General features: G+C 72.8%; 52 protein-coding genes, 1 tRNA gene and 1 pseudogene (1 of these 54 only partly in view). 23 read left to right on the forward strand and 31 right to left on the reverse strand.

The features are described 5' to 3' along the window. The 3 genes and pseudogenes from FHU28_RS00005 to FHU28_RS00015 all read right to left on the reverse strand — a co-directional run. Positions 1–389: pseudogene (locus tag FHU28_RS00005) on the reverse strand (ABC transporter permease subunit); the annotation flags it as partial. Further along, positions 386–1384 carry an ATP-binding cassette domain-containing protein gene (locus FHU28_RS00010; protein ID WP_311773492.1) on the reverse strand — a complete coding sequence of 333 codons (999 nt, stop codon included), beginning with the start codon at positions 1382–1384 and terminating at the stop codon, positions 386–388. The gene FHU28_RS00010 and the pseudogene FHU28_RS00005, both read right to left, overlap by 4 nt. 153 nt (positions 1385–1537) lie before the next feature. Then, a complete protein-coding gene (locus FHU28_RS00015) occupies positions 1538–2323 on the reverse strand; it encodes a DeoR/GlpR family DNA-binding transcription regulator (protein ID WP_073829154.1) in 786 nt (261 codons plus the stop codon). Between the two features lie 198 nt (positions 2324–2521). On the opposite strand from FHU28_RS00015, the gene FHU28_RS00020 reads away from it, so the two are divergent. Genes FHU28_RS00020 through nagA form a run of 4 tightly spaced genes read left to right on the forward strand, consistent with a single transcriptional unit; the run spans position 2522 to position 5683 of the window. Then, positions 2522–3451 carry an SIS domain-containing protein gene (locus FHU28_RS00020; RefSeq protein ID WP_184679688.1) on the forward strand — a complete coding sequence of 310 codons (930 nt, stop codon included), beginning with the start codon at positions 2522–2524 and terminating at the stop codon, positions 3449–3451. Further along, the gene (locus FHU28_RS00025; protein WP_184679689.1) at positions 3448–3648 is read left to right on the forward strand and encodes a hypothetical protein; all 201 of its coding nucleotides are present in this window, start codon (positions 3448–3450) and stop codon (positions 3646–3648) included. The genes FHU28_RS00020 and FHU28_RS00025 overlap by 4 nt, the downstream gene beginning before the upstream one ends. Further along, entirely contained in the window at positions 3645–4577 is a 933-nt protein-coding gene (locus tag FHU28_RS00030; protein ID WP_184679690.1) for an ROK family protein, read from the forward strand. Before FHU28_RS00025 ends, FHU28_RS00030 begins: the two co-directional genes overlap by 4 nt. After that, a complete protein-coding gene (gene nagA / locus FHU28_RS00035) occupies positions 4574–5683 on the forward strand; it encodes an N-acetylglucosamine-6-phosphate deacetylase (RefSeq protein WP_184679691.1) in 1110 nt (369 codons plus the stop codon). The genes FHU28_RS00030 and nagA overlap by 4 nt, the downstream gene beginning before the upstream one ends. A gap of 12 nt (positions 5684–5695) precedes the next feature. On the opposite strand, the gene FHU28_RS00040 is transcribed toward nagA, so the two are convergent. Beyond that, positions 5696–6904: a DUF4032 domain-containing protein gene (locus tag FHU28_RS00040; RefSeq protein ID WP_184679692.1), complete on the reverse strand. Its 1209-nt coding sequence runs from the start codon at positions 6902–6904 to the stop codon at positions 5696–5698. 140 nt (positions 6905–7044) lie between these two features. Between FHU28_RS00040 and FHU28_RS00045 the strand changes: the two genes are divergently transcribed. Both FHU28_RS00045 and FHU28_RS00050 read left to right on the forward strand, forming a co-directional pair. Then, positions 7045–7806: a phosphatase PAP2 family protein gene (locus FHU28_RS00045; protein ID WP_184689034.1), complete on the forward strand. Its 762-nt coding sequence runs from the start codon at positions 7045–7047 to the stop codon at positions 7804–7806. A gap of 351 nt (positions 7807–8157) precedes the next feature. Next, positions 8158–9399: an APC family permease gene (locus FHU28_RS00050; protein ID WP_184679693.1), complete on the forward strand. Its 1242-nt coding sequence runs from the start codon at positions 8158–8160 to the stop codon at positions 9397–9399. Between the two features lie 9 nt (positions 9400–9408). On the opposite strand, the gene FHU28_RS00055 is transcribed toward FHU28_RS00050, so the two are convergent. Continuing rightward, complete coding sequence (locus tag FHU28_RS00055; RefSeq protein WP_376700561.1) at positions 9409–11193, reverse strand: potassium channel family protein; 1785 nt, start codon at positions 11191–11193, stop codon at positions 9409–9411. An 87-nt stretch (positions 11194–11280) separates the two neighbouring features. Here FHU28_RS00055 and FHU28_RS00060 point away from each other — a divergent pair, with 87 nt between their 5' ends. The 4 genes from FHU28_RS00060 (at position 11281) to FHU28_RS00075 (ending at position 15348) form a co-directional block, all read left to right on the forward strand. Beyond that, positions 11281–11760, forward strand: a complete 480-nt coding sequence (locus FHU28_RS00060) for an MSMEG_6728 family protein (RefSeq protein WP_184679694.1) — start codon at positions 11281–11283, stop codon at positions 11758–11760. A gap of 197 nt (positions 11761–11957) precedes the next feature. Next, positions 11958–13502: an FAD-dependent oxidoreductase gene (locus FHU28_RS00065; protein ID WP_184679695.1), complete on the forward strand. Its 1545-nt coding sequence runs from the start codon at positions 11958–11960 to the stop codon at positions 13500–13502. A 54-nt stretch (positions 13503–13556) separates the two neighbouring features. After that, positions 13557–14693, forward strand: a complete 1137-nt coding sequence (locus FHU28_RS00070; protein WP_184679697.1) for a hypothetical protein — start codon at positions 13557–13559, stop codon at positions 14691–14693. Positions 14694–14907: 214 nt separating this feature from the next. Next, a complete protein-coding gene (locus FHU28_RS00075; RefSeq protein WP_030502810.1) occupies positions 14908–15348 on the forward strand; it encodes an HNH endonuclease in 441 nt (146 codons plus the stop codon). A 72-nt stretch (positions 15349–15420) separates the two neighbouring features. Here FHU28_RS00075 and FHU28_RS00080 read toward each other — a convergent pair whose 3' ends face one another. Beyond that, complete coding sequence (locus FHU28_RS00080; RefSeq protein ID WP_184679698.1) at positions 15421–16044, reverse strand: TetR/AcrR family transcriptional regulator; 624 nt, start codon at positions 16042–16044, stop codon at positions 15421–15423. A 69-nt stretch (positions 16045–16113) separates the two neighbouring features. On the opposite strand from FHU28_RS00080, the gene FHU28_RS00085 reads away from it, so the two are divergent. After that, positions 16114–16665, forward strand: coding sequence for a peroxiredoxin-like family protein (locus FHU28_RS00085; protein WP_184679699.1), 552 nt, complete (start codon positions 16114–16116; stop codon positions 16663–16665). Here FHU28_RS00085 and FHU28_RS00090 read toward each other — a convergent pair. The 3 genes from FHU28_RS00090 to FHU28_RS00100 form a co-directional block, all read right to left on the reverse strand. Next, complete coding sequence (locus tag FHU28_RS00090) at positions 16640–17251, reverse strand: hypothetical protein (protein WP_184679701.1); 612 nt, start codon at positions 17249–17251, stop codon at positions 16640–16642. The genes FHU28_RS00085 and FHU28_RS00090 overlap by 26 nt on opposite strands. 62 nt (positions 17252–17313) lie before the next feature. After that, the gene (locus tag FHU28_RS00095; RefSeq protein WP_184679703.1) at positions 17314–18081 is read right to left on the reverse strand and encodes an enoyl-CoA hydratase/isomerase family protein; all 768 of its coding nucleotides are present in this window, start codon (positions 18079–18081) and stop codon (positions 17314–17316) included. Positions 18082–18157: 76 nt separating this feature from the next. Then, positions 18158–20557 (reverse strand): M4 family metallopeptidase, encoded by a 2400-nt coding sequence (locus FHU28_RS00100; RefSeq protein WP_184679704.1) that lies wholly within the window; start codon positions 20555–20557, stop codon positions 18158–18160. Between the two features lie 188 nt (positions 20558–20745). Between FHU28_RS00100 and FHU28_RS00105 the strand changes: the two genes are divergently transcribed. Next, on the forward strand, positions 20746–21177 hold the full coding sequence (locus FHU28_RS00105; protein ID WP_184679705.1) for a hypothetical protein: 432 nt from the start codon (positions 20746–20748) through the stop codon (positions 21175–21177). 80 nt (positions 21178–21257) lie between these two features. Continuing rightward, positions 21258–21914 (forward strand): type 1 glutamine amidotransferase domain-containing protein, encoded by a 657-nt coding sequence (locus FHU28_RS00110; protein ID WP_260412800.1) that lies wholly within the window; start codon positions 21258–21260, stop codon positions 21912–21914. Between the two features lie 8 nt (positions 21915–21922). Here the strand turns inward: FHU28_RS00110 and FHU28_RS00115 are convergent, their stop codons facing one another. From FHU28_RS00115 to FHU28_RS00125, 3 genes are read right to left on the reverse strand one after another with little or no spacing between them, the layout of a single operon-like run. Beyond that, positions 21923–22534: a histidine phosphatase family protein gene (locus tag FHU28_RS00115; RefSeq protein ID WP_184679707.1), complete on the reverse strand. Its 612-nt coding sequence runs from the start codon at positions 22532–22534 to the stop codon at positions 21923–21925. A gap of 49 nt (positions 22535–22583) precedes the next feature. Continuing rightward, positions 22584–23003, reverse strand: coding sequence for a VOC family protein (locus FHU28_RS00120; protein ID WP_043327953.1), 420 nt, complete (start codon positions 23001–23003; stop codon positions 22584–22586). Between the two features lie 35 nt (positions 23004–23038). Continuing rightward, positions 23039–23440 (reverse strand): helix-turn-helix domain-containing protein, encoded by a 402-nt coding sequence (locus tag FHU28_RS00125; RefSeq protein ID WP_184679708.1) that lies wholly within the window; start codon positions 23438–23440, stop codon positions 23039–23041. 225 nt (positions 23441–23665) lie between these two features. Between FHU28_RS00125 and FHU28_RS00130 the strand changes: the two genes are divergently transcribed. Further along, on the forward strand, positions 23666–24580 hold the full coding sequence (locus FHU28_RS00130; protein ID WP_184679709.1) for a hypothetical protein: 915 nt from the start codon (positions 23666–23668) through the stop codon (positions 24578–24580). 127 nt (positions 24581–24707) lie between these two features. Here the strand turns inward: FHU28_RS00130 and FHU28_RS00135 are convergent. Then, positions 24708–24784, reverse strand: a tRNA-Thr gene (locus FHU28_RS00135). A gap of 364 nt (positions 24785–25148) precedes the next feature. On the opposite strand from FHU28_RS00135, the gene FHU28_RS00140 reads away from it, so the two are divergent. Next, entirely contained in the window at positions 25149–26240 is a 1092-nt protein-coding gene (locus tag FHU28_RS00140; RefSeq protein WP_184679710.1) for an ABC transporter ATP-binding protein, read from the forward strand. Between the two features lie 61 nt (positions 26241–26301). Here FHU28_RS00140 and rlmB read toward each other — a convergent pair whose 3' ends face one another. Together rlmB and cysS are read right to left on the reverse strand one after the other, a co-directional pair. Further along, on the reverse strand, positions 26302–27420 hold the full coding sequence (rlmB, locus tag FHU28_RS00145; protein ID WP_184679711.1) for a 23S rRNA (guanosine(2251)-2'-O)-methyltransferase RlmB: 1119 nt from the start codon (positions 27418–27420) through the stop codon (positions 26302–26304). After that, a complete protein-coding gene (gene cysS / locus FHU28_RS00150; RefSeq protein ID WP_184679712.1) occupies positions 27420–28835 on the reverse strand; it encodes a cysteine--tRNA ligase in 1416 nt (471 codons plus the stop codon). Before cysS ends, rlmB begins: the two co-directional genes overlap by 1 nt. A 63-nt stretch (positions 28836–28898) precedes the next feature. On the opposite strand from cysS, the gene FHU28_RS00155 reads away from it, so the two are divergent. Beyond that, complete coding sequence (locus tag FHU28_RS00155; RefSeq protein WP_030502822.1) at positions 28899–29546, forward strand: IclR family transcriptional regulator; 648 nt, start codon at positions 28899–28901, stop codon at positions 29544–29546. Positions 29547–30194: 648 nt separating this feature from the next. Next, the gene (locus tag FHU28_RS00160) at positions 30195–31241 is read left to right on the forward strand and encodes a hypothetical protein (RefSeq protein ID WP_184679714.1); all 1047 of its coding nucleotides are present in this window, start codon (positions 30195–30197) and stop codon (positions 31239–31241) included. Positions 31242–31309: 68 nt separating this feature from the next. Here the strand turns inward: FHU28_RS00160 and FHU28_RS00165 are convergent, their stop codons facing one another. From FHU28_RS00165 to FHU28_RS00175, 3 genes are all read right to left on the reverse strand, one after another. Continuing rightward, positions 31310–32998 (reverse strand): S8 family serine peptidase, encoded by a 1689-nt coding sequence (locus FHU28_RS00165; protein ID WP_184679715.1) that lies wholly within the window; start codon positions 32996–32998, stop codon positions 31310–31312. 88 nt (positions 32999–33086) lie between these two features. After that, positions 33087–33785: an HAD family hydrolase gene (locus FHU28_RS00170; RefSeq protein WP_184679716.1), complete on the reverse strand. Its 699-nt coding sequence runs from the start codon at positions 33783–33785 to the stop codon at positions 33087–33089. Beyond that, the gene (locus FHU28_RS00175; protein ID WP_184679717.1) at positions 33782–34744 is read right to left on the reverse strand and encodes an EamA family transporter; all 963 of its coding nucleotides are present in this window, start codon (positions 34742–34744) and stop codon (positions 33782–33784) included. Before FHU28_RS00175 ends, FHU28_RS00170 begins: the two co-directional genes overlap by 4 nt. Before the next feature lie 72 nt (positions 34745–34816). Here FHU28_RS00175 and FHU28_RS00180 point away from each other — a divergent pair, with 72 nt between their 5' ends. Next, positions 34817–35365, forward strand: a complete 549-nt coding sequence (locus tag FHU28_RS00180; protein ID WP_184679718.1) for a CGNR zinc finger domain-containing protein — start codon at positions 34817–34819, stop codon at positions 35363–35365. Here the strand turns inward: FHU28_RS00180 and FHU28_RS00185 are convergent. From FHU28_RS00185 to FHU28_RS00210, 6 genes are all read right to left on the reverse strand, one after another. Then, on the reverse strand, positions 35329–35928 hold the full coding sequence (locus FHU28_RS00185) for a GNAT family N-acetyltransferase (RefSeq protein ID WP_184679719.1): 600 nt from the start codon (positions 35926–35928) through the stop codon (positions 35329–35331). The two genes, FHU28_RS00180 and FHU28_RS00185, sit on opposite strands and share 37 nt — an antisense overlap. A 55-nt stretch (positions 35929–35983) precedes the next feature. Next, positions 35984–37393 (reverse strand): class II fumarate hydratase, encoded by a 1410-nt coding sequence (locus FHU28_RS00190; RefSeq protein ID WP_184679720.1) that lies wholly within the window; start codon positions 37391–37393, stop codon positions 35984–35986. Between the two features lie 44 nt (positions 37394–37437). Beyond that, the gene (locus FHU28_RS00195; RefSeq protein ID WP_184679721.1) at positions 37438–40410 is read right to left on the reverse strand and encodes an AfsR/SARP family transcriptional regulator; all 2973 of its coding nucleotides are present in this window, start codon (positions 40408–40410) and stop codon (positions 37438–37440) included. A 245-nt stretch (positions 40411–40655) separates the two neighbouring features. Continuing rightward, positions 40656–42323, reverse strand: coding sequence for a fumarate hydratase (locus tag FHU28_RS00200; RefSeq protein ID WP_184679723.1), 1668 nt, complete (start codon positions 42321–42323; stop codon positions 40656–40658). A 76-nt stretch (positions 42324–42399) separates the two neighbouring features. Beyond that, positions 42400–43800 (reverse strand): outer membrane protein assembly factor BamB family protein, encoded by a 1401-nt coding sequence (locus FHU28_RS00205; protein ID WP_221453362.1) that lies wholly within the window; start codon positions 43798–43800, stop codon positions 42400–42402. A 156-nt stretch (positions 43801–43956) separates the two neighbouring features. Then, positions 43957–44445, reverse strand: a complete 489-nt coding sequence (locus tag FHU28_RS00210) for an Lrp/AsnC family transcriptional regulator (protein WP_013288920.1) — start codon at positions 44443–44445, stop codon at positions 43957–43959. 140 nt (positions 44446–44585) lie between these two features. Between FHU28_RS00210 and hppD the strand changes: the two genes are divergently transcribed. The 4 genes from hppD to hisC all read left to right on the forward strand — a co-directional run bounded on the left by hppD (position 44586) and on the right by hisC (position 48834). Continuing rightward, a complete protein-coding gene (hppD, locus tag FHU28_RS00215) occupies positions 44586–45791 on the forward strand; it encodes a 4-hydroxyphenylpyruvate dioxygenase (protein WP_184679727.1) in 1206 nt (401 codons plus the stop codon). A 10-nt stretch (positions 45792–45801) separates the two neighbouring features. Continuing rightward, on the forward strand, positions 45802–46506 hold the full coding sequence (locus tag FHU28_RS00220; RefSeq protein WP_184679728.1) for an RDD family protein: 705 nt from the start codon (positions 45802–45804) through the stop codon (positions 46504–46506). Positions 46507–46681: 175 nt separating this feature from the next. Further along, positions 46682–47734, forward strand: a complete 1053-nt coding sequence (locus FHU28_RS00225) for an RDD family protein (RefSeq protein ID WP_184679731.1) — start codon at positions 46682–46684, stop codon at positions 47732–47734. Beyond that, positions 47731–48834, forward strand: coding sequence for a histidinol-phosphate transaminase (gene hisC / locus FHU28_RS00230; protein ID WP_184679733.1), 1104 nt, complete (start codon positions 47731–47733; stop codon positions 48832–48834). Before FHU28_RS00225 ends, hisC begins: the two co-directional genes overlap by 4 nt. 121 nt (positions 48835–48955) lie before the next feature. Here hisC and FHU28_RS00235 read toward each other — a convergent pair whose 3' ends face one another. From FHU28_RS00235 to FHU28_RS00255, 5 genes are all read right to left on the reverse strand, one after another. Beyond that, positions 48956–50209 carry an outer membrane protein assembly factor BamB family protein gene (locus FHU28_RS00235; protein ID WP_184679735.1) on the reverse strand — a complete coding sequence of 418 codons (1254 nt, stop codon included), beginning with the start codon at positions 50207–50209 and terminating at the stop codon, positions 48956–48958. Positions 50210–50276: 67 nt separating this feature from the next. Next, positions 50277–50759: an SRPBCC family protein gene (locus tag FHU28_RS00240; RefSeq protein ID WP_184679737.1), complete on the reverse strand. Its 483-nt coding sequence runs from the start codon at positions 50757–50759 to the stop codon at positions 50277–50279. A gap of 112 nt (positions 50760–50871) precedes the next feature. After that, positions 50872–51081 carry a DUF397 domain-containing protein gene (locus FHU28_RS00245; protein WP_043327931.1) on the reverse strand — a complete coding sequence of 70 codons (210 nt, stop codon included), beginning with the start codon at positions 51079–51081 and terminating at the stop codon, positions 50872–50874. 174 nt (positions 51082–51255) lie between these two features. Continuing rightward, positions 51256–52455 carry a fumarylacetoacetase gene (fahA, locus tag FHU28_RS00250; protein ID WP_184689038.1) on the reverse strand — a complete coding sequence of 400 codons (1200 nt, stop codon included), beginning with the start codon at positions 52453–52455 and terminating at the stop codon, positions 51256–51258. A 53-nt stretch (positions 52456–52508) separates the two neighbouring features. Next, a complete protein-coding gene (locus FHU28_RS00255; RefSeq protein ID WP_184679738.1) occupies positions 52509–53375 on the reverse strand; it encodes a hypothetical protein in 867 nt (288 codons plus the stop codon). Positions 53376–53469: 94 nt separating this feature from the next. On the opposite strand from FHU28_RS00255, the gene FHU28_RS00260 reads away from it, so the two are divergent. After that, complete coding sequence (locus tag FHU28_RS00260) at positions 53470–54636, forward strand: homogentisate 1,2-dioxygenase (protein WP_184679740.1); 1167 nt, start codon at positions 53470–53472, stop codon at positions 54634–54636. 54 nt (positions 54637–54690) lie between these two features. Here the strand turns inward: FHU28_RS00260 and FHU28_RS00265 are convergent, their stop codons facing one another. Together FHU28_RS00265 and FHU28_RS00270 are read right to left on the reverse strand one after the other, a co-directional pair. Further along, complete coding sequence (locus tag FHU28_RS00265) at positions 54691–55731, reverse strand: NAD(P)-dependent alcohol dehydrogenase (protein WP_311773493.1); 1041 nt, start codon at positions 55729–55731, stop codon at positions 54691–54693. 46 nt (positions 55732–55777) lie between these two features. After that, positions 55778–56805, reverse strand: the 3' portion of a protein-coding gene (locus FHU28_RS00270; protein WP_184679744.1) for a tetratricopeptide repeat protein. It continues 124 nt past the right edge of the window; the window shows 1028 of its 1152 coding nt (coding positions 125–1152); its start codon lies beyond the right edge, outside the window; its stop codon occupies positions 55778–55780.

Raw genomic sequence — 56805 nt, forward strand, 5'->3', positions numbered from 1 at the left:
AGTGCCACGGAGGCGGCGAACACGGCGATGAACATGGGGAACTCGGCCCGGAAGTCGAACTGGTAGGGCAGGTTCCATTTCGGGTCGAACATGTCCGGCTGCGGCTGGTAGTCCTTGCCGCAGTTCGGGCCGTACCGTTCCTCGGTCTGCTCACCGCGGGCCTGCGCGGCCTCGCACTCCGTGATCGTGCGCTTCCACTCCTCCGTCGCCCGCTGGTACTGGGCCCGGGAGTCGGCCTCCGCCGCCGCCACCACCGTCGGCGAGAGCTTCTGGCTGGAGAAGCTGAACGCCGTGGCCACGGTGGCCAGGCCGACGAGCAGCAGGACGAGCATGAGCCGGGTCAGCCGGCGCTTGCCGAGCCGGCGCAGCTCGGTGACGAACAGGCTCATGCGCCCCAACCTCCTGCGGTACCGGTCTGGTCGACCTTGGCGGACTGATCGACCTGCCGGTGCTGGCCGGGAACCGGCGCGGTGGCGGTCAGTTCCAGGAAGACGCTCTCCAGGTCGACGGCGACCGGGGTGAGCTCGCTGACGTACAGGCCCTGCTCGGCGAGGAGCCGGCTGACAGTGGCGGGCTTGTCCACTCCGGACAACAGCAGGTGGTCCGGCTCGGCGGCCACGCGGACCCCGGCCCGGCTGAGCGCGTCCGCGGCCTGGGGCAGGTCGCTGACCGCCTCCAGGCGTACCCGCACGGCGCCCTGGGAATGGGCCGCGAGCACCTGCTCGACCGGCCCGAACGCGACCCGGCGGCCGAGCGAGATGATGGTGACCGAGTCGCAGATCAGCTGGATCTCACCGAGGATGTGGCTGGAGAGCACCACCGTCATGCCGCTCTCGGACAGTTCCCGCATCAGCCCGCGCATCTCCCGGATGCCGCCCGGGTCGAGGCCGTTGGCGGGCTCGTCGAGGATCAGCAGCTTGGGGTTCTTGAGCAGCGCGGAGGCGACGGCCAGTCGCTGCTTCATGCCGAGCGAGTAGGTCTTGACCCGCTCGCCGGCCCGGTCGCGCAGCCCGACCAGTTCCAGCACCTCGTCGACGCGCTGCTTGGGCAGCTCGCCGGCTTGGGCGAGCAGGCCCAGGGTGTCCCGCGCGGAGAAGTTCGGGAAGAACTGCGGACTCTCCACGATGGCGCCGACCTGCCCGGCGACCGCCGGCAACGCGTGCGGCAGCTCCTGGCCGAGAATGGTCATCCGGCCGCCGTTGGGCCGGATCAGGCCGAGCAGCGTACGCAACGTGGTGGTCTTGCCCGACCCGTTCGGGCCGAGGAAGCCGTGCACCTGCCCGGCCTCGACTCGCATGTCGAAGCCGTCGAGCGCGTGGCGGACCCCGCGCTTCCGGCTCCGGTACGTCTTGCGGAGACCTTCGATCTCCAGGACAGCCGACACAGCTGACCTCCCCCGATAAGTAGGCGTCAGCGACACCATACGCGGTATGCACGCGAAGGCAATACCCGGTATGCAGTGTCGGCGTGTTGAGGCGTGTTAAAAGGGGGCCCCTCCTCTACCGCAGGCGTTAAGAAGGGGCCCTTCCTTGCGCCGTCAGGCGCAGACGACGTGCACGCCCGCCTCGCGGAACGCCGCCACCACGTCCGGGGACGCGCCGGAGTCGGTGACCAGCGTCTCCACCCGGTCCACCGCGCAGATCCTGGCGAACGCGTGCCCGCCCAGCTTCGAGGAATCAGCTATCACCACCACCCGCTTGGCGCGGGCGACCATGAGGCTGTTCATGGCCGCCTCCCCCTCGTGGTGCGCGGCGGCGCCGAGCTGCGGGTCGATCGCGTCCACGCCGAGCAGCGCGACGTCCAGGGTGACCTCGCGCAGCAGCGCCCCACCCAGCGGACCGACCAGCTCGAACGACTTGGGCCGGACCACGCCGCCGGCCACCACCACCTTCATCCGCGAGCGCACCAGCAGCTCGTTGGCGATGTTCAGCGCGTTGGTGACCACCGTGAGCTGGGCGCCCTCCGCGCTGGTGTTGAGGTCCGGGCGCACGGCCAGCGCCCGGGCGACCTCGGTGCTCGTGGTGCCGCCGTTGAGGCCGACCACGGTGCCCGGGGAGACGAGCGCGGCGGCCGCCGTGCCGATCCGCTGCTTCTCGGCCGAGTGCTTAGCGGTCTTGTAGCGCAGCGGCAGGTCGTAGGAGACGCCGTTGGCGACCGCGCCACCCCTGGTCCGGGTGATCATCTGCTGCTGGGCGAGCTGGTCGAAGTCGCGCCGAATGGTGGCCTGGGAGACGTCCAGCCGGTCGGCCGCCTCCTCGACGGTGACCCGGCCGCTGTCGGTCAGCATCTCCAGCAGCGCGTTCCAGCGCGCGTAGCGGTCCACCGCGGGGGCCTCCCCTGACTATGCGTGAACGGTGATCGGTTGCGTGCACACTAGTGCGCGAAACTCAGTCCGCGCAAAAGCCTTCGCTGCGCGAACTTGGAGACAGTTGCCACAACCACGCCACTTCGCGCAGAATGACGCGCGAAAGACGGCAGTATCGCGCCGTATTGCGCAAGGTTTTCTCGGCGAGGAGTTGTCATGGCGTACGTGCACGCGGAGATCGCGAGCCAGCCCGACTGCTGGCGGGAGGCGGCGCGACTCGCCCCGACCGTCGCCGAGCGCCTGCCGCGCCCCGGCGAGCGGGTAGCGGTGGTCGGTTGCGGCACGTCATGGTTCATGGCCATGGCGTACGCCGGGCTGCGCGAGGCCGCCGGCCACGGCGAGACCGACGCCTTCCAGGCCAGCGAGTTCCCCACCGGCCGCCACTACGACCGGCTCATCGCGATCACCCGCTCCGGCACCACCACCGAGGTGCTCGACCTGCTCACCGCGCTGCGCGGGCGGATCCCCACCACGGTCCTGGTCGGCGACCCGGACTCGGCCGCCGTCGCGACGGCCGACGCCACTGTCGCGCTGCCTTTCGCCGACGAACGGTCGGTGGTGCAGACCCGCTTCGCCACCACCGCGCTCGCGCTGCTGCGCGCCCACCTCGGCGAGGACCTCAGCCGGCTGGCCGCCGACGCGGAGGTGGCCGTCCGGGCCCCGCTGCCGATCGACCCGGCCGGCATCGAGCAGGTCACCTTCCTCGGCCGCGGCTGGACCGTCGGGCTGGCCCAGGAGGCCGCGCTGAAGTGCCGCGAGGCGGCCACGTTCTGGGCCGAGGCGTACCCGGCCATGGACTACCGGCACGGCCCGATCTCGGTCGCCGCCCCCGGCCGGCTGGTGTGGGCGCTCGGCGAGATCCCGGACGGCCTGCCCGAGGACGTGGCCGCCACCGGCGCCGCGTTCGTGCACAGCCGCACGCACGGCTGGCGCACGGTGCTGACGAGCTGGTCGGCCGGCCGCAACCCGGTCGACCCGATGGCCGACCTGATCCTGGCACAGCGCTTCGCTGTCGCGCTCGCGACCACCCGTGGCCTCGACCCGGACGCGCCGCGTCACCTGACCCGGTCCGTGGTCCTGGCATGAGCGAACGCACCGAGCGCAGCGAGGGCCGTGAGCGCATGCCCAGCCAGCACGGCATGAGCGAACGCACCGAGCGCAGCGAGGGCCGTGAGCGCATGCCCAGCCAGCACGGCATGAGCGAACGCACCGAGCGCAGCGAGGGCCGTGAGCGCATGCCCAGCCAGCACGGCATGAGCGAGCGAAGCGAGCCCACGGCGTGAGCTCGGGCGACGAGGTCGTCGTCGCGCTGGACGTGGGCGGCACCGGGATGAAGTGCGCCCTGGTCCGGCCGGACGGCACGACTGTGCACACCGAACGGCACGCCACCGACGCCCAGCGTGGACCGGAGGCCGTGGTCGGCACGATCCTCGACGTGGCCGAAGGACTGGCCGGCAAGGCCCGCGCCGACGGCCACACGCCGGTGGCCTGCGGCATCGCCGTACCCGGGGTGGTCGACGAGGCGCGCGGCGTGGCGGTCTGGTCGGCCAACGTGGGCTTCCGGGACGTACCCCTGCGGGAGCTGGCGCGCACGCGGCTCGGACTGCCCGCGGCGCTCGGCCACGACGTGCGCGTGGGCGGCCTGGCCGAGGCGCGGCTCGGGGCCGGGCGGGACGCCGGCCACGTGCTGTTCGTCGCGATCGGCACCGGCATCGCCGCCGCCCACGTGGTCGACGGGTCGGCCGCCACCGGCGCGCACGGCGCCGCCGGGGAGATCGGCCACATCCTGGTACGCCCCGGCGGCCCGCGCTGCGGATGCGGGCGGACCGGCTGCCTGGAGGCGGTGTCGTCGGCCTCGGCGATCGGACGCCGGTACGCCGAGCTGTCCGGCGCGCCCACCACCGCGGCCGAGGTGGCCGACCGGGCGGCCGCCGGTGAACCGCTCGCCGTCGAGGTGTGGCAGGAAGCGGTCGAGGCGCTCGCCGACGGACTCGCCACCGGGCAGGCGCTCTACGATGTGTCGACAGTGGTGCTCGGCGGCGGGCTGGCCCAGGCCGGTCCCCGGCTGTTCGACCCGCTGCGGCGGGCGTTGCGCGAGCGGCTGACGTTCCACCGCGAGCCGCGCCTGGTCGCGGCCGGCCTCGGGGACGAGGCCGGCTGCCTCGGCGCCGCCCTGCTGGCCCTGGACACCCTGGCGAAGGAGAGTCGATGACCCGGCGCGTGACCGGCAAGGTGGTGACCCCGACCGGCGTCGTCCGGCAGGGTTGCGTGGAGATCGCGGACGGGCGGATCACCGCCGTGGCCGAGTATCCGTCGGTGCGCGACGGGCACTGGATCGTGCCGGGCTTCGTGGACATGCACACCCACGGCGGCGGCGGGCACACGTTCACCACGGGTGACCCGGAGGCGGCGCGGCAGGCCGCCGCGTTCCACCTCGGGCACGGCACCACCACGCTGCTGGCCAGCCTGGTCAGTTCCCCGTTCGAGCTGATGCGCGACGCCGCCGCCGCCTACCGCCCGCTGGTGGAGGAGGGCGTGCTCGCCGGCGTCCACTTCGAAGGTCCGTACCTGTCGGCCGACCGTTGCGGCGCGCAGAACCCGGAGTTCCTGCGTGACCCCTCCACCGCCGAGCTGAGCGAGCTGATCGAGCTGGGCGGCGGCGCGGTGCGCATGGTCACGCTCGCCCCGGAGCGGGACGGCGCCACCAAGGCGATCGAACTGCTGGTCGCGCAGGGCGTGGTGGCGGCGGTCGGGCACACCGACGCCACCTGGGAGCAGACCCGGGCCGCGGTGGCCGCCGGCGCCACTGTCGGCACCCACCTGTTCAACGGCATGCGCCCGGTGCACCACCGCGAGCCCGGCCCGGTGGTGGCGCTGCTGGAGGCCCCGAACGTGGTGTGCGAGCTGGTCGCCGACGGGGTGCACCTGCACGACGGCATGCTCGGCTTCGCCACCTCGGTGGCCGGCCCGGAGCGGGCCGCGCTGATCACCGACGCGATGGCCGCCGCCGGCATGCCCGACGGTGAGTACGAGCTGGGCGGCCAGGCGGTCACCGTGGCCGGCGGGGTGGCCCGGCTCACCCACAACGGCGCGATCGCCGGCAGCACGCTCACCATGGACGCCGCGCTGCGGCACGCGGTCGGCGCGGGCGTGGCCCTGCCGGACGCCTGCCGCATGGTCGCCACCACCCCGGCCCGCGCGATCGGGCTGGGCGACCGGGTCGGCGCGCTGCGCACCGGTCTGCGCGCGGACCTGGTGGTGCTCGACGACGACCTGAACGTGGTGCGGGTGATGCGCGGCGGCGACTGGGTGGAGTGATCCGCCCGGGCGTCAGACGCTGGGCACCTCGACGCCGAGCACCGCCTGCTCGTCCGGGCGGTGCACCAGCACGTCGGCCAGGTACGACTGCACCGCCTTACGCATCCCGACGTCCCGCCCGGCCTGCTCGGAGAGCAGCCACTTGTGCTCGATGATCTGGGCGAACAGCTCCTGCGGCTCCAGCTTGCGCCGCAGGTGCCCGGGGACCGCCCGGACCACCGGCTCGAAGACCTCGGTCAGCCAGCGGTGCGCCGCCTGCTGCTCGTCGGTCAGGTCGCTCTCCAGCCGGTAGGCGTCCAGGTCGTTGAGGAGCCTGCGGGCCTGGTTCTCCTCCGCGTCCAGGCCGGTAAGGCGCAGCAGCCGCCGGGTGTGGTAGCCGGCGTCGACCACCTTCGGCCGGACCAGGTAGCGCCCGTTGTCGGCTGTGGACATGGCCACCTCGGCCACGTCGAATCCCAGCTCGTTGAGGCGGCGGATGCGGCGCTCGATGTCGTGCCGGGCGGCGCGCTCGACCTGCTGCTCGTAGGTGATCTCGTGCCAGAGCCGCTCGTAGCGCCGCACGACCTCCTCGCAGACCACCTCCGGGTCGATCGACTCGTGCAGCAGGCCGGCGGCCTGGAGGTCGAGCGCCTCGCCGAAGATGTTGACCCGGGCGATCTCCAGGTCCTCGCCGCGCTGGCCGTTGGACAGCGACGGGTGCAGCGCCCCGGTCTCGGCGTCGACCAGGTAGGCGGCGAACGCGCCCGCGTCCCGCCGGAACAACGTGTTCGACAGCGAGCAGTCGCCCCAGAAGAACCCGGTCAGGTGCATCCGCACGATCAGCGCGGCCAGCGCGTCCAGCAGCCGGTTCATCGTCTCCGGGCGCAGCGTGTTGGAGAACAGCGCCCGGTAGGGCAGCGAGAACTGGAGGTGCCGGGTGATCAGCACCGGGTCCAGCGGCTCGCCGTCGTCGGTCTGCCGGTCGGCCACGATCGCGACGGCCTCGACCGACGGGAAGTCGATCCGTTCCAGCGCCCGCAGCAGGTCGTACTCGCGCTCGGCGACCCGCTCGCCGGTCTCCTTCACCGCGTAGACGTACCCGCCGAGCCGGACGAACCGCACGATGTGCCGGGAGATGCCCTGCGGCAACGCGACCAGGTGCTCGGCAGGCCACTGCTCCAGCGGGGTCGACCAGGGGAGGTCGAGCAGCGCCGGGTCGACGAGAGCCGAGGTGATCCGCACGGCAACCAGTGTGACCGCTGACCCCGCGCCGCGCTTCCCTTCGTGGCTCGGCACACAGCCGCCGATGCCCGCGCCGCCCGGCCGCCGCCCGCGGCCGGTAGCGTGGTCGCGTGCGTCAGACCTCGGGGGTACGCGGTGACCTGCGGCTGCGGCCGGTCCGGCCGGCCGGGTGGTGGTTCGACGGACTGCTGCTCGTGGCAGTGGTGGCGCTGACCGTCGCGCTCGCCTCCGGGCACCTGTTCGGCCTCGACCGGGCGGTCGCCGACTGGTCGGACGAGCACCGCCCGACCGCCGCCCGCTGGGTGGCGATGACGTTGAACCTGCTCGGCCAGGGCACCCCGCTGACGCTGCTCGCGGCCGGGCTGGGCGTGCTGCTGGCGCTGCGGCTGCGCTCGGTGCGGCCGCTGCTGCCGCCGGTGGTCGGGTTCGTGCTCACGTTCTTCACGATCGGCCCGCTGAAGGTGTGGACGGCCCGTCCGGCGCCGAGCGCCTCGGTCAAGGAGCCGTTTCTGTCGCCCGAGCAGACGCTGCCACTGTTCCAGCACGACCTGCCGGTGCGCTTCGCGCAGTCGTACCCGTCCGGGCACGTCGCCAACGCGATCGTCTGGTACGGCGTGCTGGCCCTGCTGCTGGCTCCGCTCGTGCGCACGCTCGGCCGGACCGTGCCGCCCCGGCTGGTCACGGTGATCCGGGTGGTGCCTCCGGCGGTGGTCTTCTGCACCACCGTCTACCTGGGCTGGCACTGGCTCACCGACTCGGTCGCCGGGCTGCTGCTCGGCCTGCTGCTGGACCGGCTGCTGCGCCGGGTGCCCTGGGACGACCTGCCGCTGCCCCGCCGCCTCGGCGACTGGGGCCGGCCGGTCGCGTGGTCCGCGCCGCCCGCCACCTCCGCGACGCGGTGACGGGCGGGCGCGGCGCTCAGCCGGCCGGGCGGATCTCCACGATGCTGATCCGGGTACGGGTGCTGTAGGTCAGCCTGCGGCGGTGGTCGTCGTCCTCCGGCCGCACCGCCACCTGGATACGGATCTGCCCGATCGACGGAGAAAGAATGGGATCGTCACCATCGGATGATCGGCGCGGAAAGAATTAGTGAATCGTGCTCTCAGAATCATCGAGCCGCCGCGCCTAACTGCGTAAACGACTCTGCCGAGAGGCTCCGGAATCAGCCACCGGGGAACTGTGGACAATTACGCAAGTCATTCTCGTCAATTCCGGACACCCGCCGTTCATCCGCGCGCCCTAGGCTGCCCGGTGTGGAACAGCTGGCACGGCGACTCGGCGTACCGGACGCGGTCGTCATCGGTCTCGGCTCGATGCTCGGCGCGGGCGTCTTCGTGGTCTTCGCCCCCGCCGCGGCGACGGCCGGCGGCGTCGGCCTGCTCGTGGCGCTGGCGGTGGCCGGCTTCATCGCCTACTGCAACGCCACCAGCTCGGCCCGGCTCGCCGCCCGCTACCCCGAGTCCGGCGGCACCTACGTGTACGGCCGGGAACGGCTGCACCCGTTCGCCGGTTTCCTGGCCGGCTGGGGCTTCGTGGTCGGCAAGACGGCGAGCTGCGCGGCCATGGCGCTGACCGTCGGGGCGTACCTGTGGCCGGGGCGGGCGCGGCTCGTCGCCGTCCTCGCGGTGGTGGCGGTGACGGTGGTGAACCTGCGCGGCATCGGTAAGACCGCCGCCGCCACCCGGGTCCTCGTCGCGGTGGTGCTGACGGTGCTCGCCGTGGTGGCGGTGACCGGCGCGCCGCAGGTCGCGGCCGACCGGCTCACCGCCCCCGCCGACCTCGGGGTGGGCGGCGTGCTGACCGCCGCCGGGCTGCTGTTCTTCGCGTTCGCCGGGTACGCGCGCATCGCCACGCTCGGCGAGGAGGTACGCGACCCGGAGCGCACCATCCCCCGGGCGGTGCCGCTGGCGCTCGGCGCGGTACTGGCGATCTACCTGACGCTGGCGGTGGTCGCGCTCGGCGTACTGGGCGCCGACCGGCTGGCGTCCACCGACGCGCCGCTCGTCGAGGTCGTGACCGCCGCCGGACACCCGGGGCTGGCCTGGCTGGTCCGGGCCGGTGCCGCGGTGGCGGTGACCGGGGTGCTGCTCTCCCTGCTCGCCGGCGTCGGCCGCACCTCGCTCGCGATGGCCCGCCGCCGGGATCTGCCGGGCGCGCTGGCAGCAGTGCACCCGCGCCACCGGGTGCCGCACCGCGCCGAGCTGGCCGTGGCCGCCGTGGTGGTCGCCGTCGTCGCGGTGGGCGACGTCCGGGGCGCGATCGGCTTCTCCAGTTGCACGGTGCTGGTCTACTACGCGATCACCAACGCGGCGGCGCTGACGCTCGGCCCGGACCCGGCCCGGCGCGTCCCGGCACGGCTGCTCGCCGCACTGGGGCTGGTCGGCTGCCTGGTGCTGGCGGTCAACCTGCCCCTGCCGAGCGTGCTCGCCGGGTTCGGTGTGCTCGCCCTCGGCGCGCTCGGGTACGCGATCCGCCGCCGTCTGCGACCTGCCTGACGCGGCCGGTCACTCCTCCGGGCGCCGCGCGGCGGGTGGACCGGCGGGCGCCGGTGGCGGCGCGGGCGTGGTCTCCCGGAGCAGCGCGGTCAGCCCGGCCCGCCGGGCCACCACTGTCAACCGGTCACCGGCCTGGATCACCATGCGCGGATCGGCCGTCCAGTCGGCCTTCTGGTTCGGCCGGGTGTAGGCGAGCAGGCGTACCTCGCCGGGCCGGGCCACCGCGCTCAGCGGACGCCCGTCCAGCGGCGAACCCGCCACCACCGGCACCTCGGTGACCAGCAGCGCGTGCCGGTCGACCGGGATGGTGGCGACGACCGCGCGGTCCAGCAGGGCCGCCGCGAACGACGGCGCGGCCAGATAGGACACGCTGCGCGAGATGCCGATGCCGAACGCCTGCTGGATCCGCTCGGCGAAGTCGCCGTCGAACAACCGCAGCACCACCCGCAGGTCCGGGTCCAGCGACCGGGCGATCAGCGCGGCACGCAGGTTCGTCCCGTCGTCGGTGGAGACCACCACCAGCGCCTGGCAGGTGTCGACCGAGGCGGACCGAAGCGTCTCCTCCCGGCCGGCGTCGCCGACGATCAGCGGCACCCCCAGCCGGTGCGCCAGCGCGGCGCCCCGCGCGTCGGCGTTCCTGTCGATCGCCACCACCTCGACGCCGAAGTCGTGCAGCTGAGCCATCACCCGGGTACCGATGTTGCCCAGCCCGACCAGCACCACGTGCCCGGAACGGTCCGGCTGGACCCGCCCGGCGTGCAGGGCCAGCCGGGCGTTGACGACGCCGTCGACCACGGCGGCCGTGATCAGCGGGATCAGCGCCAGCCCGGCCAGGTTGAGCACCACCTGCATGACCTGGGCGGCGACCGGCTTGTTGACGTCCGGGTCCTGGCCGGTGAGCGTGGTGACCAGCGTCAGGTAGACCGCCTCGCTCCAACTGACGTCGGTGGCCCGGGCGTTGAGCCAGCCCAGCACCGCGATCACCCCGAGCAGCACCAGCACCGCGATACCGATCTTGCGGGTGGCGAAGTGGCGGACCGCGCGCAGCAGCACTGCCCCCGGCTGCCGTAGCCGCCGCGCCCGTACCAGCCGCCGCGCGGCCACCTCGGTGCCCGCCGGCCGCCCGGTCGCCTCGGCCAGCACCACGTCGGCCGCCGCCTCGTCGGCGGGCAGCACCCGCACCAGGTCCGGGTCGGTGGTGACGGCCAGGCCGCAGACCACGTCCTGCGGGCGTACGTCGTCGCGGCGCGCCACGTACAGTGTGCGCCCGGCGTGCCGGAAGTGGGTGGGCGCCACCTCGCCCAGCGCGGCGGCGACGAAGGCGGGCGCGGCCATCGAGGCGTCGGAGAGCACCGCCGAGTCGGGGAAGAGCTGCCGCAGCCCGTCGGCCAGGTTCGTGTTGAACATGCGCACCACCAGGCGCAGCCGGGACTCGACCTCCTGGGCGCAGAGCGCGGCGTGCATGTTGCCCACGTCGTCCTGGTTCAGCAGCGCCAGCCCGGCCGCGCCGGCCAGCCCGGCCCGGCGGAACGCCGCCTCGTCGAGCCGTTCGGCGGTGACGACCCGTACCCCCGGCACGTCCCGCCCGTCCGGGCCCTCGGACCGGCGGCGGGCCGGCACCACGAGCGTGACCCGCACCCGCCCTTCGGCGCTGTCGGTGGCGAGCAGCGACCGGACCACCCAGTAGGCGAGCGGATCGGACCCGCAGACCACGAAGTGAGGGCGTTCGTCACCGTTCATCCGAAGCCGCCAGCCGGTCGCGCGGCGCGCGCGGTCACGCAGTGGCTCGGCCATGTCCGGATCGTAGTCAGCCGCTCGCGATGTGCGCAGCCCCGGCGATCATGAACGCATGGCGGGGCCGGGTACGGGTAGAGCACCGGCATGCAGACGTTCCTGCCGTATCCGGACTTCCTGGCCAGCGCCCGGACGCTGGACCAGAAGCGGCTGGGCAAGCAGCGCGTCGAGGCGATCCAGGTGCTGCGCGGCCTGACCCGGCCGGACTACGGCTGGCGCAACCATCCCGCGGTGAAGATGTGGGCCGGGTACGAGGAGGCGCTGACCCGGTACGGGCTGGACATGTGCGCGGTGTGGTGCGAGCCGGGCCGGGCCGACACCTGCGCCGGCACGCTCGCCACCGACCTCGCCGCCGCCTGCGGGATCGCGGTGATCCGCACCCAGGACGAGCTGGCCGCTGCCGGTGAGCTGCCACCCTGGCTGGGCCTCGACGACCTGCACCGCAGCCACCGGTCGTCGCTGCTGCGCAAGGACCCCGTCCACTATGCACAGTTGTTCACCGACGTCTCCCCCGACCTGGAGTACGTCTGGCCCCCTTCCGACCGCCCCCGCCGCTGCCTGGGGTGAAAGGAAGGGCCCCTTGTTAACGCCTCCGGTAGAGGAAGGGCCCCTTGTTAACACCTCCCCCCACGCCCCCGGGCGGCGCAAGCAGCGCGCGGACCGCCCGGCGTTAAGAAGGGCCCCCGCACATCCGTATGCGTTAAAAAGGGCCCCTTCCTTTCACCTCGGGCAGACTGGGGGGACCGCCGACTGGAGGAAGCCCCGTGGGTCTGTCGCAAGTGGTAGGTCGCCTGATCGGCGTACGCGAGCACGTGGTGGACCCGGGCGGCGGGGGCGCCCCCCGCGTGCCGCGACCGGTGCCGGCGCTGGTGGTCGGCGGCGGCATCGCCGGCATGTCGGCGGCGGTGGTGCTGGCCGAGCGCGGGGTGGCGGTGACAGTGCTGGAGGCCGCACCGCACCTCGGCGGCCGGCTCGGCGCCTGGCCGGAGGAGCTGCCCGACGGCGCCCAGCGCAACGAGCACGGCTTCCACGCGTTCTTCCGGCAGTACTGGAACTGGCGGTCGATCCTGCGCCGCGTCGATCCGGCGCTGGGCTTCCTCAAGCCGATCCCGGGCTACCCGATCCTGTCGGAGCAGTGGCCGACCGAGGAGTTCGGCAAGCTGCCCCCGGCGCCGCCCGCGAACCTGCTGGCGCTGCTGCTGCACAGTCCCAGCCTGCGCCTGGCGGACCTGCGCGCGATGGACCGGGACGCCGCGTTGCCGCTGCTCACCTACGACCCGGTACGCACCTACGAGGAGTTCGACGAGCGCACAGCGGACGAGCTGCTCACCTCGCTGCGGCTGCCGGACCGGGCGCGGGCAATGCTCTTCGAGGTCTTCTCGCACTCGTTCTTCAACCACGAGGCGGAGATGTCGGCCGCCGAGATGATCGCCCAGTTCCACTTCTATCTGCTCGGAAACCCGGAAGGGCTGGCGTTCGACTGCCCGGACCGGGACTACGCGACGGCGATCTGGGAGCCGCTGACCCGCCACGTGGAGAAGCACGGCGGCCGGGTGCTGACCGGTGCTCCGGCCACCCGGCTGGACCGTACCCCGGCCGGCTGGCGCGTCACCGGCGCGGACGGCGACGTCTGGGAGGCGCCGCACGTGGTCCTCGCGGTGGATCCGCCGGCGCTCGCCGCGCTGGTCGCCGCCTCACCCGGCCTGGTCGCGGCGGCGCCCGAGCTGGTGGCGCGGATGCCCGCGTTCGGCACGCCCGGGCCGCCGTACGCGGTGGCGCGATACTGGATGGACGGGGACGTCCGCCCGGACCGGGCGGTGTTCAGTGGCGTCTCCCGGCAGCCCACGCTGGACTCGGTGACGCTCTACCACCGGCTGGAGGACGAGCCCCGCCGTTGGGCCGAGCGGACCGGTGGCTCGGTGGTGGAGCTGCACGCGTACGCCTGCGAGCCGGACGTGCCGGCCGACGAGCTGGCCGCGCGGATGCTGCGGGAGTTGACCGCGCTCTGGCCGGAGGTGGCCGATCTGCGGGTACGCGAGCTGCGCGCCCGGGTCGAGGCGCAGGCCCCGGCGTTCACGCCCGGCAGCCACGCCGGTCGTCCGGGGGTGGAGACCGACGCGGCGGGCCTCTATCTGGCCGGGGACGGCATCCGCACGGAGTTCCCGAGCGCGCTGATGGAGCGTTCGGCGGCCACCGGGATCATCGCCGCCAATCACATCCTGCGGGCCGAGGGGGCGGCGGCCGAGCCGGTCCGCTCGATCCGTCCGCGCGGCCTGCTGGCCGGCAAGGCCGGCCCGAAACGGTCATAGACGGATAAAAACGGCTCTACGCTCGACTGATCCGGTGACACGGGAGGTCGGGCGGTGAGCACCGCGACGAGGGAGCGGCGCAACGAGGAGCACGGGACACCACGGGACGAACGGACCGTGGTGGTCACCGCGCTGCGACTCGGCTGGTCGATGGCGGACGCCTACCACCACGCGCAGAACGCCGACCTCACCGACGACGGGAACCGGCCGGTGGCCGCGCCGCCGAAACTGTCGAACCTGACCGAGCTGGCCGGGTGGCACCGGCTCGGAATGTACCTCGACGGCGTGGACGTGGCGCTGGCCCAGATCGCGCCGCTCACCCCGGCCGGTCGTACCGCGCCGTCCACCGCCGCCGCCCGCCGCGCCACCGGCCCCGACCGGGAACCGCTGCTGCGCGCGCTCGACGACCTCAACATCGACGTGCTGCGCTGGACGATGGCGACGAACCACCGGGTGGGCGTGGCGTACCGGCTGGGGCGCTCACTCGCCGACACCGTGCGGCGTGGCGACGCCGAACGGCTTCCCGGCCGGTTCGGTGGCCGGCACCTCCAGATCAGCAGGTGGCTCGACGAGCTGGCGAGCGTGCTGCCGCCGTACTCGGCCGCTGTGGTGCGCCGCTCACTGGCGGCGTGGGCCACAGCGGTCGGTCGCGCCACGGTGGGCGACCCGGGCGAGGCCGGTCTCGCCGACCTCGCCCGCGAGCTGCGCAACCAGGGCGACCTGTGGCAGGACGTGCTCACCGGCGGCCTGCACCCGCGTGACCTGCTGGACGAGGAGAACTGGGCGGTGATCGCCCGCAACGTCGTCATCCGGGACCGGAAGCTGGTGGCGCAGGCGGCACGGGGGATCTTCTGGCCGGTGCTGGCGCCACTGCTGGTGGTGCTGCTGGCGGTGGTGGGCGTCAGCGCCGCCGCAGCGGCCGGCTCCCCCACCACCCGGGCGGCGGTGGCGCTCGTCGGCCTCGGCGCCGGGCTCACAGCGATCTGGCGGTCGATCTCCACGCCGACGCTGTCGGTGGCCGCCGAGGTGAACCGCCCGCTGCTGGACAGCGAGCTGGTGGTGCAGATGACCGCCCGGATCGACCGGCCGCTCGCCGCGGCCCGAAGCGCCGGACGGGCCGGACGGCAGCGGAGACCCGTCGACGACGGATCGAAATACGTTGCCCACGATTCCCGAATCGATCTACCGTGACCACGCAAGGTCAACCACCGCTACGGGAGCCGTCCATGTCGCTGCGATCCGCCACCACGATGACGTCGTGGCTGCTCGGCGACGGCTGCCGGGAACACGGTCCCTGGCCCGGAGAGCACGACTGACGCCTCGCGCGTCCCCGTCGTCGCCGCCCGGTCCCGTGGACCGGGCGGCTTTTTCGTCGCCGTACCGCCGATCGTGAAGGGAGAGCCCGGTGGACGCCGTCCTCGTCATAAACGCCGACCTCGGCCCGCTGCACCGGGTCACCGTCAAGCACGCGATCCGGATGCTCTGCCGCCGGGTCGCCGAGATCCACGAGGCCGAGCCGGACCGGGTGATCGGCGTCTTCCCGCTGCCCCGGGTGGTGCGCCTCGTCCGGTACGTGGTGACGCGCTGGCGGTTCAGCGCCGGCCCGGCCTGGTCGCGGGCCGGGGTGCTGGCGCGCGACCGGCGGCGCTGCGCCTACTGCGACGGCGCGGCCAGCACGATCGACCACATCCTGCCCCGCTCGCGCGGTGGCCGGAACACCTGGGGGAACACCACCGCCGCCTGCTACGCGTGCAACCAGCGCAAGGGTGACCGGACCCCGGCCGAGGCGGGCATGCCGCTGCGGCGGGCGCCGGTGACGCCGAGCTGGGCCGCGCTGGCGCGGTGACGGACGGCCGGCGGGCACAGGGGGCGGTGCCGGGGTACTCCCCGGCGCCGCGCCCGCCGGTCCCACCATGCCCTAGGTGTCGAGGCGACGCGTCAGCCCGTCGAGCAGGAGGTCCAGCCCGCCGCCGAACTCGTCCTCCGGGCCGACCGCGCCGGCCTCGCGCGCGGTCTCGGCGAGCAGGGGGAACTCGTCGCGGGGCAGCGTCGCGATGACAGCCGTGCCGGGCCCGGCCAGCGCGCCGAGGTGTTCCATCTGGATCGCGCCGACCACGTAGCCGAGCAGGGCGCGGAACGCGACCACCCGCCCGGTTCCGGTGAAGCCGGCCCGGGTCAGCACCGCGAGCACCGCCTCGCCCCAGCGCAGGATCGCCGGTGAGCGGTGCCGGTGTGCGGGCAGCAACGGAACGACTGCCGGATGGGTGCCGACCGCCCGGCGTACCCGGCCGGACAGCTCCCGGACGCCGTCCGGCCACGGGACGTCGAGCGGCGGGCGGGTGTCCACCCGGTCGAGGACCCGCTCGACGACGAGTGCCTCCAGTTCGTCGCGGTCGGCGACGTAACGGTAGAGGCCCATCGTGCTGGTGCCGAGCTGCGCGCCGACCGCGCGCATGGTGAGGCCGGCGAGGCCGTCCCGGTCGAGCACCGCGAGCGCCGCGTCGGCGATCTGGGCGTGGGTCAGGGAACGGGGACGGGGCATGGCCTTGACAGCGTACAAGATACGCCTACGGTTGTAGGAGTACGTCGTACGCCTACAACGGGAGCGCGCATGGACGTCGTCACCCCTCGCCATCTCACCAGCGTGACCGGCGCCCAGGTCGCCCTGCCGGACCCGGACCGCCTGGTCCACCTCCAGTTCCGTCGCTTCGCCGGCTGCCCGGTCTGCAACCTCCACCTACGCTCGGTCGTCCGCCGGCACGCCGAGATCGAGGCGGCCGGCGTACGCGAGGTGGTGCTCTTCCACTCCCCCGCCGACGAGTTGCGCGAGCACGTCGCCGACCTGCCGTTCGCCGTGGTGGCCGATCCGGACCGGCGGCTCTACCGGGAGTTCGGGGTGGAGTCGGCGCGACGGTCGCTGCTCGACCCGCGCGCCTGGCTGCCGATCCTGCGTGGCGTGGCGATCAGCACCTGGCACATCCTGCGCGGACGGGAGCGGTCGCCGTCCCTTACGCCGCACGGCGGCCGGTTCGGGCTGCCGGCCGACTTCCTGATCGCGCCGGACGGGCGGGTGCTCGCCGCAAAGCACGGCGAACACGCCTCCGACCAGTGGTCGGTGGACGAGCTGCTGACCCAGGTCAGCGGGAGCCGGTCGACACGCTGACCGCCGGATCGCCGGGGTGTTCCCGCAGGAACGCCTCGGCCCGGGTCGCGTCCCGGAGGATCTGCCAGCAGGCGAGCGTGAACATCACGCCGAAGACGCCGAACAGGACGAACCACATCGGGGTGAGGCTGAGCAGCACCTGACCGAGGTTCATCGTCACCAGACCGCCGAACAACGGCACGAATCTCCGTTGCCGAATCAGCTGCGCCGCGGCCGTCCGCAGCCAGGGCAGGTCGTCCGGGGAGCCCACCACGCCGCGCCGGACCGCCCGGGTCAACTCCCGGCGACGGCCGAGGCTGACCGCCCACAGCCGGGACTCCCGGTCGGCCCGGTAACTGCCGCTGCGGACCATGACGACCAGCGCGCCGATCTCGAGCACGAGGCCCAGCACCACGAGGACTTCGCCGGTCACCGCCATCCAGGCGGGCGGGTCACCGCGTTCCAGCCAGGTGCTCGGGAAGACGCCGCCCGCCATCAGCCCCACCAGCAGCGACACCAGGGCGGACACCACCACCGCGCCGACCAGCAGCAGCCGGAACCGGCGTCGGCCCCGCCGGATCGCGTGGCGTTGCGCCCCACCGTCCACGATGGCCTCCCCCGTTTCGACGGTCGGGACGTACCCGCCGGGGGGTGCCGGGCAAACGGCGGTCAGTGGGTGGTCGGCGGGGTCCAGCCGAAACGCGGCGGACGCCGCTCGTTGATGGCCGCCACACCCTCGCGGGCCTCGCCGCTGTCCCGCACCTGGGCGTGCCACCACGCGAGCCGGTCGGCGTCGGCGCGCCCATCGATGATCTCCTTGGCGGCGGCCACCGTGAGCCGGGAACGCTCGGCGATGGTGGCGGTCAGCGCCGCCACCCGCCCGGCCAGCTCCCCGGCCGGCAGCACCTCGTCCACCAGGCCGATCCGCAGCGCCCGCTCCGCGTCGACCAGCTCGCTGCTGAACAGCAGGTGCTTGGCGGCGGACGGACCGACGAGCGCGGCCAGCCGCCGCGTGGTCGGCGCCGGGTAGACCAGGCCGAGCCGGGCCGGGGGTACGCCGAACCGGGCATCCGCGGCAGCCAGGCGCAGGTCGCAGGCGACGGCGAGCTGGCAGCCGCCGCCCACGCAGGCGCCCTCGATCGCGGCGACAGTGGGACGGCCGAACGCGGTGAGCCGTTCCTCGGCGGCCACCGCGATGCTGCCGTCACCGGCGGCCAGCAGCTCGTCCAGGTCGCCGAGGTCAGCCCCGGCGCAGAACGTGCCGGCCGCGCCGGTGAGCACCAGCACCCGTACCGCCGGGTCGGCCTCCAGGCCGTCGAGCAGCACCGGAAGCTGCCGCCACATGGCCGGGGTCATGGCGTTGCGCCGGGCCGGGTTGTGGATGACAACCGTTGCCACCGGGCCGTCCACCCTGACGGTGAGTTCCGCGTCGGACATGGTGCGACCGTAACGGGCGGGGCCCGGCGACCACCCGCGTGGGGTGGCCGCCGGGCCCCGGGGTCGGGCGGTCAGGTCAGGAGACGTTGACCGCGGTGTCGTCGAGCACGAACGAGGTCTGCAGCGAGCTGTCCTCGGTGCCGGTGAACTTCAGCGTGACGGTCTGCCCGGCGTACGACGCCAGGGAGAACGACTTCTGGCTGTAGCCGCTGGCCTTGTTCAGGTTCGAGTAGGTCGCCAGCGTGGCCAGCACCGAACCGGAGGAGCTGAGCACCTGCACGTTCAGCTTGTCGTACTGGACGCTGCTGGTGGTCTCGGCCGAGTCGATGTGCAGCCAGAACGAGAAGGTGTACGCGGAGCAGCCGCTCGGCAGGCTCACCGACTGCGAGAGCGAGTCGGTGCGGGTGCTGCCGTAGCCGTTCAGCCAGGCGTTCCACGTACCGGTGCGGGTCGGCTGGCCCTGCGAGCCGTACTGGCCGATCACGCCGGAGGTGGAGGTCCAGACCGTGTTGCCGGACTCGAAGCCGGGGTTGCCGAGCTTCTGGCCCGCGCCGGTGCAGCCGCCGCCGGTGCCGGTCACCGTCAGCGAGTACGTGGCGGTCTTCGCGCCGGACGCCGCGCTGCCGTTGACAGTCACCGAGTAGGTGCCGGTCGGCGTGCTGGAGCTGGTGGAGATGGTGAGCGTGGACGAGCCGCCGGAGGTCACCGAGGAGGGGCTGAACGACGCGGTGGCGCCGGTCGGCAGGCCGGACGCGGAGAACGTCACGGTCTGCGCGGTGCCGCTGGTGGTGGACGTGGCGACGGTGGCGGAGACCGAACCACCCGCGGTCACCGACCCGGCGGTCGGCGAGAGCGAGACGGAGAAGTCGTTGCCGGTGGAGCTGCACGGCGCGTCGTTACCGGCGACGTTCACCGCGGTCCAGGCAGCCTGGACGGCCTTGTACTCGGTGGAGCAGTTGCCGTACAGGTCGGTCGCGGCCCGCAGGGTGTACGCGCGGGAGGTGTTGGCCGGGTTGCTGGTGTTGACGTACGAGGTGTTCGAGGTGAAGTACACGTCGAGCGCCCGGTACCAGATCTTCTCCGCCTTGGTGCGGCCGATGCCGGTGACCGCCGGGGCCGAGCCGCAGACCGGCGAGGTGCCGTACGCGGTGGCGCCGGTGCCCTCGGCGAGGTTGAAGAAGAAGTGGTTGCCGACGCCGGAGGAGTAGTGCACGTCCTTGTTCCTCGTGCTGGTGGACCAGCAGGAGTCGGACGAGCCGTCCAGCGACGGGTTGTACATGTAGCGCAGTGGCGTACCGTTTCCGTTGATGTTGATCTTCTCACCGACCTGGTAGTCACCCGGGTCGCTCGGCGCGGCGGCGTAGAACTCCACCATGTTGCCGAAGATGTCGCTGGTGGACTCGTTGAGGCCACCGGACTCGCCGGAGTAGACCAGACCGGCCAGCGCCTCGGTGACGCCGTGGCTCATCTCGTGGCCGGCGACGTCCAGCGAGACCAGCGGGCGGGAGTTGCCCGAGCCGTCGCCGTAGGTCATCTGGGCCCCGTCCCAGAACGCGTTGACGTAGTTGTTGCCGTAGTGCACCCGGCTCGGCACGCCCTGGCCGTTGCCGAAGATGCCGTTGCGGCCGTGCACGTTCTTGAAGTAGTCGAACGTCTTGGCGGCGCCGAAGTGGGCGTCCACCGCGGCCGACTGCCGGTTTGAGGTGGCGCCGTTGCCCCAGGCGTTGTCCGCGTCGGTGAACGTGGTGCAGCTGGAGGTCCCGTTGTTCATGTCGCAGGTACGGCCGTTGCCACGCACCGGGTCGATCATCTGGTACGTGCTGCCGGAGAGCGTCGTGTCGATGGTGACCGAGCCGGTGTAGATGCCCTGGCCGGTGCCGGCCACCGTCTCGATCTCGTCGTACGAGCCGATCACCTTGCCGGTGGTGGCGTCGGTGACGACGTGCAGCTTCGACGGGGTCTGCTTGTCCGCCTTCCAGCCGGTCGCGACGGTCTCCCAGGCGAGGCGGCCCTTGCCGCTGCTGGCGTCGACGAACAGCTCCGGCGCGCCGACCGAGGTGAGCGAGCCGGAGAACGTCTTGCGGGCGCTGGCCTTGGCCGCCTCCGCGCCGACCTTCGCGGTGGTGCTCAGGGTCAGCGGGGCGTCGAGGCTGACCGACGCGCTGGTCATGGTGCCGTTCGGGGCGGTGTGGATGACGAAGTCACCGCCGTACACCCGGAGGCCCTGGTAGGTCCGGCTGTACCGGGTGTGCGCCGCCCCGGAGGGGTCGACCTTGGTGCGGACGGCCTGATAGGCCTCACCGCTGGCGCCCTTGACGACGCCGGGGTTGGCGCGCAGCAGGCTCGCGGCCTGGGCTACGGCCGACGTCTCGGGGCTGGGGGCGCTTGGCGCTGCCGCTTGCGCCGAGGTGGTGACGCAGGCCAGCACGCTGCTGGTTAGCAGCGCTGCGCTGACGGCGGCGACGGATCTTTTCACGGGCCCTCCTGGAAGGCGAAGTTGTGACGGGGGTAGTCACTGATGTAGATATAGCGATACATCGAAGAACGTGAAAGAGGCTGGCGAGAACCCGCCGGAGACACTGACCGAACGGATGAGGAGGACCGGTGGGCCGGAACCGGGTGGTCCCGTCGCGCGTCCGAACCGGTATGAGAGCTGTCCCCGCCGTGGCGGCCGTCGCCGCCCTTCTCGTCCCGCTCGCCGGCTGCGCCCGCACCGACGCGCCACCCGTCATCACGGACGGCCCTTCGCCGCTGGCCACCGAGGTCGTGCTCGTGAAGTCGGGCGGCATCGCCGGTCTGACCGACACCGTCCGGGTCGGGCCGGACGGCCACTGGACCCGCACCGACCGCGCCGGCGGCTCCCGCGAGGGGCAGCTCGCCGCGGAGAAGCTCACCCGGCTGCGGCAGCTCGCGGCCGACCCCCGGCTGGCCGCCGAAGCCGCCGTCACCGTGCCGGCGACCATGTGCGCCGACGCGTTCAGCTACCGGCTCACCGTCGGGCCCAACCAGGTCAGCTACGTGGACTGCCCCCCGAAGGCCAAGCCGCCGGCCGTCACCGCGCAGGTGGTGGACCTGCTCAACGGCGCCACCGGCTGACCGGCGCCGACTTCAAACCCGATCTGGCTGTGACATCGGCCTATGGCCAGCCGACCGGCGGCGGGGCCAGCATGGAAGGCATGACTCGCGCACTCATCGCCCTGACCAGTCACTCCGAGCTGGGCGGCACCGGCCGCTCCACCGGCTACTACGTCGGCGAGGCCGCCGAGCCGTGGGAGGTGTTCCGGGCCGCCGGGTACGACGTCGACCTGGTGTCCGTGGCCGGCGGTGAACCGCCGGTCGACGGCCGGGACGAGAACGACAGCACCCAGAACGACTTCCTCGCCACCGCCGGCGTCACCGACACCCCGAAGGCCGCCGACGTCGACCCGGCCGGGTACGACGTGCTCCTCTTCGCCGGCGGACACGGCACCATGTGGGACTTCCCCGACGACCCCGACCTGGCCCGGATCGCCCGCTCGGTCTACGAACGCGGCGGCGTGGTGGCCGCCGTCTGCCACGGCCCGTCGGCGCTGGTGAACCTGCCCCTCACCGACGGCTCACGCCTGATCACCGGCAAGCGGGTGGCCGGCTTCACGAACAGCGAGGAGGCGGCCGTCGGCCTCACCGACGAGGTGCCGTTCCTGCTCGCCGACAAGCTCACCGAGGCCGGCGCGCAGCACGTGGCGGCGCCGGACTTCACCGAGCACGTGGTGGTCGACGGACGCCTGGTGACCGGCCAGAACCCGCAGTCCGCCCGCGCCGTGGCCGACGCCGTGGTGAAGCTGCTCCCCTGAGCGCCGGGTCAGATCCGGTAGTCGTCGGGCAGGCCGGTGGCACGCAGCTCGGGTGGCAGGTGGGCGACGTCGTTCAGTGCGACGAGCGTCGGCGGGCCACCCGAGCTGTAGCGGATCACCGTCAGCCCGCAGTTCTGCTGGTTGAGCCCGATCCAGCGGCGCTCCGGCGCCTCCAGCGCGCCCCGCACCAGCCAGGCGACCAGGAAGTTGTGGGTGACGACCAGCTCACGTACGTCACCCTCAGCGGGGGCGGCGGCGAACCGGGCCGCCGCCTCCGCCGTCACACGCGGCCCGTCGCGCCGCTCCCGCTCGGTGAACCCGGCCAGGAACGCCGCGTACCGCTCGGGCAGGCCCGCCGGGTCGGTGTCGTGCGGCATGTGGTCGCCGGCCCGGTCGTCCTCGCGTACCGGAACACCCGGCAGCGACGCCGCGACCAGCGCGGCCGTCTCCGCGGCCCGGCGGGCCGGCCCATGGTGTACGGCGGCGAAGCGCGTGCCGCGCAGGCGCTCCCCCAGCAGCGTCGCCTGCCGCCGACCGCGCTCCGACAGGCCGGTGTCCGCCTCCTCCTCCGGCCGGTCCTGCTCGCCGTGGCGGACCAGGTAGAGCAGGCGGCTGGGCATCGGCACCTCCACGGTCAGGGACCGCGAGACTAGCCCTCCGCCGCGCCGTTCACTGCCCCTGGCGCATCTGCCCGATCCGGATCCGGTTGCCGAACGGGTCGCGGATGCCGAAGTCGATCCCGTACGGCCGATCGGTCGGCTCGTCGGTCACCTCCACGCCCTTCGCGACCAGATCCGCGTACGTCTTGTGCGCGTCGTCGGTGGTGAAGAAGAGAAAGCCGCCCGCGGCGCCCTTGGTCAGCAACTCCCGGACCTGCTCGGCGGTCTTCGGGTCCAGGGCCGGCGGGCCCGGCTTCTCCAGCAGGATCTCCCGGCCCGGGTCGCCCGGCACGTTCACGGTGAGCCAGCGCATGAAGCCGAGGTCCTGGTCGGTGCTGACCTCCAGGCCGAGCTTCCCGACGTAGAAGTCGAGCGCCTCGTCCTGGTCGAGTACGTAGATCTGGGAGCGGGAAGTCGAAGTCATCGTCATGCCGATGACGCTAGAGCAGCAGCCTGACCTGCTGCTTATCCAAAACTGCTCGGTCTGGTCCAGGACTTGGCGAAACAGCTCGGCACGTCCGGCGAAGCGGCCCTACGACGCCGGTAGTCCGAGGGCGACTCACCGACGATGCCGTGGAACGTCCGGCTGAACGTGCCGAGGCTGGAGAAGCCGACGGCGAGGCAGATGTCGGTGACGTCCCGCTCGGTCTCCAGCAGCAGGGCCATGGCCCGCTCCACCCGGCGCCGCTGCAGGTAGCGGTGCGGGGTCTCGCCGAAGGTGGCCCGGAAGGTACGGATGAAGTGCGCCTCGGACACGTGCGCGATCCGGGCCAGCGCGGCGATGTCCAGCGGCTGCGCGTACGCCCGGTCCATCGCGTCCCGGGCACGCAGCATCGCCCGGTTGGACTCCTCGACCGCTCTGCTCACGCCGTCCCCCCGCCGGCCAGCCTACCGAAACGGGACCCGTGCACGGTCCTCGATGCCCTGAGCACCACTTGTGACCTGGGCTTACGAGCCAGTCGCCGCGCGGTTGCACAGCAGCCGTGTCGGTTACCCGATGTCATCGCGGGACCACGCCTGCCGACGGCAGGTGCGAACATCGATCCGTTCGCGGGGGATCGCCCACCGCGGATAGAAGAACGGGGGTTCTTGATGCACATCAGAAAACTCACCGCCCTGGCCGGACTGATCGGTCTGGTCGCGGCGCTGCCCGTCGCGACGGCACCTGCCTCGGCGGCCGCGAGGCCGTCGACCGCCTCGGTGGCCGACCGGCTCGTGCTGGAGCCGACCGAGCGCGGCTACCGCGGCTCGCTCACTGTCGACCTGACCTATCGGGGCGCCGAGCCCGGCCGGGCCAGTTACGTGATCACCGAGCCGATCCCCGGCTCCTACGAGAACGTCGAGTGGGGCGTCAGCTGCTACAGCAGCGGAGACGTCCTCCCCGACGGGCGGACCCGCGTCGAGTGCAACGTGCCCGGAGGTGAGCTGACCCCTGGTGAACGGCGCAGCTTCACCATCGACTTCGCGGTTCTGACCCCGACGCGCCCCTACGCGATGAAGGCCGGGGCGGGTCGCCTCGCCGTCAATGTCGACGGCACCACGGTGACCGACGAGACCTTCTCGACCCGCTTCCGCTCGACGACCGGCTCACTCGCCGACCCTCAGCCCTACGTGCGCGACAGGCAGCCGGACCTGCGCGTGACCGCCGCCGACGCCGTCACCCTGGTCCGGCAGCCCGACGGCATGTTCGAGGGCCGGTTGCCGGTCACCCTGCGGTACGCCGGCGACGCACCGCACGGGTCCGTCTGGTACGCCGTGGAACGCGTGCCGGACGGCGTCTGGGAGCCGTGGACCGAGAGCTGCGGGATCAACTGCGTCGAGGGCGGCGCGTTCATGACCGGTGAGGAGCGCTCGCTCACACTGATCGTCAACGCACCCGCCGACACTCCGGTCGGGGAACTGGGCCCGGTCGACATCCAGTTCCACCTGTTCCGGGCGATCGCTCCGGACGTCGACCCGGCGGACAACCGCATCACGTTCACCGTCAGCACGGTCGAGGCGCCCTGACCCGCACTACCCGTTTTCGGCCGCCCCGCCCGGTGGGAAACCACCGTCCGCGGGGCGGCCCTGGTGTACGCGTTGCTGTCATCCGGCCGGATCGCAGCGGCTGCCGCCGCGAAATGCCTTGTGGAATTGGAGCCCCCGGCCGGGATCGAACCGGCGACATCTCGCTTACAAGGCGAGTGCTCTGGCCAGCTGAGCTACAGGGGCGCGTGCGTCGGGCTCAGCATAGCGACTGAGCCCCGGAAATCCCGCCTCGCAGGGCTCCCGAGCACGGAAAACGTCGGTATCCCGACCGGGGTGACCGATGGATCATCGCCCGGGCACGCTCCCAACGGGGAGATTGATGCCTCGCAGTGCCCTGCTGACCGTTATGCGTATGCCGTCCATCCCATCCGGAGAACCACGTCTTGGCACGATCGCGAAAGCCGTTTACCGTGCAGTGACACGGACGACACTCCGGCGGGCTTCGGCTGCCTGAGCGACGACCCCGTTGGCCGGTGCCTTGGGCGCCGGTCGCTCCTTCACTCGGATCGTCCGGCACGTTCCTGCCGGTGAAAGGAAGCGCTTCATCATGGCTACGGTCACCTACTCGAAGGCGTCCCGGATCTATCCGGGCACCGAGCGCCCCGCCGTCAACCAGCTCGACCTCCAGATCGGTGACGGGGAGTTCCTCGTCCTGGTCGGCCCGTCCGGCTGCGGCAAGTCCACCAGCCTGCGGATGCTCGCCGGCCTGGAGGACGTCGACGACGGCGCGATCTACATCGACGACCGGGACGTCACGCACCTCCCGCCGAAGGCCCGCGACATCGCGATGGTCTTCCAGAACTACGCCCTCTACCCGCACATGACGGTGTACGAGAACATGGCGTTCGCGCTCAAGCTGCGTAAGACCTCGAAGTCGGAGATCGACCGGCGGGTCAAGGAGGCGGCCGGGCTGCTCCAGTTGGAGGAGTTCCTCGGCCGTAAGCCGAAGGCGCTCTCCGGCGGTCAGCGCCAGCGTGTGGCCATGGGCCGCGCGATCGTCCGCGAGCCGCAGGTCTTCCTCATGGACGAGCCGCTGTCGAACCTCGACGCCAAGCTGCGTGTCCAGACCCGTACCCAGATCGCCTCGCTCCAGGCGAAGCTGGGCGTCACGACCGTCTACGTCACCCACGACCAGGTCGAGGCCATGACCATGGGTCACCGGGTGGCGGTCATGCTGGACGGTGTGCTCCAGCAGGTGGACACCCCGCGGGCGCTCTACGACACCCCGGCCAACGTCTTCGTCGCCGGCTTCATGGGCTCCCCGGCCATGAACATCAAGACGGTGAAGCTGACCGACCAGGGCGGCGTGTTCGCCGAGATGATCGTGCCGCTGACCCGCGAGCAGGTCCAGGCGGCCAGCGCCGAGGGCGGCGAGGGCAAGGTCACCGTCGGCTTCCGGCCGGAGGACTGCGACATGGTCAGCCCGTCCGAGGGCGGCATGCCGGTCGTGGTCGAGCTGGTCGAGGACCTGGGCTCCGACGCCAACGTCTACGGCCACGCCGCGCTGGAGGGCCACAACGAGCGGTTCGTGGTCCGTACCGACCGGCGCAGCATGCCGAACATGGGTGACACCGTGTTCGTCAAGCCGCGTACCGGCCGCAGCCACGTCTTCCACGCCGTCACCGGCCAGCGGATCTGACGTACGTACGCGAGAAAGGGGCGGCCCGCCACGGCGGACCGCCCCTTTTCCGTACTCTCGATCAGACCTCGACGGACCGGCGGCGCGCGACCTCGGCAAGCGTGACCGCGGCGGCGACGCTGGCGTTGAGCGACTCCACGTCGGAGACCATCGGGATGCTGACGGTCAGGTCGCAGGTCTCCCCGACCAGGCGGGACAGCCCGCGCCCCTCCGAGCCGACCACCACGACCAGCGGGCCGACGGCGGCCTCCAGGTCGTACAGGTCGGTCTGCCCGTCGGCGTCCAGGCCGACGACGACGAAGCCGGCGTCCTTGCACGCCTTGAGCGACCGGGTCAGGTTGGTGACCTGGGCGACGGGCACGCGCGCGGCCGCGCCGGCGCTGGTCCGCCAGGCGGTCGCGGTGATCCCGGCGGCACGCCGTTCGGGTACGAAGACACCCTGCGCGCCGAACGCGGCGGCCGACCGGATGACGGCGCCGAGGTTGCGGGGGTCGGTGACCCCGTCCAGCGCGACCAGCAGCGGGGCGGCCTGCTCCAGCGCCGCGGCCACCAGGTCGTCGAACGGCTCGTAGGCGAACGGGGGCACCTGGAGACCGACGCCCTGATGCAGCACCCCGCCGGTCATCCGGTCCAACTCGGCGCGGCTGACCTCCAGGATCGCGATGCCCCGGTCGGCGGCGGTACGGACGATCTCCTTGACCCGGTCGTCGACGTCGATGCCGTGCGCGGTGTAGAGCGCGGTCGCCGGCACCTGGGTGCGCAGCGACTCCAGCACCGGGTTGCGCCCGACCAGCAGCTCGGGGCTGTCCTTTGCCGGGTTGGCCTTGCGGCCCGGCGCGACCCGGGGCCCGGACCGGCCGGCCGGCTTTCCGCCCCGGCCCTTCGTCGTGGGCGTGCCTCGGCCACCGCCCTTGCCCCAGGTGGTGTCCTTGGTGCCGGGCTGGCCGATCTTGGGCGCGCGGCCCTCCTCGGAGGCAGCGCGGCGCTCCTTGTCCTGCTTCCAGGCGGTGCGCTGGGGCAGCTTCTCGGTGCCCGAGTACGCCTTGTGCCAGGGCCGCTCGTCGGCGGGCAGCGTGCGCCCCCGCCCGGCGAGCGAGTCCTTGTTCTTGCCTCCGGTGCCCTTGGGGGCGCCCGCCTTCGGCGTCAGTCGCCGGCCACGGCGCTGCGAGTTGCCGGCCATCAGTCCTGCTCTCCAATAGTCCAACGCGGTCCCTGGGGGGTGTCCTCGACGACCACGCCTGCTTGCTTGAGCTGGTCGCGTACGGCGTCGGCGGCGGCCCAGTCCTTGCGGCCGCGGGCCTGCGCGCGCTGCTCCAGGGCCAGCGCGATCAGGGAGTCCACCACGCCGCGCAGGTCGTCCGTGCGGCCGCCGCCGGTCCAGGCCGGGTCCAGGGGGTCGACGCCGAGGATATCCAGCATCGCCCGGGTCGCGGCGAGCGTCGTGCGGACGGTCACATCGTCGCCGGCGGTCAGCGCGGTGTTGCCGTCGCGGACCACCTCGTGCAGCGCCGCAAGCGCCGCCGAGGTGTTCAGGTCGTCGTCCATCGCGGCGACGAACGCGGCCGGCAGGCCGCCGGGCCGGCCGCCGCCGACCCGCTCGGCCGCCCGCTGCACGAAGCCCTCGACCCGCCGGTACGCGACGGCGGCCTCGCGCAGCGCGTCCTCGGAGTAGTCGATGCGGGACCGGTAGTGGGCGGCGACGTAGTAGTAGCGCAGCTCGACCGGGCGCACCCCGAGGGAGGCCACGTAGTCGAGGTCGAGCGTGTTGCCCAGCGACTTGCCCATCTTGGTGCCGCCGATGCCGAGCAGGCCGTGGTGCACCCAGTAGCGCGCGAACGGCAGGTCGGCCGCCTGCGACTGGGCGATCTCGTTCTCGTGGTGCGGGAACGTCAGGTCGAGCCCGCCGCCGTGGATGTCGAACTCGGGGCCCAGGTAGCGCCAGCACATGGCCGAGCACTCGATGTGCCAGCCGGGCCGGCCACGACCCCAGGGCGACGGCCACGAGGCGTCGGCCGGCTCGCCCGGCTTGACGCCCTTCCAGAGGGCGAAGTCGCGCGGGTCCCGCTTGCCCCGGTCGGGGGCGTCACCGGCCGGCTGCATGTCCGCCGGGGACTGGCCCGACAGCGAGCCGTACGCGGGCCACGAGGCCACGTCGAAGTAGACGTCGCCGGAGCCGTCGGTGGCCGGGTAGGCGTGACCGGTCTCGATCAGCCGGGCGATCAGCTCGTGCATCTCCGGGACGTGCCCGGTGGCCCGCGGCTCGTACGTCGGCGGGAGCACGTTCAGCGCCCGGTAGGAGGCGGCGAGGTTCTGCTCGTTCGCGTACGCGATCGACCAGAACGGCCGCCCCTGCTCCATCGCCTTGGCCAGGACCTTGTCGTCGATGTCGGTCAGGTTGCGGATGAACGTGACCTCGAAGCCCTTGTCGAGCAGCCAGCGGCGCAGCACGTCATAGTTGACGCCGGAACGAAGGTGGCCGATGTGCGGGGGGGCCTGGAGCGTGAGACCACACAGGTAGACCCCCACCTTGCCGGCTTCCCGCGGGACGAAGTCCCGCACCGATCGGGTGGCGGTGTCATACAGGCGTAGCGTCACCTCACAAGGGTAGCCGTCCGCACATTTCGAAGTTGGCCGGAGCCGGGTCGTACGCTGCGTGCTGTGGACACGGCGGCGCGCCCGGGAGAGACAGCACAGACCCTGGACCGAGGTCTGCGCCTGCTGCACCTCGTCGCCGACGCGCCGGGCGGTCTCACAGTCACCGAAGCGGCGCACCGGCTGGGCATCGGCCGGGCCGCCGTCTACCGGCTGGTCGGCGCGCTGACCGGCCACGGGATGCTCCGACGCGACGGCGAGGGCCGCCTGCGCATCGGCGTGGGCGTGCTGCACCTGGCCCGCCGGGCCCAGCCGCTGCTGGCCGAGGGGGCGCTGCCCGCGCTGCGCCGGCTCGCCGAAGGCACCGGCGCGACCGCCCACCTCACAGTGGTCGAGGGCGGCGAGGGGGTGGCGCTGGCGGTGGTCGAGCCGAGCTGGACGTCGTTCCACGTGGCGTACCGGACCGGCACCCGGCACCCGCTGGAGCGGGGCGCCGCCGGCCGGGCCGTGCTGGCCGGGCGGGCCGGTGATCCGGGGCCGGTGAGCACCAGCGGCGAGCTTCAATCAGGCGCGTACGGGGTGGCGGCGCCGGTGCTCGGCGTGCCCGGCCTGGAGGGCAGCGTCGGGGTGGTGTCGCTGACCCCGCTCGACGTGGCGGACGTCGGCGCCCAGGTGACAGCCGCCGCCGAGGCGGTCGCCGCAGCGCTCTCCTGAGCCCCGCACGCCCTTACGCAGGTCCTCGCGCCAGCTCGGCGAAGTGGCTGCACCAACACGCCCCGGACCCCGCCACCTCCCCGAGGTGAAGTCGATCAAGCCAGACCAAGACACCGGATGGCCACACGGTCCAGCCCACCCCAGGGCCCTCGCGCCACTACGCCGAGGTGGCTACATCAGTGCCCCGAACCCGCCCTCCTCCACACACCCTCGCGCCAGCTCGGCGGAACGGCTGCATCAAGCGGCCCGGATACCACCACCTCCCCGAAGTGAAGTCGATCAAGCCAGACCAAGACACCGGATGGCCACACGGTCCAGCCCACCCCTCACGCCACTACGCCGAGGTGGTCACATCAGCGCACCCAAGCCAACCCCTCCACACACACCCTTACGCCATCAGACCGAAGTGGCCGCGTCAGCGCGGTCGAAACCGTCCCTCCACCCACCCTCACGCCAGCTCGCCGAAATGGCTGCATCAAGCGGCCCGGATACCACCACCTCCCCGAGGTGGAGTCGATCATGCGCAGGTTGAGGGCATAGCACACGGACAAGGCTGCTCGGGGGTTGTCCACAGGGCGCGGCGGGCGGAACGGCTGCGGCTGTCCACAGGGGTATCGATCTCGACCCCCGCGCCGCCACGCTCGTGACATGCCACCTCATCCTCATCGACCACCGGAGTTGGCCTGGCAGGTCTTCCGGGGCTCGGAAGCCATCCGGCGCGGACTGCTGTCCCGGCACCATCTGCGGGGCGCGTCCTGGATCCGGCTCCGGCAGGACGTCTACGCCGACGCGCGGCTCGACCGCGACCACGCGCTCGCCTGCCGTGCGGCCCTGCTGCGCATGCCACGCGGCGCGGCGATCGCCGGTCCGTCGGCGGCCTACCTGCACGGAGTCGAGCACGCCGCCGACTTCACCGACGACGTGCACGTCCTGCTGCCGGCCACGGTCCGGGCCGATTCCCAGCCGGGCGTCCGGGTGCACCACGCCCCGATGTCGAGCACACGCAGCGGTCTCCTGGTCCCCGTCGGCAGCGCCGCACCCGCGCGAACGAGCCCACCCGTCGGCACGAGCCCACCCGCCGGCGGCCCGGCCGAGCCGCAGAACGCGGCCGCCGCATCGAACCCGTTCGCAGAGTCGTCCCCCGGCGCGGTAATGATCCTGCCCGGGCCGCCGCGACGCACCGAGCCGGCCGCCTGTGCCTGGGAGACAGCGGTCTGGGCCGACCCCGTGGAGGCGGTCGGCATCATCGACGGGCTGCTGCGTACCGGTTCGGTGAACCGGTCGGCACTGGCGAGCGAGGCGGCCCGGAACGCCTGTCGCCCCGGTGGGCGGCGGGCGGCGTGGGTGTTCGGCCTGACCGACGGGCTGGCCCAGTCTCCGCCCGAGTCCCACCTGCGGGTACGCCTCGTCTTCGCCGGCCTGCCGCGTCCGGTGGCCCAGCATCCGGTGCGCGTGTCGACCGGCCTGATCCTGCACCCCGACCTGGCCTGGCCGGAGTTCCGGGTCGCCGTCGAGTACGACGGTCAGTGGCACTCCGACGCGGACCGGATGCACCTCGACCGGCGGCGGCTCAACCAGCTCGTCGAGGCCGGCTGGCTGGTGTTGCACGTGACCGGCCGCCGTCTGCGCAAGGAGTTCCCCGCTCTGGTCCGGGAGATCCGCGCCGCACTGGTGGCCCGGGGGTGGCGCCCGTGACACGGGCCGGAACGCCGAGGTGGCGGCGTCCGGGTGATCCGGACGCCGCCACCTCGGGGAAACGGTTGTTACGGTCGCACGTTGGGCTTGAGCGGGGTCTTCACCGCGGCGTAGGCGTCGACGATGCCGTAGCCGTAGAAGCCGTTGAAGTTCAGCGAGCCCGCGCAGTACGCGTCGAACTCGGCGCTCCGGCCCTCGTTGGTGTAGCTCTGCAGCCGCGGCTCCGGGCAGGCGTGCTCGGCCGCCGTCCGGTAGAGGTGCTGCTCGACCAGGCTCGGCGCCATGCCGAACCCGTCCCGGCCCTGCTTCTTGCCGTGCTTGCTGACGATCAGCGCGGCCACGCCCGAGACGTGCGGGGACGCCATCGAGGTGCCCTGCAGGTAGGTGTAGTAACCACACTCACCCTTGGTGGTGCACTGCTTGAACACCGAGCTCTCGAAGCCGGCGACGATGTTGCCGTCCTCATCGACCGACCCCTCCTCCTGGAGCACCTTCTTCGGGTACGTGGAGAGGATCATGTTGGCGTCGGTGCGGAACGTGTCGGTGCCGAAGCCGTCGCGGAACCAGCCACCCGGAGCCGCCACCGAGATCTGCTCGGTGCCGTAGTTCGAGTAGTCGGCCTTCTTGCCGGACGGGCCGACCGACGACACGCCGATCACGTGCGGGCCCTCGACCGGCAGATCCCAGCAGGTCGCGTTGTCGATCGGGCGCGGGTACGGGTCGGCGCCGTAGTCCGGGCTGCTCACGTCGGTGCGCGGCGCGCCCAGGTCCTCGTGGTTGTTGCCGAGCGAGCCGACCAGCGTGACGCCCTTGCCGTGGGCGAAGTTGAGCGCCCGCTTCATGGCCTCGATGACGGTGCGCTGCTCGGCCTGCGCCTCCGGCGAGTCGGCCGGGTTGGCGGTGCAGTTGTAGAGCCACGGGTCGACGTAGAAGGACATGTTCACCACGTCCAGCCCGGAGCGGCCCGCGTGCACCAGGGCGTTCACCACGGGGTTGAGGAAGAAGTAGCCGCTGTCCTGGCCACCCTTCAGCTCGACGAGCGAGATCTTCGGCGCCACGCCGGAGAGGCCGAAGCCGTTGGCGGCGGCGCCGATGGTGCCGGCCACGTGCGTGCCGTGCCCGCCGTCGTCGGTGCCGACCGGGTCGACGCAGCTCGCCACCTCGCACGGGCCGTCGACCTCGGGGATGTCCGGGGCGAAGTTGCGCGACAGCGCCCAGTTGAAGTTCGGCGCCAGGTCGGGGTGGCTGGCGTCGACGCCGGTGTCCAGCACGCCGACGGTGACCCGGCGGTCACCCGGTTCGATCTTGCGGGCCTGGTCAGCCCGGATCATGTCCAGGCCCCAGAGCTTGTCGTCGAGCGGGTCCATCTTCTTGGCCTTGCCCTTGGCGACCTTGCCCTTGGTCGCCGCGGCGGCCAGCAGGTTCTCCTGCTCGACCCGGTCCAGCTTCGGCTTGCGGCCGATCGCCTTCTCCTCGGCCGCGCCGACCAGGGCGCCGGCGGCGGTGGCCCGGCTGGCGAAGTCCGCCCGGTCGCTTCTGACCTGGAAGAGGCCGACGTCGTCGGTGCGGGCGACGACAGTGCCGCCGGCGGCGGCGATCGCGGCGATCGCGGCGTCGGTGGACACGCCGCTCTCGGCCAGCACAGTGAAGGTCCGGGTGTCCGACGGCGCGGCGTTCGCCGGGATCCCCAGGCCGGTCACCGTGAGTGCCAGCGAGGCCGCAGCCGCGACCGCGCCGACGGTGAAGCGCTTGCTCACCACATCAGATCCTCTCGTTGAGGGACGTGGTGTCATCCCACATCACGGGAGCGGGTTCCGCCAGATCGACGTCCGTTATCGGCTGCAACTAGGCATTCGCGTTTGTCAAGGTGATGAGCACGGTGGACAGTCCGGCAAGTGTGGACACCTCGGCGTCCGGTTCGAGGCCCCGAGGCCGGGGAAGCCCGCCCCGGTTGAGCCATACGGCACGCAGTCCGGCCCGCTGGGCGGCGACCACGTCGTGCTCCGGCGAGTCGCCCACGTGGACGATGCGCGCGGCGGGCAGTCCGGCGGCCGCCACCACCGCCGCGAAGAACTCCGGCGACGGCTTCTTGGGCAGGCCGTCCTCGTGCGCGTACACCTCGAAGGCGAACTGCCCGGCGAGGCCGCAGCGTTCGGCGCGGCTGTTGCCGTTCGTTGCGAAGCCGAGCAGGTGATGCGGGCGCAGCGCCGCCAGCGCGGGCAGCACGTCGGGGAAGGGCCGGCTCAGCGCGTACCGGCGGGCGAAGAACAACGCCGCGAACTCGTCCAGGTCCGCCTCCAGCCCGGCCCGGGCCAGCGAGCGGGCCAGGGCGGTCCGCCGAATCTCCTGCACCGGGGCGGCGCTGAGCGCGCCGAACACCGCACCCCAGTCCCCCTCCAGGTCCGCGAGCGACACCGCGGCCGCCGCCGGGGTCCGCCGCCGCATCTCCTCGAGTACGGCGACGAGCGCGCCGGTGACCGCCGGGCGCAGGTCGACGAGAGTCTCGTCGGCGTCGAAGACGACGGCGCTGCGCGGCCCGCTCATCGCTCGCCGGTCAGTACCGGCTGGGCCGGTGCCGTCGCCGACGCCGGTGGTGAGCCCCGCAGTTCGTCCGCACGCACCAGGGCGACGCCGCCGAGGATGAGCACGCCGCCGGCCAGCTGGATCAGGCTGGGCAGTTCGTCGAGCACCAGCCAGGCGATCAGGACCGCGAACATCACCTCGGTCAGCCCCACGAAGGAGGACAGCCGGGCCCCGAGCAGCCGCGTTCCCGCGACACCGGCGAGGTACGCGACCACCGCGGCGATCAGCGACAGCCCGGCGATCGGCACCAGCCAGCTCACCTGGTGCCCGGCGAAGGTGACATCGGCGGTGCCGGCGGTGAGTGGCAGCGCTCCGATGCCGCCGAGCAGGAGCAGCGCCAGCGCGCCGACCGCCATGCCGCCGCTGGCCACCACGACCGAGGGCAGTTCGGCGTCGAGCCGCCCGGCGATGACGAAGTAGCCGGCCAGGCCGACTCCCGCGCCGAGACCCCACAGCACGCCCACCGGGTCCAGGCGGCCGGCGCCGGTGAGGTCGAGGACGAGCGCCAGCCCGCACAGGGCGGTGACCGAGCCGGCCACCGTCAGCGCTCGCGGGCGCTGCCCGTGGACGAGCCACATCCATCCGACCACCAGCACGATGCCGAGGTATTCCAGCAGCAGCGCCACGCCGACCGGGAGGTAGCGGACCGCGTTGAAGAAGCACGCCTGCGCCGTGGCGACGCCGAGCAGCCCGAACAGCAGCACTGTGACGCCGTTGCGCCGCAGCACCGACCACTTGCCGCGCAGGGCCAGCACGGCGGGCACGGCGAGGACCAGCGCGGCGATGCCGACCCGGGCGATCACCACCGCCACCGCCGACCACTCGCCGGTGATCAGCGGACGGGCGAACGTGCCCGAGGTCGCGAACGTGATCGCGGAGAGCAGTGCCAGGCCGAGCCCGACGCTGGACCGTTCACGCATCGGCAACTCCTGGTCATGAGTGAAGGGCGGTTATGCTGATGACGCTAAGCGTAGCCTCCGACAGGAGTCAAGTTGCTTTTTGCTCATGACACCGAATGCGCGCTGGTCGGCGCCGCCGCACTGGTGAACACCGCCGACGGCGACCGGGAAGGGCTGCCCGACGTGGCCGCTCTCGACGACTTCTTCACCACCTACGGGTGGAGTGGCCGACACGAGCGCACCGACGTCGAGCTGCGCCAGGTCCGCGCGCTCCGGCCCCGGCTGCGCCGCATCTGGTACGCCGACACCGACGAGGTGGTGGCGATCGTCAACGGACTGCTGCGCGAGTCGCACGCGCTGCCGCAACTCGTCCGGCACGACGACGAGCCGTACCACCTGCACGCCGTGCCCCGGGACGCGCCACTGGCGACCCGGATGGCGGTCGAGGCCGCGATGGCGATGGCCGATCTCGTCCGGATGGGCGAGCTGAGCCGGCTGCGGCACTGCGACCACCCCGACTGCGACAACGTGCTGGTCGACCTCTCCCGGAACCGGTCCCGCCGGTTCTGCGACGCCGGCTGCGGCAACCGGGCCGCGGTGAGCGCCTACCGGGCCCGCAAGGCCGCCGCGTCCCAGTCCTGACGAATAGCGGGCCAGGCGTCGCCGCGCAGCTCGTACTCCACCTCACCTTGCTCCGTACCCGGAATCGGGTCGTCGAAGGCGAGGTGGAACGTGCGGACGTAGCGCAACCCGGCGCGGGCCATCACCGCGCGGGAGCGGTCGTTCACCGCCATCGTCTGGGCCCACACCCGGCGGACGCCGACCGTGTCGAACGCGTGCCGCACCAGCGCCCGCGCGCCCTCGGTGGCCAGCCCGTGCCCCCAGGTCGCGCGGCGCAGCCGGTAGCCCAGCTCCGCCTCGGCGCCGTCGTCGGACGGGTCGAGCGAGTGCCAGCCGAGGAACTCGCCGGTGAACCGGTCGAACGTCGCCCAGCGGCCGAGCCCGGAAAACCTGTCGTACTGCGCCAGCAGCCGGGGCAGCACGTCGTCCCGGAACGTCGCGGCCGGGGTCGGCACACCGCCGGTCAGGAAACGCATGACCTCCGGGTCGGCGTCCAGCGCCACCAGCCGGTCCACGTCGTCCATCGTGAACCGGCGCAGCGTCAGCCGCGCGGTCTCCAGCAGCACTCCGCCGTCGTCACGCACTGTCGGATCATGCCGCGCCCACTGTGACGGGTCGAGGCAATTACCGGCGCCGTCCTCAGGGGTGGGTCATCCGGAGCAGGTCCAGCGCCTCGTCCAGCTGGGTCTCGGTGAGCTTGCCCGAGTCGACGTGACCGCGGGAGATCACCACCTCGCGGATGGAGACCTGCTTCGCCAGCGCCTCCTTCGCGATCGAGGCGGCCTCGTCGTACCCGAGGTGGCGGTTGAGCGGGGTGACGATCGACGGCGAGCCCTCCGCGTACGCCAGGCAGACCTCGGCGTCCGCGACCAGGCCGGCCACCAGCCGCTCGGCGAACAGCCGGCTGGACGCGGCGATCAGCTTGATCGACTCCAGCAGGTTGCGGCCCATCACCGGGAGCATCACGTTCAGCTCGAAGTCGCCCTGCGACCCGGCGAACGCCACCGCCGCGTCGTTGCCGATCACCTGGGCGCAGACCTGGCGCATCGCCTCGGCCACCACCGGGTTCACCTTGCCCGGCATGATCGACGACCCCGGCTGGAGGTCGGGAATGCGCAGCTCACGCAGGCCGGCGCGCGGGCCGGAACCCATCCAGCGCACGTCGTTGGCGATCTTGTAGAGGCCGACCGCGACGGTACGGAGCTGGCCCGAGGTCTCCACCAGCGCGTCCCGGGCACCCTGCGCCTCGAAGTGGTTGCGCGCCTCGGTCAACGGCAGGCCGGTCGACTCCCGCAGCTTCCCGATCACCCGGTCGGCGAAGCCGAGCGGCGTGTTGATGCCGGTGCCGACGGCGGTGCCGCCCAGCGGCAGCTCGGCCAGCCGGGGCAGCGCCGACTCCAGCCGCTCGACGCCGTAGCGGACCTGCGCGGCGTAGCCGCCGAACTCCTGCCCGAGCGTGACCGGGGTGGCGTCCATCAGGTGGGTACGCCCGGCCTTGACCACCGTCTCGAACTCGGCTGCCTTCTCCTCCAGCGCGCCCGCGAGCTGCTTCAACGAGGGGATCAGGTCCTCCACCACGAACTGCGTGGCGGCCAGGTGGATCGAGGTGGGGAAGACGTCGTTGCTGGACTGCGAGGCGTTGACGTGGTCGTTCGGGTGCACGTCGCGGCCCAGCTCCCGGCCGGCCAGCGTGGCGATCACCTCGTTGGTGTTCATGTTGGACGACGTGCCGGAGCCGGTCTGGAACACGTCCACCGGGAACTGGTCGTCGTAGCCGCCCGCGGCGACGTGCGCGGCGGCGGTGGCGATCGCCTGCGCCACGTCGGCGTCGATCACCCCCAGCTCGCCGTTGACCAGTGCCGCCGCCCCCTTGATCTGCGCCAGGGCCTTGATCTGGGCGGGTTCCAGCCCGCGCCCGGAGATCGGGAAGTTCTGCACCGCGCGCTGGGTCTGCGCCCGCCACAACGCGTCGGCGGGCACCTCCACCTCGCCCATCGAGTCGCGTTCGATCCGGTAGCCGGTCGCCTCTGGAGTCGTCACGCCTACCATCCTGCCGCGCCTCCCGGCGGTGTGCAGGGAAAGTGGCGGCCCCCTCAGCCCAGCTCGGCCAGCAGCTTCTCGGTGTCCCGCTGGTCCGGCGTCTCGACCTGGCGGAACAGCGCCAGCGCGCGCACGGCGTACCGGCGGGCCTGGTCGGCGTCGGTGTGCCGCAGGCAGCGGGCCATGCCGTCGAGCGCGCGGGCCTGCTCGTAGCGGGCGCTGAGCCGGGTGGCGTCGCTGAGCACCCGACGGTGCAGGTCGAGTGCACTGGCGACGTCACCCTGGTCGAGGATCGCCCGGGCCAGCAGGTTCCGGGACGCGCACTGCCCGACCATGTCCCCGGCGTCGGTCATGGCGACGAGCGCTTCCCAGTGCAGCCCAGCGGCCGGTTCCGGCCGGCCGTCCTCGCGCTCCATCACGCCCAGCTCGTTGAGCAGCTCGCCCTCGCCGTAGCGGTTGCCCACCCGGCGCTTGAGCCCCAGGCCGGCACCCAGGAGCCGGCGCGCGGGGCCGCGCTCCCCACGCTGGCGCCGCGCCATACCGAGGTGGCCGATCGCGTTGCCGAGCTGCCGCAGGTTGCCGAGTTGCCGGGCCAGGACCATCTGGTTGCGGGACATCCGCACGGCCTCGTCGTAGCGGCCGATCCCGACCAGTGTGAACGACAGGTTGTTGAGCCAGTTGATCAGCGCGGTCGGGTCCACCAGTCGGCGGGTGAGCACCGCCAACGATTCGAACACCTCGATGGCCTGCCGAGGTCGTCCGTCGACCCCGTACGCCGTGCCGAGGTTGCCGAGCGCCCTGCCCAACTCGTCCAGACGGCCGAGCCGCCGGTAGATGCCGACCGCCACCTCCATCCGCCGGACGGCATCGGCGAACCGCCCCCGGCGGTAGTCCGCCGAAGCCAGATAGTTGAACATCGTCGCCACGGCCTCGTCGTCACCCAGACGCCCGGCGGCACGCAGACCGATCTGGTGTGTCTCCACCAGGTCGTCGAGATGGCCGCCGTAGAAGTTCATCGCCCAGCCGACCCGGGCGAGCTGCCAGCACTGCCGGAGGAAACCCTCGTTCTCGGCCAACCGGACAAGTGCCGTCAGGGTCGGCCGGTTCTCCTCCAGCCACTGACGGCCGAGGCCGGCGGTGGCCGCCACCAGGTCGGGCCGCGCCGGCTCCGGCAGGGGGTGGAGGCCGACCGGCTCCAGCGACTTCACGATGGTCGCGGCGACGTGCAGGTGAAAATCGAGGAGCCGGGCTGTCGCCGCCCTTCGCTCCTCGGCCGTCTCGCGTTGCGCGCCGAGCATGCGCGCGTACTCCCGGATCAGGTCGTGCAGCCGGTAGCGGCCCGGTTCCGCCTCCTCGACGAGGTGCGCGTCGACCAGTTCGTCGAGCGCGTCCTGGGCCTCCGGCAGCGGCAGCTCCGCGAGCACCGCCGGCACCCGGTTGTCGGCGTGGGCGCCCGGGTGCAGCGCGAGCAGCCGGAAGACCCGCTGCGCGACCGGTGACACCTGCTCGTACGACAGCGCGAAGGCCCGGGCCACCGAGCGCTCGCCGGCGACCAGCTCGGCCAGCGGGTCGGAGGCGCCGGCCAGCCGCTCGGCCAGGTCGGCCACCCGCCAGCGCGGCCGGTGCGCGAGCCGGGCCCCGGCCAGCCGCAGGGCGAGCGGCAGATGACCGCAGCGCCGGGCCACCTCCGCCGCCGCCTCGGGCTCGGCGGTGACCCGCTCCACGCCGGCCACCCGGGACAGCAGATCGACCGCCTCGTCGCTCTCGAGCACCGGCAGTGAGGACGGCCGGCCCGAGTCCAGGCCGACCAGCCGGCGGCGGCTGGTGATCAGCACCAGGCAGTCCGGCCCGTTGGGCAGCAACGGCGCGACCTGGCCGGCGTCGGCGGCGTTGTCGAGCACCACCACGGCCCGCCGGTCGGCCAGCTCGGAACGCCACATCGCCAGCCGGTCCGCCAGGTCGATCGGCACCCGCTCGGGGGGTACGCCGAGCTGCCGGAGCAGGGTGGCCACGGCCGCGGTCGTGGCCACCGGGCTGCGTTCGCTGTGCCCGTGCAGGTCGACGAAGAGCTGCGCGTCGGGAAACCGGTCGGCGACCGCGCCGGCCACCTGGACGGCGAGCGTCGTCTTGCCACTGCCCGCCATGCCGTCGATGAGCTGGACCCGGATTGCCTCCTCCTCGATCTCCTTCACCAGCCGGGCCACGGTCTGCTGCCGTCCGGTGAAGTCGCTGATCGCCCGTGGCAGCGCCCGCACCGGGGCGCCGGCCCGGCTCTCCGGCCCGCCCAGCGCCAGGTCACCGGCGAGCAGCCGCTGGTGCAGTTCCTGCAACGCCGCGCCGGGCTCGATGCCCAGTTCCTCGGCGTAGATCCGCCGGCCCTCCCGGTAGACGGCAAGCGCGTCCGCGTGGCGGCCGACCGTCGAGAGGGCCAGCATGAGCTGCCCCCGAAGCCGTTCCCGCAGCGGGTTGCGGTCGACCGCCTCGGTCAGCTCGTCGACCAGATCCGCCGCTCGGCGTAGCCGCAGCTCGACGTCGACGCACTCCTCCAGCACCGCGAGCCGCTGCTCGTCGAGCGCCTGGGCTCGCCGCCGCACACTCTGGGCGGGTATGCCCGCCAGCGCCGGGCCGCGCCAGAGAGCCAGGGCGGCCCGGAAGCGGTGCCGCGCGTCGGTCAGCCGGCCGGTGGCGGCCTCGGCTCGGGCCGTCTCGACGGTACGGGCGAACGTCTCCGCGTCGAGGTCGTCCGGCTCCACCCGCAAGCCGTAGCCGGCCGGGTCGGTGACGATCGTGTCGGCCGGCAGCCCGAGCGCCGCGAACCGCTGCCGCAGTCGCGACACGCAGATCTGGAGCTGGGTCCGCGCGGTGGCCGGAGGGCGTTCCTCCCAGACGGCGTCGACCAGGTCCTCCACCGGCACCACACGGCCCGGGCGCAGCAACAGCATGGCGAGCACGGTCCGGTCCCGACCCGCGGTAACTGTGGCTTCGCCACCGCCGACCCGTAAGGGCCCCAAGATTCCGAACCGCACCCGCGCCCCCGCCCGCCGCATGCAACCTCCAGCAGCGTAGCCCGACGGTCACCGAACGCCGCGTGGCGACGATAGCGATCCGATAGCGACGGCGTACAGACTGTTCCGGGTTGTCGGTGACGACATCCGACGGGGGCGGTGCGCCTGCCGGCCGCTCGGTCGGCAGGCGCACCGATGTCGATGTACGACAGACACGCGAAGGGCGCCCGGGATTTCTCCCGGGCGCCCTTCGCGTACGTCTGAACTCAGCGCCGGCCGACGGTGAGCACCGGCTTGGTGACCTCGGCGAAGAAGTCGTTGCCCTTGTCGTCGACGACGATGAAGGCGGGGAAGTCCTCCACCTCGATCTTCCAGACCGCCTCCATGCCCAGCTCGGCGTATTCGAGCACCTCGACGTGCTTGATGCAGTCCTGCGCGAGGCGGGCGGCCGGGCCGCCGATCGAGCCGAGGTAGAAGCCGCCGTGGGTCTGGCAGGAGCGGGTGACCTGGGCGGACCGGTTGCCCTTCGCGAGCATCACCATCGAGCCGCCGGCCGCCTGGAACTTCTCCACGTACGCGTCCATCCGGCCCGCCGTGGTGGGACCGAACGAGCCGGAGGCGTAGCCCTCGGGGGTCTTGGCCGGGCCCGCGTAGTAGACCGCGTGGTCACGCAGGTACTGCGGCATCGGCTCGCCCGCGTCCAGCCGCTCGGCGATCTTCGCGTGCGCGATGTCCCGCGCGACGACGAGCGGACCGGTCAGCGACAGCCGCGTCTTCACCGGATACTTCGACAGCTCGGCGCGGATCTCGTCCATCGGCCGGTTCAGGTCGACGCGGACGACCTCCTCGGCCTCCAGCGTCTCGTCGGTCACGTCGGGCAGGTAGCGCGCCGGGTCGGTCTCCAGGCGCTCCAGCCAGACGCCCGACGGGGTGATCTTCGCCACCGCCTGCCGGTCCGCCGAGCAGGACACCGCGATCGCCACCGGGCAGGAGGCGCCGTGCCGGGGCAGCCGGACCACCCGTACGTCGTGGCAGAAGTAGCGTCCGCCGAACTGCGCGCCGATGCCGAAGTTGCGGGTCAGCTCCAGCACCTCGGCCTCCAGCTCCAGGTCGCGGAAGCCGTGCGCGCTCATCGACCCCTGGGTGGGCAGCGCGTCGAGGTACTTCGCGGAGGCGTACTTCGCGGTCTTCAGCGCGTACTCGGCGGAGGTGCCGCCGATGACGACGGCCAGGTGGTACGGCGGGCAGGCCGCGGTGCCGATGAGCCGGAGCTTCTCCTCCAGGAACTGCATCATCCGCGTCGGGTTCAGCAGGGCCTTGGTCTCCTGGTAGAGGTAGGACTTGTTGGCCGAGCCGCCGCCCTTGGCCATGAAGAGGAACTTGTACGCGTCGGCGTGGCCGTCCGGGTCCTCGGCGTACAGCTCCACCTGGGCGGGCAGGTTGCTGCCGGTGTTCCGCTCGTCCCACATGGTCAGCGGGGCGAGCTGGGAGTAGCGCAGGTTGAGCCGGGTGTACGCCTGGTAGACGCCACGCGAGATCGCCTCCGCGTCGGTGCCGTCGGTGAGCACGTGCCGCCCGCGCTTGCCCATGACGATCGCGGTGCCGGTGTCCTGGCACATCGGCAGCACGCCGCCGGCCGCGATGTTGGCGTTGCGCAGCAGGTCGAGCGCGACGAACCGGTCGTTCGGCGAGGCCGCCGGGTCGTCGATGATCGAGCGGAGCTGGGCCAGGTGGGCCGGGCGCAGGAAGTGGGCGATGTCGTGCATCGCCTCGGCCGTCAGCGCGGTCAGCGCGGCCGGATCGACGGTCAGGAACCGGCGGCCACCGGGGCCGTTGACGACGTCCACGCCCTCGTCGGTGACCAGGCGGTATTCCGTCAGGTCGGGGCCGGTCGGCAGCAGGGGTGCGTACGAGAAGGCGGCGGCACTGCTCATGACCGAAAAGCCTAGGGCAGAGCAATCGATCGGTGACACCCGCAGGTGGGGTCGCGGGACGACCCCTCACCCACTGTCACTTGCCGTCCACGCAGAGTTCCCGCTTCGGCCCGCAGCTGCCCTGGTCGCTGGGCGGCCGCCAGCTGCCTCCGGGGTCCGGCGACACCGGCGCGCCGTCCCGGCCGGGCCCGGGCACTCCGGCCGCGCCGGCACCCCAGCGGACGTACCCGATCTCCCGGCCCTCCCCGATGATCATGCCGTTGGGGCCGACCGCCAGCGCGTTCGCCGAGGTCCGCAGCTCGACCAGGACCCGGCCCTCGCGCGGCTCGACCGCGATCAGCCGGGACGGCTTCTCCTCGCTGAGCACCGCCGCGTACGGGGTGAGCGCGGCACCGCTCTTGCCGCCGGCCGGCCGGGTCCACCGGGTCCGGTCCACCGACAGCTCCCGCCCCAGCAGCGAGCCCTTGTCGGCGCTGCGCACCACGGCGTAGCGGTCGTCCACGGCGAGCAGCTTCTCGCCGTCCGCGCCGACCTGGAGCAGGCGGCCGTCGTACCCGTCGAGCACCGCCTCCCGGCCGTCCGGGGCGACCCCGATGAGGACGTTGCGCGCGCCCTGCGGGTCCTCGCGCTGCACGCAGCCGGCGTAGTCGGCCGTGCGCAGGTTGATCCCGGTCCGCCGCCACACCTGCTGACCTGTCGCCGGGTCCACCGCGGTGACCGTGTAGTAGCAGCTCCCGTCGCGGGAGGTGGCCGCGATCCGGAGCAGCCGGCCGCCGACCACCGCCAGCCGCTCCTCCCGGCCCGGCTCGACGTTCTGCAGCACCCGGCCGGTCGCGGTGTCCACCACGTGCACCCGGCCGTCGACCGGGAAGCCGAGCAGCGGCGGTACCCCCTCCGGCCCGGCCACCCCGCCGTCGATGCGGGTGGCGCCCAGCCGCCGCGTACCGAGCAGCTCCGGGTTGTCGGCGAGCACCCCGCTGTGCACGCCGGGCAGGAACGCGCTCCACAGCGGGGCGGTGCCGCGCGGCTCCCAGGCCCGCAACGTGCAGTCGGTGGCCCGCACGCAGTACGCGTCCAGCAGCAGGTTCCGGTACGTCCAGACGGCGATCGCCCGATCGTCGCGGCGCCGGGTCACGCCGCTGACCGGGTCGAGCACCTCGTACCCCTTGTCCAGCAGCCGGCCCACGGCGACGACCGGGTCCCGGTCGCCGCCCGCGACCGCCGACCAGTCGGCCTTGCGCTCCCAGAGCTGGCTGCCGTCGGCGAGGCTGCGCGCCTCGACGCGGGTGCGCTGCTCGACGATCACGGTGTCACCGGCGATGGTGACGCTGCGCGGCGTGCCGCCGACGCGCTGCTGCCAGACCACGTCCGGCTCGGAGATCGGCTTGCTGCGGTCGACCCAGTCCCAGAGCGCCGGGAAGGGGTTCCAGACGCCTGTCGCGGCGAGTACGACCACGGTGACGAGCCCGAGCAGCAACCAGCCGCGTACCCCTAGGCCCTTCACACCGCACACGGTAGCGACGACCACCGGTCCCCCGGGTCGCGCGCGGGGCGTGTCGCAGCGCTTCTTGCCCGGAGGAGGTGTTAATAAGGGGCCCTTCCACCTCCGAATGCGTTAACAGGGGGCCCTTCCTTACCCGCGGGCGGCGGAGCGGACCAGCGGCAGCGTGCGGTACGGGATCTGCTCGGCCAGCGCGATGATGGTGGAGGCGCGCCGGATGCCCTCGGAGGCGACGATCTGGTCGATCACCCGCTGGAGGTCGGTGTTCGACCTGGCGACGATCCGGCAGAGCAGGTCGCTGGAGCCGGTGATGGTGTGCGCCTCCAGCACCTCGGGAATCGCGGCCAGGTGCGCGGTGACCTGGTCGTGGCCGTGCCGCTGGCTGATCTCCAGCGTGACGAAGCTGGTCACCCCGAAGCCGATGGCGGCGGGCGTGATGTCCGGCCCGAACCCGGTGACGACGCCCCGGCCGACCAGCTTGTCGAGCCGGGCCTGCACCGTGCCCCGGGCCACGCCGAGCCGCCGGGAGCACTCCAGCACCCCGATCCGCGGTTCCTCCGCCAGCAGTTCGATCAAGCGGGCGTCCAGCTCGTCGAGCTGTACATCCTGACCAGTGTTCATGGTGTCCGACGGTACCGAATGCACAACCTGACCAGGGATATCGTCAACTGTTGCCCAACTCACTGTGCGCCGTAGATCCTCCCCGGAAGAGCACATCCACGGCGGCCCACGAGGCCGGCCGGTACGCGAGGGAGGCCACCATGACCCAGGCGATCGACCGACCCCAGTCGACCGAGGAGGTCGACGTCGACGCTCTCGTCGGCGCCGTCGACCACGACATCAGCCGCGACCCGTTCCCGGTCAAGGGCATGGACCACGTCCACTTCCTGGTCGGCAACGCCAAGCAGGCCGCGCACTACTACTCGACCGCGTTCGGCATGACCTGCGTGGCGTACCGGGGGCCGGAGCAGGGCTACCGGGACCACGCTCAGTACGTCCTGACCAGCGGTTCGGCCCGCTTCGTGCTGACCGGCGCGGTCCGCCCGGACGCCGACGGCGCCGAGCACGTGGCGAAGCACAGCGACGGCGTCTCCGACATCGCGCTTGAGGTGCCGGACGTGGACGCCGCGTACGCGCACGCCGTCGCGCAGGGCGCCAACGGCCTGGTCGAGCCGCACGACGTCAGCGACGAGCACGGCACCGTGCGGATGGCGTCCATCGCCGCGTACGGCGACACCCGGCACAGCCTGGTCGACAGGTCCCGCTACACCGGGCCATTCCTGCCCGGCTTCGTGGCCCGCGGCCCGATCGTGGACCGGCAGCCGATGATCGACGCCGGCCTCCAGCCGAAGCGGTTCTTCCAGGCGGTCGACCACGTGGTCGGCAACGTGGAGCTGGGCCGGATGGACGAGTGGGTCGAGTTCTACAAGCGGGTCATGGGCTTCTCGAACATGGCGGAGTTCATCGGCGACGACATCGCCACCGACTACTCGGCGCTGATGAGCAAGGTCGTCGCCAACGGCACCCGCAAGGTGAAGTTCCCGCTCAACGAGCCGGCCGTGGCCCGCAAGAAGTCGCAGATCGACGAGTACCTGGAGTTCTACCAGGGCCCCGGCGCGCAGCACATCGCGGTGGCCACCAATGACATCCTGGCCAGCGTGGACGCCATGCGCGCGGCGGGCGTGGAGTTCCTGGACACCCCGGACTCCTACTACGAGGACCCGGAGCTGCGCGCCCGCATCGGCAACGTCCGGGTGCCGATCGAGGAGCTGCAGTCCCGCAAGATCCTGGTGGACCGGGACGAGGACGGCTACCTGCTCCAGATCTTCACCAAGCCGGTGCAGGACCGTCCCACCGTCTTCTTCGAGCTGATCGAGCGGCACGGCTCCCTCGGCTTCGGCAAGGGCAACTTCAAGGCCCTGTTCGAGGCGATCGAGCGCGAGCAGGAGAAGCGCGGCAACCTGTAACACTGTCGGCGTGACCCAGCCTCCCCCGAACCTGACGCCGCCGCCTGCCGGGCCTCCACCCGCGGGCGGCGGCTTCGCGCCGCCCGCCCGGCCCGCGGCGCCCGCGCAGCACGTTCCTCCGGGGTACGCCGGCCCGCCCGGATACCCGCCGCCCGGATACCCCCCACCGGGGTACGCCCCGAGGCCCGTCCCGCCCCCGGTGGCGCCGAACGGGCAGCCGCTGGCGGGCTTCGGCGACCGGCTGCTCGCCTACCTGATCGACACCGCCGTCGCGATGGCGGTGATGATGGCGCTGTTCCTGCCGGTCTTCTTCCTCGTCTTCTTCCGGATGATCGACGAGCTGGAGCAGGCCGGCCCGAACGGCCCCGACCCGGCCGAGGTCTGGACGACCGTGTTCCTGCCGCTGCTCGCCGCCGAACTCGGGGTCCTGCTGCTGATGCTCGTCTTCTACTGGGTCTACCACGTCGAGTACGCCCGCCGGACCGGCCAGACGCTGGGCAAGAAGGTGATGAAGCTGCGGATCGTGCCGGCGCAGCCGGACGCCGCGCTGAGCCGGGGCATGCTCGGCAAGCGCTGGGCCGTCGAGTTCGCCGGCGGGATGTTCGTGCCGTTCCTCAGCTACCTCGACGGTTTCTGGCAACTGTGGGACAAGCCCTGGCAGCAGTGCCTCCACGACAAGTTCGCCGGAACGGTCGTCGTTAAGGTTGGCCCGTGAGCGCGAGGAGTGAGCCGGGCCTGCGAGCCCCGCAGTCGCGAACTGAGGGGAGCACCGTGAGCGCGAGGAGTGAGCCGGGCCTGCGAGCCCCGCAGTCGGGAACTGAGGGGAGCACCGTGAGCACGAGGAGTGAGCCGGGCCTGCGAGCCCCGCAGTCGGGAACAAGGACGGCACTGTGAGCTTGGAACCTGGATGGTACGTCGACCCCGCCGACCCGGAGACCCGCCGCTGGTGGGACGGCGAGGGCTGGATCGGCGCGCCGATCCCGGTCGACGTCACCCCGCCCGAAGGTCCACCGCCCGCCGAACCCGAGCCGGCCGCCGCCGCAGCGCCGGGCGCCGGGACGGGTGGCCGGTCGGAGACCGCCCCGTCGTCCGGCGCGCCCGCCCAGCCGGGCGGGCCGGGACCGTGGCCGGGCCAACCGGGTCAGGCCGGCCCGTGGCCCGGACAGCCGGGACAGCCCGGACAGCCCGGCCCCTGGCCGGGACAGCCCGGGCAGCCCGGGCAGCCCGGGCAGCCGGGGCAGGGCGGCCCGTGGCCGGGGCAGCCCGGTCAGGCCGGGCCGGCACCGCAGGGACCACCGCCGGGCTGGCCGTACCCGCACTGGCCGGGCGCGCAGCCGATTCCGCGCCCGCACGGGCTGCCGCTGGCGTCGTACGGCGCGCGGCTGATCGCCCGCCTGATCGACTTCGGCGTGGTGTTCCTGCTCAACGCGGTGGTGAACGGCTGGTTCGTCTGGCGCTACTTCGAGGCTGTCGCGCCGTACCTGCGTGAGTCGGTGCGCCGCGCGATGAACGGTGACACCTCCACCGAAGGGCTGCCCCAGATCGACGATCAGGCCGGCGGCCTCCAGATCGCCATCCTGGTGATCGCCACCGCGCTCTGGTACGCGTACGAGGTGCCCTCGATGGCGGCTCGCGGGCAGACGTTCGGCAAGCGGTTGATGGGCGTACGCGCGCTGCCGGTCGAGGCGGACCAGCCGCTCGGCTTCGGCCGGGCCACCCGGCGCTGGAGCACGCTCGGCCTGCCCACGCTGCTCTGGTACTGCTGCGGGCTCGGTCTGCTGCTGCAACTCATCGACGCGGTCTCGCCCCTGTTCGACCAGCCGCTGCGCCAGGCCCTGCACGACAAGCGGGCGCAGACGGTGGTGGTCCAGCTCCCCCGTAAGCGGCCCGACCCCCGTACCACCCCGCGCGACCGCGCTGACACCCCGGGAGACACCCCATGACCGAGACCGGACGCCACCAGCCTCCGCTGCGGCTCACCCGCGCCGACCTCGACGCGTTGCCCAACTACGTGCCCGGCCGTAGCCCGGCCGACCTGGCCCGGGAACTGGGCCTGCCCGAGGCGATCAAGCTGGCCAGCAACGAGGTGCCCTACGGCCCGCTGCCCGGCGTGGTGGAGGCGGTCGCCGAGGCGGTTGCGGGTTCGCACCGCTACCCGGACATGGGCGTGGTGGCGCTGCGTCAGGTGCTCGCCGAGCGGTACGGCGTGGACGCCGACCGGATCGCCACCGGCTGCGGCTCGGTGGCGCTGGCCGAGCACCTGGTCCGCGCCACCTGCCTGCCCGGTGACGAGCTGCTCTACTCGTGGCGCTCCTTCGAGGCGTACCCGATCATCGCGGCGACCAGCGGCGCGACCAGCGTGCGGGTGCCGAACGACGCCGGCCACGGTCACGACCTGGACGCGATGGCGGCGGCGGTGACCGACCGGACCCGGATGATCCTGGTCTGCAACCCGAACAACCCGACCGGTACGGCGGTGCGCCGGGCGGAGCTGGAGCGTTTCCTCGACTCGGTGCCGGACGACGTGCTGGTGGTGATCGACGAGGCGTACCGGGAGTTCGTCACCGACCCGGAGGTGCCGGACGGCCTGACCTACCTGGACCGGCCGAACGTGGCGGTGCTGCGCACGCTGTCCAAGGCGTGGGGCCTGGCCGGCCTGCGGATCGGGTGGCTGGTCGCGGCGCCGGAGGTGGCCGCCGCAGTGCGCAAGGTGGTCACGCCGTTCTCCACCAGCACGGCCGCCCAGGCGGGCGCGCTGGCCGCGCTGGCTCAGGCCGACGAGGTGGAGCGGCGCTGCGCGCTCGTCGTGGCCGAGCGCGACCGGGTCACCGAGGCGCTGCGCAAGTTCGTGCCGGACGTGCCGGAGAGCCAGGCCAACTTCGTCTGGCTGCCGCTGGGCGAGCGGGCTGTGGAGTTCGGCCGGGCGTGCGAGGCACGCGGCGTGATCGTCCGCCCGTTCCCGGGCGACGGTGTACGGGTCACCATCGGCACCCCGGCCGAGAACGACACGTTCCTGGCGGTGGCCGAGTCCGCCCTGGCCTGACCGGGGCGTGTCCGGGCCGGTCCGTCAACCCCCTACGGACCGGCCCGGGCGTCTCGTCCGACAGCAGATCGAGCAAGAGAATTATAGGGCGTTTTGTCCGTTTCCTCGGTCGAATCGCCGGTCAGGTGACGGCGAGCAGCACCGGCTCGGCCATCAGGAAGTAGCCCTGGTCGTCGTCCTCCGGCGTGGCCTGCTCCCGCAGCCGTTCCACAGCGACGTAGCCGTCCACCGCGTACGCCCGGCCCGGCCGCCAGCCGAGCCCGTCCCGCCCGATGTCCAGCACGAGGCTGGACCGGGTCGCGCCGGTGAGCGGGTCCACGGTGACCAGTTCCCGCCGGTCGGTCAGCAGATGCACCCGCCCCGGCTCGGTCGCGAGCACCTGGGCCGGGTGGATGTCCGCCCGGCGCCACAGCTCCGCGCCGGTACGCGCCGAGCGCCCGACCACCACCGGGCCCGACGTGTCCACCACCCGCTCGCCGTCCAGCACCGTGTCCACGGCGTCCAGGCCCGGCGCGGCGCTCGGCTCGCCCGGGTCGGTCACCAGCCAGCCCTTGCCGCCCGCACCGCCCGGCCCGGCGGTGCGCAACCCGCGACAGCCGGAGTGCCCGTGCGGGCAGCCGACCGGCGTGACCACGAGCTGTTCCGCCGCGTCCGGGGGACGCCAGCGGGTCCGCACCGTACCTGTCGCCGCGTCCCGCAGCTCGATCGTGGGCGGCCCCTCGCAGCTGTCCACCCCGACCAGCTCGCCGCTGGCGGTGGTGCCCACGTCGGTCCGGCAGTCCCGCGCCACGTCGGCGCGCCAGAGCCGGCGGCCGTCGGCGAGGTCGTAACCGCCGACCGCGCCGGGACCGGCCGAGACCAGCACGGTCCGGCCGTCGGCGGCCCGCGCGACGTGCAGCCCGGCCGGGTCCCAGACCGTGCCGGCGTAGGTCCGCCTCGGCTTCGGCACCGGCCCCGGCTCCGGGCCGTCGGCCCGCCAGGCGACCCGTCCGGTACGCGCGTCCAGCGCCACCAGCGTCCCGTCGGACCAGCGGCTGACCACCGTGGTGTCCTGGGCGAGCACCCCGGTCAGCGTGGCCGGCCAGCGACGGTACGACCAGAACGGGGTGACCCGGTGCCGCCCGGTGGCCGGCTGGTCCGCGTACACCTGACGGGCGCCCGCGTAGACGCGCAGCCGGCCGTCGACGACGAGCGGCGCCACCGGCAGCCGCCCGATCACCCCGGCGGTCGGCGCGGGCGCAGTCGGGTACGGCTCCCGGGCGACGGTCTCGACCTCGGCCGGCGCCAGCACCCGGACCACCACGGCGACCGACGCCGCGACGGCGAGTACCGCCACCAGCGCCACCACGGCCCGCCGCCTCGCGGCCTTCGCCATCCGTCACCTCCGCCCCGGCACCCTACCGGCCGGGTCCGGGCCGGGCGCGGCGAGCGGCCAGGTCGGCTCAGGCGGCCTCGGAGGACCGGGCCGAGCCGGCGGCCAGCGCCAGGTCGGCCAGGTCGCGCCGGAGCGCGCCCTCGACCGCGCGGGCGGCCAGGCCGCCGAGAATCAGGGCCAGCACCCGCCCGTACGGTCGGGTCGGCGCCGCCTCGTGCTCGACTGTGACCTCGGTGCAGCCGCGGCGTCGCCGCTCGACGGTGCGCAGCGTCCAGGTGATGCGGTAGTCGGCGCCGGCGCCGCGCGAGCCGAGCACCAGGCGGCTCGGGGCGACCGCCTCGATCACCTCGAACTCCTCCGGTTCGGTGCCGCCGTCCGGCCGGACGCGGGTCTCCCGCCAGGCCGAGCCGGGCCCGAACCCGCCGGCGCCGAGGACCTCGACCGCGCCCACCGCCGAGAGCCAGTCGGCGCGGGCCGGGAGGTCGGTCAACAGGCGCCACAGGTCGGCGTCCTGCGCTTCGATGAATGCGGATACCGTGACCGTCGACATGGCACCTCCCGTGTCGTACACGGTACGGGCCGTGACGGGAAACGGGGAGCCTCGTTGTGACATTTCCACCGCCGGTGCCCCGATCGGGGCACCGGGGTGTGGCACGGACGGGTCAGCCGCGGAACGAGCCGCCCCGCAGCGCGGTGACGAACGCCGCCCAGCCCGGCGGGCTCACCGCGAGCGCCGGGCCGTCCGGGTCCTTGGAGTCGCGTACGCCCACCACGCCGTGCGCGGCGACCACGTTCGTCGCCACCTCGACACAGAGACCCTGATCGTTCGAGCGGCTGCTGGTGCGCCAGACGGCGCCGGTCAACTCGGTCATGCTCGTCCTTCCTGTTCGGCTACCCGGGTACGCCCCCCGACCCGGCACCATCGGCGGCTCCGGCTCGACCGGGAGCCGCCGTCCGGGGCGTACGTGATCCGGAGCGATAAACGCGGAAGGAAACGGCCCCGGTCGCACATCAGGTGCGACCGGGGCCGTTCGGGAAGGCCGAACTCAGCAGGCCGGGAGGATCGTTCCGGTGACCTCGCCCAACGCGACGGTGGTGCCGTCCGGGCCGGGCGCGGTGGCGGTGATCGTCACCGTGTCGCCGTCCTCCAGGAACGTCCGCTCGCTGCCGTCGGCGAACTTGACCGGCTCGGACCCGCCCCAGGTCAGCTCCAGGAACGACCCGACCTGGCCGCGTTCCGGTCCGGACACGGTGCCGGAGGCGTAGAGGTCGCCGGTCCGCAGCGACGCGCCGTTGACGGTGAGGTGGGCGAGCTGCTGGGCCGGGGTCCAGTACATGCCGGCGAACGGCGGCTCGGCGACCCGCTCGCCGTTCCACTCGACCGACAGCGTCAGGTTCAGTCCGAGGTGCGGGGTGTCGCGCAGGTATTCCTGCACCGGCGGGTCCTGGTCGGGCGCGGGTACGAACGCGTCGGCGAGCGCCTCCAGCGGTGTCACCCAGGCCGAGACGGACGTGGCGAACGACTTGCCGAGGAACGGCCCGAGCGGCTGGTACTCCCAGGCCTGGATGTCCCGGGCCGACCAGTCGTTGACGAGCACCACGCCGAAGACGTGGTCGGCGAAGTCGGCCACCGGCACCCGCTCGCCGTGCCGGCTCGGCACGCCCACCACGAAGCCCACCTCGGCCTCGATGTCCAGCCGTACCGATGCGCCAGTGGTCGGGCCCTGCGCGCTGGCGCGCTGCCCGGTGGGGCGCACCACGGGGGTGCCGGAGACGACCACCGTGCCGGCCCGGCCGTGGTAGCCGATCGGCACGTGCTTCCAGTTCGGCAGCAGCGGCGGCTGGCCGGGCCGGAAGATCTGCCCGACGTTCGAGGCGTGGTGCTCCGAGGAGTAGAAGTCGACGTAGTCGGCCACCTCGAACGGCAGCAGCATCTCGACCTCGCGCAGCGGCACCAGCAGCGGCTCGACAGCCGCCCGGTGCTCCGGTCCGGTGAGCAGCTCGACGAGCCGCTGCCGGACCGCCGTCCACTGCGGGCGGCCGAGCGCCAGGAAGGCGTTGAGCGTGGGGCGGCCCAGCGCGCCGCCGGCCAGCACCAGACCGGCCGCCTCCGCGCCGGCCAGGTCCAACGCGAAGTCACCGATGCGGACGCCGATACGCGGCTCGCCCTCGCCGTGCCGGAACACGCCGTACGGCAGGTTCGTCACCCCGTACGGCGACCCCGCCACACCAGGTACCCAGCTCATGCCGTGCCGACTGGGCATGCCCTCACGGCCCTCGCTTCGCTCGGTGCGTTCGCTCATGCCTCAAAGCCTCCGTTCACCAGCCCCAGCCGGATCAGATCGGTAAGTGGTTCGGAGATGCTGCACGAGCCGTAGCCGACCCACAGTGGGCGTTCGACATCACGGTGTGCCCGGGCCGGCTCGACCACGCGTACCGGGTCGGTGGCGGCAAGCAGCTCGGCCACGCCGTCCACCTCCGCACCCCCGACCGCGGCGAGCGTGGCGCCCAGCACGTTGACGAAACCGTGGTGGTTGAAGCCGGTCTCCGGGTCGCGGTGCCGGATCGCGTGGTGCAGCCCGGCGGTGAGCTTGAACGGCAGTTTCCGGTCCCGGCAGGCGCAGATCACCGCGGCCAGCTCGACCGGGGTGGGGAACAGCTCGGCGGCGAGCCCGCCGGTACGGAACTTGGCCGCCACCGGCAGCCCGCCGGCGCGCGCCTCGGCGAGCGTGTCGAGCGCGCCCATCAGCCCGAAGGTCAGCGGGATCTCCGCGTACACGGCGGTGCCGCCGAGCCGGTCGGCGAGCGCGACCAGCTCGGAGAGCCCGGGTTGCGGGTCCTCGCCGCGCTTGGCGACCGGCGCCTCGATCTGCCGGGCGGTCACCCCGTCGGGCGCGAGCGCCGCCAGGGCCTGGGGAAGCTGGTCCAGGCCGGTGTCGCCGATCAGGCCGATGACCAGGCCCTCGGCCGGGTCCACCAGGCCGCTCAGCGACCCGCGCTGGATCTCCGAGGCGGGCAGCAGCAGCGGGCCGACCATCTCGGCGTACCAGGCGGTGCGGTGGGTGCGGTGCGCGGTCACCGCGTCGGGCAGCGGGGCGTTGCCGGGCGGGAAGACCGCGGCGTCGTCCACCAGGCCGGAGAGGAGGCGGGGCACCTGCGTTGACACGAGACAAGAATGTACGGGACGCTACGAGGAACGGACAACAGCGTCCGATTATCGGACGCCACCGGCCGGAGAACGGGACATATCGGGAGGCGAGATGCCGTACTACCGCAGCGTCGGCGACGTGCCGCGCAAGCGCCACACCCAGTTCCGCCAGCCCGACGGCACGCTCTACGCGGAAGAGCTGGTCGGCCAGGAGGGCTTCTCCTCCGACTCGTCGCTGCTCTACCACCGGCACGCGCCGACCGCGATCCTCGCCGCCGAGGAGTACGCCCCGCCCACCGTCACCCGGATGCCGAACCTGCCGCTCAAGCCGCGCCACCTGCGCACACACAAGCTCGACGGCGCCGGCGCGGACCCGGTGCTCGGCCGGCAGTACCTGCTCGCCAACGACGACGTACGGATCGCGTACGTGCTCGCCGACCGCCCGTCCCCGCTGTTCCGCGACGCCACCGGCGACCACTGCCTCTACCTGGAAGCCGGATCGCTGCGCGTCGAGTCGCCGTTCGGCGTGCTCGACGCGGTCGCCGGCGACTACGTCGTCATCCCCACCTCGACCATCCACCGCCTGGTGCCCACCGGCGACGAGCCGACCCGGCTGCTCGCCGTCGAGGCCGCCGGCCACATCGGGCCACCCAAGCGCTACCTCTCCGTACGCGGGCAGTTCCTGGAGCACGCGCCCTACTGCGAGCGCGACGTCCGGGGACCGGACACCCCGCTGCTGGTCGACGGCGAAGAGGTGGAGGTGCTGGTCAAGCACCGGCGCGGCTGGACGAAGTACGTCTACGCCAACCACCCGTTCGACGTGGTCGGCTGGGACGGGCACATGTATCCGTGGGCGTTCTCCATCCACGACTTCGAGCCGATCACCGGGCGGATCCACCAGCCGCCACCGGTGCACCAGACGTTCCAGGGCCCGAACTTCGTGATCTGCTCGTTCGTGCCGCGCAAGGTGGACTACCACCCGGCCGCCATCCCGGTGCCGTACAACCACCACAACGTCGACTCCGACGAAATGCTGTTCTACACCGGCGGCAACTACGAGGCCCGGCGCGGCTCCGGCATCGAGCAGGGCTCGATCTCGCTGCACCCGTCCGGCTTCACCCACGGCCCCCAGCCGGGCGCGGCCGAACGGTCGATCGGGGCGGAGTTCTTCGACGAGCTGGCGGTCATGGTGGACACGTTCCGCCCGCTGGACCTGTGCGACGCGGCCGCCGCCTGCGAGGACGACGGCTACGCCTGGACCTGGGCGCGCAAGCCCTGACGTACGCGAAAAGGGCCGCGCCCGGCACGGACGCGGCCCTTTCGCACGCGGTCGTCAGAACGTGGACGCGTCGATGACGAAGCGGTAGCGCACGTCGGAGGCGAGCACCCGCTCGTACGCCTCGTTGATCTTCTCGGCTCCAATCACCTCGATCTCGGCGCCCAGCCCGTGCTCGGCGCAGAAGTCGAGCATCTCCTGGGTCTCCGCGATGCCGCCGATGTTCGACCCGGCGAACGAACGGCGGGCCGGGATCAGCGAGAACGCGTGCACCGACAGCGAATCCTCGGGCGCGCCCACGTTGACGAGCGTCCCGTCCACAGCCAGCAGCCGCAGGTACGCGTCCATGTCGAGGGTCGCGCTGACCGTGTTGATGATCAGGTCGAACGAGCCGGCCAGCTCACGGAACGTCTCCTCGTCGGAGGTGGCGTAGTAGTGGTCGGCGCCGAGCCGCAGCCCGTCCTCCCGCTTCTTCAGCGACTGGGACAGCACAGTCACCTCGGCGCCCATGGCGTGGGCCAGCTTCACGGCCATGTGGCCGAGGCCGCCCATGCCGATCACCGCAACCCGGCTGCCCGGCCCGGCGTTCCAGTGCCGCAGCGGCGAGTACGTGGTGATGCCGGCGCAGAGCAACGGCGCGGCGGCGTCCAGCTCGATGCCGTCCGGGATGCGCAGCACGAAGTCCTCGGTGACCACGATGGCCTGCGAGTAGCCGCCCTGGGTCGGCTCACCGTCCCGGCCCACCCCGCCGTACGTGCCGGTGCTGCCCTTCAGGCAGTACTGCTCCAGCCCCTTACGGCAGTTGTCGCACTCCCGGCAGGAGTCGACCAGGCAGCCGACCCCCACCCGGTCGCCGACGGCGAACTTCGTCACCGCGGAGCCGACCTCCCGCACCACGCCGGCGATCTCGTGGCCGACCACGATCGGGTAGCGGGTCGGGCCCCACTCGCTGCGCGCGGTGTGGATGTCGGAGTGGCAGATGCCGGAGAACTTGATGTCGATGAGAACGTCGTCCGGGCCGAGGTCCCGCCGCTCGATGGTGGTCGGGGCGAGCGGTTCGGTCGCGGACGTCGCCGCGTAGGCATTGACGGTGAGCACGGGTCCCCGCATTCCTTGAGCCGGTGTTTCCGGTCCTCCTACCCTCTCACCGGCGGGTGAACGCGGTGAACCCCGCCACCACCGAGGCGGTGATCGCCCCGGCCAGCGACCACGGGCCGCCGACCAGCGCGTACACGAGCAGCAGCACCACCGCGACGGCGGCCCCGTAGACCGGCACGGCCAGGCCGCGCGACATCGCCTCCCGCAGGCCGGGCTGCCACGTCGCCGGGCGCCGCAGCAGCACCGCCACCCCGGCCACCGCCAGCACCGCGAACAGCCGCGACGCGCCCGGCGAGGCCGGGGCCAGGGCGGCGACCAGCACGCTCGCGAACAGGGACAACCCGGCCACCGACAGCAGGAGGCGCCGGACACCGGCGTCCACGGTCCGGACCGGGTCAGGCCGGGCCACCGGCAGGTCCGCCAGCGCGGTCAGGTGCTCCAGCGTCTCGGCATAGCGGCGCCGCTCCAGCCGGGCCACGCCCACGTCCTGCCCCGCCTCGCCCAGTTCCGGGTCCAGCCGCAGCGCCTCCCGGTAGGCCCGCTCAGCCAGGTCGAACAGTTGCAGCCGCACCGCGACCAGGCCCAGCACCAGGTGCGCCTCCGGCTCCTCCGGGGCCAGCTCGACGCCCCGCCACGCCGCGTCCAGCGCCGCCTGCCCGTTGCGCGACGCGGAGAGGATGGCGGCGGCGCTGCGCTGCGCGTACGCGTCGCCCGGACCGCGCGCCAGGATCTCGTCGGCGGTGGCCGCGGCGAGCTTCCACCGCTCCAGGTCGAGCAGCGCGAGCCCGCGTGCCACGAGCGCCGGCAGGACGACCTCGGCTGTGCCGGCGGCAGACGCATCGGTGGCGGGCGTCTCCGCGCTCGTCGGCGCGGTGCCGTCGGTTGCGCTCGTCGGCGCGGTGCCGTCGGTTGCGGGCGTCTCCGCGCTCGTCGGCGCGCTGTCGGTGGCGGGCGTCTCGACGGCGGGCGGGGCGGCCGCCGTCGCCGTCTCGGCGACGGCCAGCGCTTCCGCGGGACGGTCGGCGGCCAGGTGCATCCGGGCCAGCATGGTCAACGCGGGCAGGTGCCCGGGTT

Origin of the sequence: Micromonospora echinospora (assembly GCF_014203425.1) — a bacterium.
Lineage (GTDB): Bacteria > Actinomycetota > Actinomycetes > Mycobacteriales > Micromonosporaceae > Micromonospora > Micromonospora echinospora_A.

What these genes read in the sequence shown, in the direction of transcription:
- FHU28_RS00020 (WP_184679688.1), top strand. Translation starts at nt 2,522, where the DNA reads ATGGCGTACGTGCACGCGGAGATCGCGAGCCAGCCCGACTGCTGGCGG.
- FHU28_RS00025 (WP_184679689.1), top strand. Translation starts at nt 3,448, where the DNA reads ATGAGCGAACGCACCGAGCGCAGCGAGGGCCGTGAGCGCATGCCCAGC.
- nagA (WP_184679691.1), top strand. Translation starts at nt 4,574, where the DNA reads ATGACCCGGCGCGTGACCGGCAAGGTGGTGACCCCGACCGGCGTCGTC.
- FHU28_RS00055 (WP_376700561.1), bottom strand. Translation starts at nt 11,193, where the DNA reads ATGGCCGAGCCACTGCGTGACCGCGCGCGCCGCGCGACCGGCTGGCGG.
- FHU28_RS00060 (WP_184679694.1), top strand. Translation starts at nt 11,281, where the DNA reads ATGCAGACGTTCCTGCCGTATCCGGACTTCCTGGCCAGCGCCCGGACG.
- FHU28_RS00080 (WP_184679698.1), bottom strand. Translation starts at nt 16,044, where the DNA reads ATGCCCCGTCCCCGTTCCCTGACCCACGCCCAGATCGCCGACGCGGCG.
- FHU28_RS00085 (WP_184679699.1), top strand. Translation starts at nt 16,114, where the DNA reads ATGGACGTCGTCACCCCTCGCCATCTCACCAGCGTGACCGGCGCCCAG.
- FHU28_RS00095 (WP_184679703.1), bottom strand. Translation starts at nt 18,081, where the DNA reads ATGTCCGACGCGGAACTCACCGTCAGGGTGGACGGCCCGGTGGCAACG.
- FHU28_RS00110 (WP_260412800.1), top strand. Translation starts at nt 21,258, where the DNA reads ATGACTCGCGCACTCATCGCCCTGACCAGTCACTCCGAGCTGGGCGGC.
- FHU28_RS00115 (WP_184679707.1), bottom strand. Translation starts at nt 22,534, where the DNA reads ATGCCCAGCCGCCTGCTCTACCTGGTCCGCCACGGCGAGCAGGACCGG.
- FHU28_RS00120 (WP_043327953.1), bottom strand. Translation starts at nt 23,003, where the DNA reads ATGACGATGACTTCGACTTCCCGCTCCCAGATCTACGTACTCGACCAG.
- FHU28_RS00130 (WP_184679709.1), top strand. Translation starts at nt 23,666, where the DNA reads ATGCACATCAGAAAACTCACCGCCCTGGCCGGACTGATCGGTCTGGTC.
- FHU28_RS00140 (WP_184679710.1), top strand. Translation starts at nt 25,149, where the DNA reads ATGGCTACGGTCACCTACTCGAAGGCGTCCCGGATCTATCCGGGCACC.
- rlmB (WP_184679711.1), bottom strand. Translation starts at nt 27,420, where the DNA reads ATGGCCGGCAACTCGCAGCGCCGTGGCCGGCGACTGACGCCGAAGGCG.
- FHU28_RS00160 (WP_184679714.1), top strand. Translation starts at nt 30,195, where the DNA reads ATGCCACCTCATCCTCATCGACCACCGGAGTTGGCCTGGCAGGTCTTC.
- FHU28_RS00170 (WP_184679716.1), bottom strand. Translation starts at nt 33,785, where the DNA reads ATGAGCGGGCCGCGCAGCGCCGTCGTCTTCGACGCCGACGAGACTCTC.
- FHU28_RS00175 (WP_184679717.1), bottom strand. Translation starts at nt 34,744, where the DNA reads ATGCGTGAACGGTCCAGCGTCGGGCTCGGCCTGGCACTGCTCTCCGCG.
- FHU28_RS00190 (WP_184679720.1), bottom strand. Translation starts at nt 37,393, where the DNA reads ATGGTAGGCGTGACGACTCCAGAGGCGACCGGCTACCGGATCGAACGC.
- FHU28_RS00200 (WP_184679723.1), bottom strand. Translation starts at nt 42,323, where the DNA reads ATGAGCAGTGCCGCCGCCTTCTCGTACGCACCCCTGCTGCCGACCGGC.
- FHU28_RS00210 (WP_013288920.1), bottom strand. Translation starts at nt 44,445, where the DNA reads ATGAACACTGGTCAGGATGTACAGCTCGACGAGCTGGACGCCCGCTTG.
- hppD (WP_184679727.1), top strand. Translation starts at nt 44,586, where the DNA reads ATGACCCAGGCGATCGACCGACCCCAGTCGACCGAGGAGGTCGACGTC.
- hisC (WP_184679733.1), top strand. Translation starts at nt 47,731, where the DNA reads ATGACCGAGACCGGACGCCACCAGCCTCCGCTGCGGCTCACCCGCGCC.
- FHU28_RS00235 (WP_184679735.1), bottom strand. Translation starts at nt 50,209, where the DNA reads ATGGCGAAGGCCGCGAGGCGGCGGGCCGTGGTGGCGCTGGTGGCGGTA.
- FHU28_RS00240 (WP_184679737.1), bottom strand. Translation starts at nt 50,759, where the DNA reads ATGTCGACGGTCACGGTATCCGCATTCATCGAAGCGCAGGACGCCGAC.
- FHU28_RS00245 (WP_043327931.1), bottom strand. Translation starts at nt 51,081, where the DNA reads ATGACCGAGTTGACCGGCGCCGTCTGGCGCACCAGCAGCCGCTCGAAC.
- fahA (WP_184689038.1), bottom strand. Translation starts at nt 52,455, where the DNA reads ATGAGCTGGGTACCTGGTGTGGCGGGGTCGCCGTACGGGGTGACGAAC.
- FHU28_RS00260 (WP_184679740.1), top strand. Translation starts at nt 53,470, where the DNA reads ATGCCGTACTACCGCAGCGTCGGCGACGTGCCGCGCAAGCGCCACACC.